Annotated in this window: 54 protein-coding genes and 1 pseudogene (2 of these 55 only partly in view); 35 read left to right on the forward strand and 20 right to left on the reverse strand. The window is 69.8% G+C overall.

Annotated features, from left to right (window positions below; genetic code table 11):
- Positions 1-348: the beginning of a multiple monosaccharide ABC transporter ATP-binding protein gene (mmsA, locus tag ACIN94_RS05430; RefSeq protein WP_400700069.1), read on the reverse strand. It extends 1161 nt beyond the left edge of the window; only the first 348 of its 1509 coding nucleotides appear in the window; it begins with the start codon at positions 346-348; its stop codon lies off the left edge, out of view.
- A 537-nt stretch (positions 349-885) separates the two neighbouring features.
- Here mmsA and ACIN94_RS05435 point away from each other — a divergent pair.
- The 6 genes and pseudogenes from ACIN94_RS05435 to ACIN94_RS05460 all read left to right on the forward strand — a co-directional run.
- On the forward strand, positions 886-1602 hold the full coding sequence (locus ACIN94_RS05435; protein WP_400700071.1) for a maleylpyruvate isomerase family mycothiol-dependent enzyme: 717 nt from the start codon (positions 886-888) through the stop codon (positions 1600-1602).
- 207 nt (positions 1603-1809) lie between these two features.
- The gene (locus ACIN94_RS05440; RefSeq protein ID WP_400700073.1) at positions 1810-2760 is read left to right on the forward strand and encodes a glycosyltransferase family 9 protein; all 951 of its coding nucleotides are present in this window, start codon (positions 1810-1812) and stop codon (positions 2758-2760) included.
- Positions 2761-3002: 242 nt separating this feature from the next.
- A complete protein-coding gene (locus ACIN94_RS05445; protein WP_400700075.1) occupies positions 3003-3359 on the forward strand; it encodes a type II toxin-antitoxin system RelE/ParE family toxin in 357 nt (118 codons plus the stop codon).
- Positions 3356-3655, forward strand: a complete 300-nt coding sequence (locus ACIN94_RS05450) for a helix-turn-helix domain-containing protein (protein WP_400700077.1) — start codon at positions 3356-3358, stop codon at positions 3653-3655. Before ACIN94_RS05445 ends, ACIN94_RS05450 begins: the two co-directional genes overlap by 4 nt.
- A gap of 38 nt (positions 3656-3693) precedes the next feature.
- On the forward strand, positions 3694-3900 hold the full coding sequence (locus tag ACIN94_RS05455; RefSeq protein WP_400700079.1) for a hypothetical protein: 207 nt from the start codon (positions 3694-3696) through the stop codon (positions 3898-3900).
- Positions 3897-4121, forward strand: a pseudogene (locus ACIN94_RS05460) (type II toxin-antitoxin system VapC family toxin); the annotation flags it as partial. The gene ACIN94_RS05455 and the pseudogene ACIN94_RS05460, both read left to right, overlap by 4 nt.
- 44 nt (positions 4122-4165) lie before the next feature.
- Here the strand turns inward: ACIN94_RS05460 and ACIN94_RS05465 are convergent.
- Together ACIN94_RS05465 and ACIN94_RS05470 are read right to left on the reverse strand one after the other, a co-directional pair.
- On the reverse strand, positions 4166-4411 hold the full coding sequence (locus ACIN94_RS05465; protein ID WP_400701723.1) for a hypothetical protein: 246 nt from the start codon (positions 4409-4411) through the stop codon (positions 4166-4168).
- Between the two features lie 626 nt (positions 4412-5037).
- The gene (locus ACIN94_RS05470) at positions 5038-5733 is read right to left on the reverse strand and encodes a hypothetical protein (RefSeq protein WP_400700081.1); all 696 of its coding nucleotides are present in this window, start codon (positions 5731-5733) and stop codon (positions 5038-5040) included.
- Between the two features lie 1028 nt (positions 5734-6761).
- Here ACIN94_RS05470 and ACIN94_RS05475 point away from each other — a divergent pair.
- The 13 genes from ACIN94_RS05475 to ACIN94_RS05535 all read left to right on the forward strand — a co-directional run bounded on the left by ACIN94_RS05475 (position 6762) and on the right by ACIN94_RS05535 (position 26160).
- A complete protein-coding gene (locus tag ACIN94_RS05475; protein WP_400700083.1) occupies positions 6762-14312 on the forward strand; it encodes an SDR family NAD(P)-dependent oxidoreductase in 7551 nt (2516 codons plus the stop codon).
- Between the two features lie 123 nt (positions 14313-14435).
- Entirely contained in the window at positions 14436-15455 is a 1020-nt protein-coding gene (locus tag ACIN94_RS05480) for a 3-oxoacyl-ACP synthase III family protein (RefSeq protein WP_400700085.1), read from the forward strand.
- Between the two features lie 4 nt (positions 15456-15459).
- Positions 15460-17160, forward strand: a complete 1701-nt coding sequence (locus ACIN94_RS05485; protein ID WP_400700087.1) for a fatty acid CoA ligase family protein — start codon at positions 15460-15462, stop codon at positions 17158-17160.
- The gene (locus ACIN94_RS05490; protein ID WP_400700089.1) at positions 17157-18149 is read left to right on the forward strand and encodes an NAD-dependent epimerase/dehydratase family protein; all 993 of its coding nucleotides are present in this window, start codon (positions 17157-17159) and stop codon (positions 18147-18149) included. Before ACIN94_RS05485 ends, ACIN94_RS05490 begins: the two co-directional genes overlap by 4 nt.
- A complete protein-coding gene (locus ACIN94_RS05495) occupies positions 18146-19078 on the forward strand; it encodes an alpha/beta fold hydrolase (RefSeq protein ID WP_400700091.1) in 933 nt (310 codons plus the stop codon). Before ACIN94_RS05490 ends, ACIN94_RS05495 begins: the two co-directional genes overlap by 4 nt.
- Positions 19079-19105: 27 nt before the next feature.
- Complete coding sequence (locus ACIN94_RS05500) at positions 19106-19723, forward strand: DUF6230 family protein (RefSeq protein ID WP_400700093.1); 618 nt, start codon at positions 19106-19108, stop codon at positions 19721-19723.
- 3 nt (positions 19724-19726) lie between these two features.
- The gene (locus tag ACIN94_RS05505; protein WP_400700095.1) at positions 19727-20938 is read left to right on the forward strand and encodes a DUF6114 domain-containing protein; all 1212 of its coding nucleotides are present in this window, start codon (positions 19727-19729) and stop codon (positions 20936-20938) included.
- A 472-nt stretch (positions 20939-21410) separates the two neighbouring features.
- Positions 21411-21641 (forward strand): hypothetical protein, encoded by a 231-nt coding sequence (locus ACIN94_RS05510; protein ID WP_400700097.1) that lies wholly within the window; start codon positions 21411-21413, stop codon positions 21639-21641.
- On the forward strand, positions 21638-22114 hold the full coding sequence (locus ACIN94_RS05515) for a type II toxin-antitoxin system VapC family toxin (protein WP_400700099.1): 477 nt from the start codon (positions 21638-21640) through the stop codon (positions 22112-22114). The genes ACIN94_RS05510 and ACIN94_RS05515 overlap by 4 nt, the downstream gene beginning before the upstream one ends.
- A 201-nt stretch (positions 22115-22315) precedes the next feature.
- Positions 22316-22786, forward strand: a complete 471-nt coding sequence (locus ACIN94_RS05520; RefSeq protein ID WP_350955391.1) for a hypothetical protein — start codon at positions 22316-22318, stop codon at positions 22784-22786.
- Positions 22783-23139 (forward strand): hypothetical protein, encoded by a 357-nt coding sequence (locus ACIN94_RS05525; RefSeq protein ID WP_400700101.1) that lies wholly within the window; start codon positions 22783-22785, stop codon positions 23137-23139. The genes ACIN94_RS05520 and ACIN94_RS05525 overlap by 4 nt, the downstream gene beginning before the upstream one ends.
- Positions 23140-23794: 655 nt before the next feature.
- On the forward strand, positions 23795-24898 hold the full coding sequence (locus tag ACIN94_RS05530) for an RNA polymerase sigma-70 factor (protein ID WP_400700103.1): 1104 nt from the start codon (positions 23795-23797) through the stop codon (positions 24896-24898).
- Between the two features lie 80 nt (positions 24899-24978).
- Positions 24979-26160 (forward strand): NAD(P)/FAD-dependent oxidoreductase, encoded by a 1182-nt coding sequence (locus ACIN94_RS05535; RefSeq protein ID WP_400700105.1) that lies wholly within the window; start codon positions 24979-24981, stop codon positions 26158-26160.
- A 419-nt stretch (positions 26161-26579) separates the two neighbouring features.
- On the opposite strand, the gene ACIN94_RS05540 is transcribed toward ACIN94_RS05535, so the two are convergent.
- Genes ACIN94_RS05540 through ACIN94_RS05560 form a run of 5 tightly spaced genes read right to left on the reverse strand, consistent with a single transcriptional unit; the run spans position 26580 to position 29698 of the window.
- Entirely contained in the window at positions 26580-26744 is a 165-nt protein-coding gene (locus ACIN94_RS05540; RefSeq protein WP_400700107.1) for an ABC transporter permease, read from the reverse strand.
- Positions 26741-27475 carry an ABC transporter permease gene (locus tag ACIN94_RS05545; RefSeq protein ID WP_400700109.1) on the reverse strand — a complete coding sequence of 245 codons (735 nt, stop codon included), beginning with the start codon at positions 27473-27475 and terminating at the stop codon, positions 26741-26743. The genes ACIN94_RS05540 and ACIN94_RS05545 overlap by 4 nt, the downstream gene beginning before the upstream one ends.
- Positions 27472-28125 (reverse strand): ABC transporter ATP-binding protein, encoded by a 654-nt coding sequence (locus ACIN94_RS05550; protein WP_400700111.1) that lies wholly within the window; start codon positions 28123-28125, stop codon positions 27472-27474. The genes ACIN94_RS05545 and ACIN94_RS05550 overlap by 4 nt, the downstream gene beginning before the upstream one ends.
- Positions 28122-29174: a peptidoglycan-binding protein gene (locus ACIN94_RS05555; RefSeq protein WP_400700113.1), complete on the reverse strand. Its 1053-nt coding sequence runs from the start codon at positions 29172-29174 to the stop codon at positions 28122-28124. Before ACIN94_RS05555 ends, ACIN94_RS05550 begins: the two co-directional genes overlap by 4 nt.
- The gene (locus ACIN94_RS05560) at positions 29171-29698 is read right to left on the reverse strand and encodes a hypothetical protein (RefSeq protein WP_400700115.1); all 528 of its coding nucleotides are present in this window, start codon (positions 29696-29698) and stop codon (positions 29171-29173) included. Before ACIN94_RS05560 ends, ACIN94_RS05555 begins: the two co-directional genes overlap by 4 nt.
- Positions 29699-29785: 87 nt before the next feature.
- Here ACIN94_RS05560 and ACIN94_RS05565 point away from each other — a divergent pair, with 87 nt between their 5' ends.
- Complete coding sequence (locus tag ACIN94_RS05565; RefSeq protein ID WP_400700117.1) at positions 29786-30430, forward strand: response regulator transcription factor; 645 nt, start codon at positions 29786-29788, stop codon at positions 30428-30430.
- A complete protein-coding gene (locus ACIN94_RS05570) occupies positions 30427-31638 on the forward strand; it encodes a sensor histidine kinase (RefSeq protein ID WP_400700119.1) in 1212 nt (403 codons plus the stop codon). Before ACIN94_RS05565 ends, ACIN94_RS05570 begins: the two co-directional genes overlap by 4 nt.
- 112 nt (positions 31639-31750) lie before the next feature.
- On the opposite strand, the gene ACIN94_RS05575 is transcribed toward ACIN94_RS05570, so the two are convergent.
- Entirely contained in the window at positions 31751-31975 is a 225-nt protein-coding gene (locus ACIN94_RS05575; protein ID WP_400700121.1) for a hypothetical protein, read from the reverse strand.
- Between the two features lie 329 nt (positions 31976-32304).
- Positions 32305-32505 (reverse strand): hypothetical protein, encoded by a 201-nt coding sequence (locus ACIN94_RS05580; protein WP_400700123.1) that lies wholly within the window; start codon positions 32503-32505, stop codon positions 32305-32307.
- 350 nt (positions 32506-32855) lie between these two features.
- On the opposite strand from ACIN94_RS05580, the gene ACIN94_RS05585 reads away from it, so the two are divergent.
- Together ACIN94_RS05585 and ACIN94_RS05590 are read left to right on the forward strand one after the other, a co-directional pair.
- Complete coding sequence (locus ACIN94_RS05585) at positions 32856-33527, forward strand: hypothetical protein (RefSeq protein WP_400700125.1); 672 nt, start codon at positions 32856-32858, stop codon at positions 33525-33527.
- Between the two features lie 48 nt (positions 33528-33575).
- Positions 33576-33716: a hypothetical protein gene (locus ACIN94_RS05590; RefSeq protein ID WP_400700127.1), complete on the forward strand. Its 141-nt coding sequence runs from the start codon at positions 33576-33578 to the stop codon at positions 33714-33716.
- A gap of 78 nt (positions 33717-33794) precedes the next feature.
- Here ACIN94_RS05590 and ACIN94_RS05595 read toward each other — a convergent pair whose 3' ends face one another.
- Positions 33795-34013: a hypothetical protein gene (locus ACIN94_RS05595; protein ID WP_400700129.1), complete on the reverse strand. Its 219-nt coding sequence runs from the start codon at positions 34011-34013 to the stop codon at positions 33795-33797.
- Between the two features lie 107 nt (positions 34014-34120).
- Between ACIN94_RS05595 and ACIN94_RS05600 the strand changes: the two genes are divergently transcribed.
- Positions 34121-34576: an excisionase family DNA-binding protein gene (locus ACIN94_RS05600; protein ID WP_400700131.1), complete on the forward strand. Its 456-nt coding sequence runs from the start codon at positions 34121-34123 to the stop codon at positions 34574-34576.
- A gap of 2 nt (positions 34577-34578) precedes the next feature.
- Positions 34579-35133 carry a PIN domain-containing protein gene (locus tag ACIN94_RS05605; RefSeq protein WP_400700133.1) on the forward strand — a complete coding sequence of 185 codons (555 nt, stop codon included), beginning with the start codon at positions 34579-34581 and terminating at the stop codon, positions 35131-35133.
- Between the two features lie 267 nt (positions 35134-35400).
- On the opposite strand, the gene ACIN94_RS05610 is transcribed toward ACIN94_RS05605, so the two are convergent.
- The gene (locus tag ACIN94_RS05610; protein ID WP_400700135.1) at positions 35401-35895 is read right to left on the reverse strand and encodes a GNAT family N-acetyltransferase; all 495 of its coding nucleotides are present in this window, start codon (positions 35893-35895) and stop codon (positions 35401-35403) included.
- A gap of 101 nt (positions 35896-35996) precedes the next feature.
- Positions 35997-37178 carry an ROK family protein gene (locus tag ACIN94_RS05615; protein ID WP_400700137.1) on the reverse strand — a complete coding sequence of 394 codons (1182 nt, stop codon included), beginning with the start codon at positions 37176-37178 and terminating at the stop codon, positions 35997-35999.
- 202 nt (positions 37179-37380) lie between these two features.
- Here ACIN94_RS05615 and ACIN94_RS05620 point away from each other — a divergent pair, with 202 nt between their 5' ends.
- On the forward strand, positions 37381-38214 hold the full coding sequence (locus ACIN94_RS05620; RefSeq protein WP_400700139.1) for an amidohydrolase family protein: 834 nt from the start codon (positions 37381-37383) through the stop codon (positions 38212-38214).
- Here the strand turns inward: ACIN94_RS05620 and ACIN94_RS05625 are convergent.
- Both ACIN94_RS05625 and ACIN94_RS05630 read right to left on the reverse strand, forming a co-directional pair.
- A complete protein-coding gene (locus ACIN94_RS05625; RefSeq protein WP_400700141.1) occupies positions 38199-39638 on the reverse strand; it encodes a hypothetical protein in 1440 nt (479 codons plus the stop codon). The genes ACIN94_RS05620 and ACIN94_RS05625 overlap by 16 nt on opposite strands.
- A gap of 106 nt (positions 39639-39744) precedes the next feature.
- Entirely contained in the window at positions 39745-40704 is a 960-nt protein-coding gene (locus tag ACIN94_RS05630) for a LysR family transcriptional regulator (RefSeq protein WP_400700143.1), read from the reverse strand.
- A gap of 134 nt (positions 40705-40838) precedes the next feature.
- Here ACIN94_RS05630 and ACIN94_RS05635 point away from each other — a divergent pair, with 134 nt between their 5' ends.
- Complete coding sequence (locus ACIN94_RS05635; protein ID WP_400700145.1) at positions 40839-41060, forward strand: DUF6158 family protein; 222 nt, start codon at positions 40839-40841, stop codon at positions 41058-41060.
- Between the two features lie 11 nt (positions 41061-41071).
- Here ACIN94_RS05635 and ACIN94_RS05640 read toward each other — a convergent pair whose 3' ends face one another.
- A complete protein-coding gene (locus tag ACIN94_RS05640) occupies positions 41072-41893 on the reverse strand; it encodes a patatin-like phospholipase family protein (RefSeq protein WP_400700147.1) in 822 nt (273 codons plus the stop codon).
- A gap of 134 nt (positions 41894-42027) precedes the next feature.
- Here ACIN94_RS05640 and soxR point away from each other — a divergent pair, with 134 nt between their 5' ends.
- The gene (soxR, locus tag ACIN94_RS05645; protein ID WP_400700149.1) at positions 42028-42513 is read left to right on the forward strand and encodes a redox-sensitive transcriptional activator SoxR; all 486 of its coding nucleotides are present in this window, start codon (positions 42028-42030) and stop codon (positions 42511-42513) included.
- On the opposite strand, the gene ACIN94_RS05650 is transcribed toward soxR, so the two are convergent.
- Positions 42503-43429 (reverse strand): phosphotriesterase, encoded by a 927-nt coding sequence (locus ACIN94_RS05650; protein WP_400700150.1) that lies wholly within the window; start codon positions 43427-43429, stop codon positions 42503-42505. The genes soxR and ACIN94_RS05650 overlap by 11 nt on opposite strands.
- A gap of 218 nt (positions 43430-43647) precedes the next feature.
- Here ACIN94_RS05650 and ACIN94_RS05655 point away from each other — a divergent pair, with 218 nt between their 5' ends.
- The 4 genes from ACIN94_RS05655 (at position 43648) to ACIN94_RS05670 (ending at position 50589) form a co-directional block, all read left to right on the forward strand.
- Positions 43648-46590, forward strand: a complete 2943-nt coding sequence (locus ACIN94_RS05655; protein ID WP_400700151.1) for a cellulose binding domain-containing protein — start codon at positions 43648-43650, stop codon at positions 46588-46590.
- 278 nt (positions 46591-46868) lie between these two features.
- Complete coding sequence (locus tag ACIN94_RS05660; RefSeq protein WP_400700152.1) at positions 46869-47897, forward strand: LacI family DNA-binding transcriptional regulator; 1029 nt, start codon at positions 46869-46871, stop codon at positions 47895-47897.
- A 27-nt stretch (positions 47898-47924) separates the two neighbouring features.
- Positions 47925-49529, forward strand: a complete 1605-nt coding sequence (locus ACIN94_RS05665) for an FAD-dependent oxidoreductase (RefSeq protein ID WP_400700154.1) — start codon at positions 47925-47927, stop codon at positions 49527-49529.
- A gap of 112 nt (positions 49530-49641) precedes the next feature.
- Entirely contained in the window at positions 49642-50589 is a 948-nt protein-coding gene (locus ACIN94_RS05670; RefSeq protein WP_400700156.1) for a hypothetical protein, read from the forward strand.
- A 26-nt stretch (positions 50590-50615) separates the two neighbouring features.
- Here ACIN94_RS05670 and ACIN94_RS05675 read toward each other — a convergent pair whose 3' ends face one another.
- Positions 50616-50936 (reverse strand): GroES family chaperonin, encoded by a 321-nt coding sequence (locus ACIN94_RS05675; RefSeq protein ID WP_400700158.1) that lies wholly within the window; start codon positions 50934-50936, stop codon positions 50616-50618.
- A 55-nt stretch (positions 50937-50991) separates the two neighbouring features.
- Between ACIN94_RS05675 and ACIN94_RS05680 the strand changes: the two genes are divergently transcribed.
- Both ACIN94_RS05680 and ACIN94_RS05685 read left to right on the forward strand, forming a co-directional pair.
- Complete coding sequence (locus tag ACIN94_RS05680; RefSeq protein ID WP_400700160.1) at positions 50992-51120, forward strand: hypothetical protein; 129 nt, start codon at positions 50992-50994, stop codon at positions 51118-51120.
- 12 nt (positions 51121-51132) lie between these two features.
- On the forward strand, positions 51133-52389 hold the full coding sequence (locus ACIN94_RS05685; protein ID WP_400700162.1) for an ArgE/DapE family deacylase: 1257 nt from the start codon (positions 51133-51135) through the stop codon (positions 52387-52389).
- Between the two features lie 40 nt (positions 52390-52429).
- Here the strand turns inward: ACIN94_RS05685 and ACIN94_RS05690 are convergent, their stop codons facing one another.
- Positions 52430-53074: a TetR/AcrR family transcriptional regulator gene (locus tag ACIN94_RS05690; RefSeq protein ID WP_400700164.1), complete on the reverse strand. Its 645-nt coding sequence runs from the start codon at positions 53072-53074 to the stop codon at positions 52430-52432.
- Between the two features lie 112 nt (positions 53075-53186).
- On the opposite strand from ACIN94_RS05690, the gene ACIN94_RS05695 reads away from it, so the two are divergent.
- Positions 53187-53750, forward strand: a complete 564-nt coding sequence (locus tag ACIN94_RS05695) for an NADPH-dependent FMN reductase (RefSeq protein ID WP_400700166.1) — start codon at positions 53187-53189, stop codon at positions 53748-53750.
- Positions 53751-53779: 29 nt separating this feature from the next.
- Here ACIN94_RS05695 and ACIN94_RS05700 read toward each other — a convergent pair whose 3' ends face one another.
- Positions 53780-55954, reverse strand: partial view of a helicase-associated domain-containing protein gene (locus ACIN94_RS05700; RefSeq protein WP_400700168.1) — the 3' portion only. The gene runs 225 nt beyond the window's last position; 2175 of the gene's 2400 nt are visible here — the last part of the coding sequence; its start codon lies beyond the right edge, outside the window — the gene reads right to left on this strand; its stop codon occupies positions 53780-53782.

The raw sequence follows: 55954 nt of genomic DNA on the forward strand, positions 1-55954 counted from the left end.
CTCGGCGTTCGTACGGTTCCAGTCGATCAGGCCGCGGCTCGCCCGCTCGTTGCCGAGAAAGATGTTCTCGGCGATCGACAGGTAGGGGATGAGCGCGAGCTCCTGATGGATGATCACGATGCCGCGCCGCTCGCTGTCCCTGATGTCGGCGAACCGGCACGGCTCGCCGTCGAAGGAGATCTCCCCCTCGTAGGAGCCGTGGGGGTGGACGCCGGACAGCACTTTCATCAGGGTCGACTTGCCGGCGCCGTTCTCCCCGCAGATCGCGTGTATCTCACCTCTCCGTACCGCCAGGTTGACGTCCTGCAGGGCCGTGACGCCCGGGAACGTCTTGGTTATCCCGCGCATCCGAAGTGTCGCCGGTCTTGGTGGTCGAACCGCAGGCGGTCACTCCCATGACGAGAGCCACGCCCACCGCTACGGTGGCCGACTTCGCGAACCTCATATTGTCTCCTTCGGATGGCGTGGTACGCGGACGCACGCGTCTGGGGCGTGGTCTCCCGATGTGCTCACGGTTCGGTTCCGTCCCTGGGGGCGGGTGGCGGGCGTGGAGGGGGTGATGCCGGAGAGGGTCGACGGCTGGGGGACATCGCCGAGCGGGCGGATGAGGTGAGCGGTGCCGGTGACGTCCCCGCACGCACCGATCCATCCGGTAGCCGCTTACGCGGTCCACCCGATGGTGTTAACGCTCACATCAACCGCTGCGGATCGTGCGACGGTCCGATTTGGCTGTGTGACGAGCTATCAAATGCCCGCGTCGGCCGACTGTCAAGCCCCTCGCAATCACCGCTGGTGAGGCCCGTTCCACCCGCCCCGCGACGCGCCCCCGGCCGTGTGGCCGGTCCCCGGGGGGCATGACCCGGTCCCCTGGGTAACTCCTGAGGTATGACTTCATCATCGAAGGATCCGCTGGCGGATCTCGACCCTTTCGACATCTTCGACACCGAGGCGGCCCGCCTGGACCGTCACTTCTCCCGGCTCGACGACGAGGGCTGGAACCGCCCCTCCAGGTGCGCCGGCTGGTCGGTGCGGGACGTCCTGGGACACCTGGCGGGGGAGGAGCTGTACAACCACGCCTGCCTGGACGGCGACCTCGAGGGTTTCTCCGCGACGCTCCGGCGCGAGGGCGTCGCCGACGGTTTCAACGGCTTCAACGACTGGTGCGTACGGCGCCGCCGCGACGTGCCCGTCCAGGAGGTGCTCCAGGAGTGGCGGCGCGCGAACGGGGAGACGCGTGAGCGCATGCGCGCGCTCGGCCGCGACGCGGAGCTGCAGACCATGGCCGGGCCGTACCCGGTGGGCCTGCAGACCTTCCACTACGGCTCGGAGTACGCCACCCACGCTGACGACGTGGGAGCTCCCGTGCCGGACGCCGAGGCCGACGAGCGGGCCTGGTGGCGGGCCGAGGTGGCGGCGTTCGTGCTGGAGGAGCAGGGCTCCGCGGTGCAGGTCGAGAGGACCGCCGAGCAGATCTGGGTGCACGCGTTCGGCGCGAGCGAGCAGATGCCCGTCTCCACGTTCGTCGAGGCGACGGTCGGCCGGCTGCCGGACGACACCCCGCTCGACCGCAGGCTGAGGGTCGTGCTGCGCTGCCTGGCCTGAGGGCCGTTGGACAAACCACTCGAAAAACTACAGAGAGTGATATGTAGTTATATTTAGATCTCTTACCGGGAATTTCCCCTTCCTCTCGTTTTATGAGCCGCTGCGTTCGGTAGTTAACCAGTTACACACGAGAGGCGAGTCCATGAGATTTCTCGGGATGAACGCGATCTTCCATGACCCGGCGGCGGTGCTCGTGATGGACCTGTCATGACCTCCGGCGGGCGGACGGCCGGAGAGGCGCCGGTCATGATGGTGCTGCGCGGGCGCGGCCTCGGTGGCCTGCTCGCGGCGGTCCCCGCCCTGCGCGCCCTGCGGCGGGCCCATCCCGACCACCGGATCGTGCTGGCCGCGCCGGCCTCGCTGTCCGATCTGGTGCCGCTGATCGGCGCGGTGGACGAGCTGCTCGACGTGCCGGGACCGGGGCCGATCCCGCTGGGTCCGCGCCCCGACATCGCGGTCAACCTGTACGGCGGGGGCCCGTGGAGCCTCGGCGCGCTGCGCCGCACCGGCCCGGGACTGCTGCTCACCCACGCGCATCCCGGCTTCCCGGACGTGCGGGGGCCGTCGTGGCGGGGCGGGGCGCACGTGGTCCAGCGCTGGTGCGACCTTCTCGGCTGGTACGGCATCGCGGCCGACCCGGCCGACCTAGGGCTGAAGATTCCCCTGTCCGGGCGGCCCGCGCCGATCGTCGTCCACCCCGGAGCGGCCGACCGGGCCAGGCGCTGGCCACCGGAGCGGTTCGCACTGCTGGCCGTCGCGCTGCGGCAGGCCGGTCACGAGGTGGCGATCACGGGGAGTGCGGAGGAGCGGGCGCTCGCCGAGCGGGTGGCCTCCCTTGCCTGCCTGCCGGAGGCGTGCGTGCTCGCCGGGCGCACCGGTCTGCGCGAGCTGGCCGCACTGGTCGCGCGGGCCCGGCTGGTCATCTGCGGCGACACTGGAGTGGCCCACCTCGCCACCGCGTTCGCCACCCCTTCCGTGGTGCTGTTCGGGCCCGTCTCGCCGGCTCTGCGGGGACCGTCCCACGGGCCGCACGTGACCCTGTGGGCCGGGCGGTCCGGCGACCCCCGGGGGAGTTCGCCCGATGAGGGCCTGCTGGAGATCGGCGTCCTGGAGGTCCTCGGCGCCGCCGTCGATCTGCTGGAGCTGAACGTCCGATGAACACGCGGCGGGTGAATGACCGCAGGCACGGTGTCTGTGGGCATCAACGTCAAGCTGGGTGACCCATCTGAGTGGTCCTGTCCGACGGGGCTGACGACCTCGGAGTAGCGCTCGCACATTCCGTTCCCACGGACGCGCCCACCTGTGGGATGAGCCTCGCCGTGAGTGAGTGGAATACGGTCGCTCAACGTGTTCAGATGAATGTCAGATGTGATACGGCTTCAGCTCATAGCATCAACGCTATGAGCTGGGGTATCGTAGAGCTGGAACCAGAGGTCCGGCAGTGGCTTGAAGATCTGCCTGCGGCGTCGTTCGCGAGGGTGGCCTTCTATGTCGATCTGCTCGGGGCGGAGGGCCCTCTGCTGGGGGAGCCCTACACCAAGCAGCTCGACGGCAAGCTGCGTGAGCTCCGGTTCCACCTCGACGAGTTCGCCATGCGCATCACCTATTGGATCGCACCTGGGCGTCGGATCGTGCTCTTGACGGTGTTCCACAAGACGCGGACGCGCGATGATCGGGAGATCGAGCGGGCTCGGCGGGCCATGCGTCGCTGTGTCGAGTTGGCGCACACCGTCGACGAGGAAGAAGAAGCGGTATGAGCGAGCGGGAGAGTTGGCGGGAGATCCGAGAGCGCCGGATGACCGAGCCTGGCGCAGCCGAGGCCTATGAAGCCGCACGCCTTGCCTACGAGCTGGGCAAGACGGTCCGGGCGATGCGTGAGGGGCGGGGTTGGAGTCAGAACGACTTGGCCCGTGAGGCCGGCATGACACAGTCGGCGGTGGCGCGATTCGAAGCGGGCGGGACCATTCCCACGTTGCCGGTGCTGGAACGCCTGGCACGGGCTCTGGACGCGGATGTCGAGGTTCGTCTGACGCCGCGGGCTCCGGCTGCTTGAAGCCCGTGCGCTGGGTCATGTCTGGTTACACTCGGTGTATGAGCGTGATGCGCGAAGAGCTGCACCACCTGGTGGACCGCCTGCCCGAGGAGAAGGTGGCGCCTCTGCTCCGTCTTGTGCGAGACCAGCTCGGCGAACAGCCCATCATTCGTGATCTGCCGTTCATCGGGATGCTGGAGGCTGAGCCGGATTTCGCGGAACGCTCTGAAGAGATCTTGCGCTCGGAGGGCAATCACTCTTTGTGATCGTCGTTGATTCAGGGCCCTTGGTCGCTGCGGTCAACATCCGGGACAAGTACCACGAATCCTGCGCCAAGCTCCTACGGAGCCAGCCGGGCCCGCTTCTCGTTCCCGCGACGGTCGTCACGGAAGTCTGCCAGCTCATCGAGAAACGGCAGGGAAGCAAGGCGGAGGCGGCGTTTCTGAGCTCTTTCCGGTCTGGGCTGACTCTGATCGATGTCACCAACGAGGATCAGGAGGGCAGCCTCAGGAGAGCGTTCTCCTGTCCGGCTCAGCCCGTGAGCATGCGGATGATGGGAGCTCCGAGCGCCCCCAGCCAGCCCGCCAGAGCCATCAGTGGCCCGCGCAAGGACTCTCCCGCCGCGGCGATCGCCCCCGCCGAGTTCAGGGCCTCGGCCAGCCGGGTCAGGCGGGTGGCGATGCTCTGGCGATCGGGTCGCGCGCGGTCCGGTTCGGTCTTTACGGCCTCTGCCTCGGCCGCCTCGGACGGCAGGCCGAGAGCCTGGAGCCGCGTCACCAGCGACGCGGCCCACTCACTGGGCTCTCCCGCCGCGAGGAACGTGCCCTGCTGGCCGCCCGTCTGGCTCAGCGCGGCGTGAAGGGAACTGAGATGAGGGTCGTCAAGTCGTAGATCGGCGGCGTGCCCTCGGCCGAGCGACCAACGTCCGGACCCACGGGAAGCACCGTCCCCGCAAGCTGTGACGGGTGGATGACGATTAACCGGGGATCATCTGATGACATCGCCACGCCGTCTCCTCTGGCACCCGCGGTGCTGTCCATGGTGCGCTGTCAGGACCCACTCCGCCAGTCTTTTCAGACTCGCTTTCGTGATGAGTCCGGCTTAGTTTGGCGTTACCGGAGAAAGGGTTCTTCGAAAAGAGGAGGGCCAGCTTGCCGTAATTTACCTCGACGACGAATCGGGGAACGATTTCGTGATCCTGTGAGGAGGCCGATCTGCGGGTTTTTGGTTCCTCGGGTGGTGCCCGCACAGGCCTGCCGACGTCCGGCCATGCCCTGTCATGAGGGACCGAAATGGCAAACGCCGGTGTTCGCTTCACGAAACACGGCCGATCTCCGGTGGCCGCCTACCTCTCCCACCCGGGCAGGTGGGCCGGGTGGTCAGCCAGAGCGGAGGCTGACCCCTCAGCGGCCCAGTAACTCGGCAACCCGCATGAGCGGAGTCACCAGCGTTGCGATCTGGTCCGGGTCTTTGATCCAGCCGGGCTGCCAGGCCAGGAGGTCCGGGCCGGCCAGGCTCCACGCCGGTATCCGGCCGGCGAGATGCTCGGCGATCAATGCTGGGCTGAGCAGGGCCCGGGCCAGCGCTGGGTTCCTGGTGTCCACCCGGAACTGCTGGTCGAAGACATTGTGGCCGGTAGAGGCAGCGTTGTTGCCGAACACCGTCCGGCCCAGCCGCGATAACGCACCCCGGGGCACGACTGTGATCGGCGGATACTGCGCGTCGAGTCGCACCGCAGTGACGATGTAGCGGTGCGTCATTGTGCTGCTCGACCCGTCGGAGTTGCTCGAACGCGTCTCGTATGAATACTCGGCCACGCCGACGAGCCGGCCGGAGACCACACCGGATACCAGTAGGGAGACGCCGCGACGGTTCCTCCCTGGCAGCCGCGCCGCCCAGTCGCTGGGCCCCGGCCGCTTTGCGGCGCCGTGGCCTATGCCCCAGTCGCCGGTCGGCCGCTGCGTGACGGTCCAGCCGTGGCCCGCGGCCCATTGCCGGATCCGTTCCTGGCGCTTCCGCTCGGCTCGCGCGCCCACGACAATCAGCGTGACGATCAGCGTAATTAGGGCGACGCCGCCGAGCGCGGCTAACACCTCCATTCCGCGAGCCTAGGGCATCCGGCGGTTAGGTGTCCTGTCTCGGATAAGTTCGACCCATGGAACTCTGCCTAACCTGCTCGGGCCTGTCGGTTAGACGGCACAGGGTTCCATAATTCAGACCGGCGCGAGGCCGTTCTACAAGCAAATAGCTTTGGGGAATCCTTGTTCTCTTCGGCTCCATGCGAATCCGGTGGAGGAGGCGATCTCAGAGATCAGCAGAGAGCGGCTTGAGCAGGTCTTCCCGGGCGACTGGGTCTCTCGCCTTCGAACGTCCCTTAGCGGCTGACTGCGGTTCCCGCGTACGCGGGCCTCGTTGCTGTACCGGTTGCTGTACGGGCAACAAAAAGGCCCTCCCGGGTGGTCCGAGAGGGCCTCTTTAGTGGAGCCGCCTAAGGGAATCGAACCCTTGACCCCTTCATTACGAGTGAGAACACAATTGTCCAGGGTCGTCCACTTGGGGTGACGATCCCCTGCTCAAGGCCCATCCTGGGGTGAGACACCGTCCACTTACGTCCATGATCGTCCAGGGCCGTTGTTAGCACTTCCGTTAGCAAGGGAGGACCTTAGCCATCATGCTCAGAGGCAAGCTGACCGGGCGGGACGTGACCACCCGACCGTCATTAGCACCGGAAGCAGCGCGGCAGCCTTGTTGCATGCCCGGCCCGACCTGGCCGCAGGGCATGACCGGTTAGGCCGTGACTCTCGTCATGTGAGGCCGCATCCAGCCTCCCCGGTTGGCCATCCTCTGCACAGAAGCAGGCCGATGAGCTGAAGGGCATGCTGAGCGGCTGGAATTGCGCTGGTGGAGCCGGTGTGCCAGGCGGTCCTCGCAGGTTTCCCCCATTACCTCGCATAACATCCTTCTCTTGGATAAATACATAGAGTGCCTATTTATATACGAGGAGTTGTGATGACATAGTGGCCGACCCGCCTAGCCCTGCGCCAGGCGCGCTAGGTGGACCCTGGCCGAGACAGCAAGCCGACCAGCGAAGTGCCCAGTCGTGGTGGACCTGAGCAGGAAGGGCGACATGAGCGCGGACGACCCGATGGTAGAGCAGGCATGGCCGGAGCACGCGGCGGCGGTGGTGGGCGTGGGATGCCGCCTGCCCGGTGGGATCGTGAACCTGGACGGGCTGTGGCAGGCGTTGAGGCAGGGCGCCGATCTGGTCGGCCAGATCCCGCCGAGCAGGTTCGAGGCCGATCGGTTCGTCGACGACACCATGCCGAGGCTGAACAGGAGTTACACCCGGGCCGGAGGCTTCCTCGACGAGGACCTCACCGCCTTCGACGCCGCCTACTTCGGCATCTCCCCCAAAGAGGCCGCTTCGATGGACCCGCAGCAGCGGTTACTCCTGGAGATGGCGGTCGAGGCCCTGGACGACGCGGGCATCGATCCGGCGGTGCTGGCAGGCACGGACACCGGAGTGTTCATCGGCATCTCAGATCCCGCCTACGGCACGATGCAGGCATTGGAGCCGGGTGCCATGGGCCCGTACTCGATGTCGGGGGCAACCCTGTCCATCGCGGCCAACCGGCTGTCGCACTTCTTCGACCTGCGCGGGCCGAGCATGAGCATCGACACCGCGTGTTCCTCGTCGTTGACGGCCGTGGAGCGGGCCTGGCGGTCCCTTGCGGAGGGATCCAGCCGGGTGGCGCTGGCCGGCGGGGTCAACCTGCTGCTCAGCCCGGGCCCCTTCATCGGTTTCAGCCAGGCGTCGATGTTGTCGCCGACCGGCCGGTGCCGGGCGTTCTCCGCCGACGCCGACGGGTTCGTACGCGCGGAGGGCGGCGGTGTGGTGGTGCTCAAGCGCCTGGCCGACGCGATCGCCGACGGGGACCGTATCCACGGCGTCATCGTCGGCGCCGCCGCCAACAACGACGGCCACACGATGGGGCTGGCGTTGCCGAACGCCGAAGCGCAGGAAGCCCTGTTACGGCAGGTGTACACCACGGCGGGCATCAGCCCCGACGAGATCGTGTACGTGGAGGCGCACGGCACCGGCACCCAGGCCGGTGATCCGGCCGAATGCCAGGCGCTGGGGCGGGCGCTGGGCAGCCAGCGCACGCGCGGAGTCCTGCCCATCGGCTCGGTGAAATCCAACCTGGGGCACCTGGAGCCCGCCTCCGGCATGCCGGGGCTGTTCAAGGCCCTGCTGATACTCCGGCACCGGATGATCCCGCCCTCGTTGCACGCCGCCACGCTCAACCCCCGTATCGACTTCGACGCCCTGGGGCTGAGCGTCACCGTCGAGCCGCGACCGCTGGACGAAGCAGGCGAGCGGCCCGTGGCCGGAGTCAACTCCTTCGGGTTCGGGGGCGCCAACGCCCATGTGGCGCTGGCCGCACCGCCCGCCCCCAGGGCGGCCGGGAACGGACCGACGGCACCCCCCGCAGGAGCGCTGCCCGTCGTCGTGTCCGCGCGCAGCCGGTCCGCGCTGCGGGAAGCCGTGGAACGGACCGCCGCGCACCTGACGTCACTCGATGAACGGGATTTCTACCACGTGGCCTACACCGCGACCCGGCGGCGCGGCGGCCACCGGCATCGCGCCGTGGTGCTGGCCGATACCGCCGCCGCGGCGGCGCGGGGGCTGGCGAGCCTGGCGGACGCCCCGGAGTCGACCGGCCCCGCCGGTGAGTCCGGTGCGGGCAGGCGGCTCGGAGCTGGGGACACGGCGGTGGCGGAATCGGAGACGGTGGAGCACGGGCGGGTGGCGTTCGTGTTCTCTGGCAACGGTTCGCAGTGGGCCGGGATGGGCGCCGATCTGCTGTCCGACGAGACCTTCCGCTCGGCCGTGGAAGCGGTCGACGCCGAACTGTCCGATCGGCTCGGCTGGTCGGTGCTCAAGGAACTGTCCCTGCCTGCCGACCAGTCACGGCTGTCGGCGACCGAAGTGGCGCAGCCGTTGCTGTTCGCCGTCCAGGTCGGCCTGGTGGAGATGCTCAAGGCGGCGGGCGTACGGCCAGGAGCGGTGCTCGGCCACAGCGTGGGCGAGGTCGCCGCCGCCTACACCGCCGGCGCCCTGTCACTGGCCCAGGCGGCGCAGGTGATCTCCGAGCGCGGCATGGCGCAGTCGGTCACCCGGGGGCAGGGCCGGATGGCCGCGCTCGGGCTGCCCGAGACCGCGGCCAGGCAGATCCTGGCCGGCTACCCGCAACTGGAGGTCGCGGCGGTCAACTCCGACCGCGACGTCACGATCGCCGGACCGGACGGATCGCTGAAGTCACTGGGTGAGGACCTCTCCTCGCGCGAGATCTTCTTCCGAGAGCTGGACCTGGACTACGCCTTCCACAGCGGCGCCATGGATCCGGTGCGGCAGCCCCTGGCCGAGGGACTCGCCGGGCTGCGGCCCTGCCCGGCGCGTATCCCCCTGGTGTCCACGGTGACAGGCGACCTGGTCCGGGGGCCGGAGCTGGACGCGGCGTACTGGTGGCGGAACGTCCGAGAGCGGGTGCGGTTCGCCGCGGCGGTCGAGCGGGTGCTCGGCGACGGCTTCGACGTGCTGCTGGAGATCGGCCCGCATCCGGTGCTGCGCTCGTACCTGCGCCGCATAAGCGGCACCGCGCGGGTACGCGCGGCCGTCGTGACCACCTTGCGCCGGGACGAGCCAGGCCCGGCGCGCGTCCGCTGCGCGGTCGCCGAACTCGTCGCGGCCGGTGCGCGGCTCGACTGGGATCGGTACTTCCCCCGCCCCGGCGCGGTGCGGTCGCTGCCGGCCTACCCCTGGCAGCGCGAACGGCACTGGATCGGAGGCCCGCACACCTGGGTGCAGACCAACATCGACACGACGATCCAGCATCCGCTGCTGGGACAGCGGATGCCGGTGCTGGACCCCACCTGGCAGGGGGAGATCGACCGGGTACGGGTGCCCTGGGTGGCCGACCACCGGGCCGGCGGCGCCGCCGTCATGCCGGCCACCGGATACGTAGAGATGGCCATCGCCGCAGCCCGGCTGGCCATGCCGGACGCCGCCGAGGCGGTGGAGGTGGACAGGGTCGACATCAGCCGGGCCATGGTGGTGCCGTCACAGGCCGCCGCCGATCCGGTATACGCGCAGACGTCGCTCTGCGCCGAGACCGGGGTGGTCACCGTGGCCAGTGCCGGCCGGCAGGCGGAGCAGCCCCGCGAGCACTTCCGGGCCCGGGTACGGCCGCTGCTGCGCCAGATCCCGCCGCCGCTGGACGTGGCCGCGCTGCGCGCTCGCATCGGCGCGCGCGTGGACGTGCCCGGCTACTACGCGCGGGCCGCCGAAGGACACATGGTGTGGGGGCCGGAGTTCCAGGTCCTGACCGAGCTGTGGATGGGCGAGCGGGAGGTGCTGGGCGCCTACTCGTGCCCGGAGCAGGGGCAGGGGCGCTACCAGATGCATCCGGTGGTGCTGGACAGCGCGCTGCAGGCCGGCGTGCTGTGGCTGGTGGAGTCGCTGCGATCGGGCCGCGGCTACATGCCCGCTGCGATCGGCTCCGTCCGCCTGTGGGGAACGCCCGCAGCACAGGGACTGGTGCACGTACGGGAACGTTCCAGCAGTGCCGAGGAGGTCTGCTGGGACATCGTGGTCGCAGACAACGACGGCCGGATCGCCGCCGAAGTGGAGGGCTGCCGGCTACGCCGGATGCCCGGCGTCCACATCACCCCGGTCACCCGTTACGAGATGGCGCTACGGGCCGCGCCCCGGGCCGGCACGCCCGCCGAGCCGTGGCCGGCCCCCCGCCCCGGGCAGATCCTGTCCGGCGCGGCCGAGCAGATCGACCGGCTGCGCTCGGCGTGGCACGAGCTGGACTACCCGCGGTACGCGGCACGGCTCGAAGAGGTTTTCGCCCGCACGCTGGCCGGCGCGCTCGGCGAGCTGACCGCCGAGCGGTCGATCGGCATCGAGGAACTGATCGAGGCGTGCCCAGGGGCGCACCACCGGCGGATGCTCCATGCGGCCCTGCCGCTGCTGGAACAGCACGGACTGCTGGAGCGGCCGGTCGAGGGCGGCCCTCGCCTGATGTTGATGGGTGCGGACCCGCGCGAGCTGCACCGGGACCTCCTCACCCGGGGAGCCGCCTTCGCCGCCCAGAGCGCCCTGTCCGTACGGGCCGGCCGGTGTCTGCCCGAACTGCTCGCAGGCCGGCGTGCCAGCTCCGACGTCCTGGGCTCCGGCGGCGGTCATGAGCTGATGGAGCAGTTCCACGACGTCGGGCCGGTCAACCTGTTCACCAACCGGATCGCCCGGGCGCTCGTCGAGCAGATCGTCCGGCGATGGCCGGCCGACCGGCCGCTGCGTGTCCTGGAAGCCGGTGCGGGGACGGGCGGCACCACCGCCATGCTGCTGCCCGTCCTGCCCGCCGACCGCACCCGCTACCTGGTCACCGACCTCGACGAGGCGGCGTTGACCCGGCTGCGGCAGCGCTTCGCCGGCTTCGACTTCGTCGATTACGCCGTCCTCGACCTGGACGCCGACCCGGTCGAGCAGGGACTGACCGCGGGCGGATTCGATCTCGTGGTCGCGGCGAACAGCCTGCACCTGGCCCGTGACCTGCCCGCCGTGCTGCACCACCTGTCCACCCTCCTGGTTCCCGGCGGCCAGTTGCTCATCGCCGAACCGCACCGGGTGGGGACCCTGCTGCCGTTCCTCGGCATGCAGGAGGAGTTCTGGGACTTCACCGACCAGCACCTGCGCCCGCGCTCGCCGCTGCTGTCCCGGGAAAGATGGCCGGAGGTGCTGGCGGAGGCCGGCTACACCGAGGTCGTCCAGACCGGCGACGACGACGAACTCGCGGCCGGCGACTTCTCGGTGATGCTGGCCACCGCCGGGGGCGCTCCGGCCCCCGCGCACCCCGTACCGGACGCCGCCGGCACGTGGATCCTCGCCGGTGAGGACGGCACCGACGCTCTGACCGCCGAGCTGCAGGCTCTGCTGCGAACCCGTGGCGGCGACGTGCTCCACTCGCCGCTCAGCGACGATCCCGACCACTGGACTGCTCACTTCCCACCCACCGCCCAGACGGTCACCATCGCGGTCATCCTGGGCGGAGCGGACGACACGGATCCGAAGGCGACCGTCGAGCAGATCACCCGGCGGGCCGCGGCGCTGCGGGCCATCGCGCTGGCCTGCGAGCAACTGCCCAAGCACGTCGCGACCACGGTGTGGCTGGTGGCCCGCCCCTGCGCCGCGCTGCCAGAACCCCGCCTCACCGACGTCCGGCTCCACCCCGAGGACGCGGCGACCTGGGGGACGATGCGCTCGCTGAGCAACGAGCAGCCGCGGCTGGCGATACGCCGGCTCTGCCTGCACCCCACCGGTGACGCCGCACAGGACGCCGGCCGCCTGGCGGCAGAACTGCTCGCCCCGGGTGAGGAGGACGAGATCCTGCTCACCCGCCGAGGACGTTTCGTGCCGCGGCTGCTGGAGTCAGGCGAGCACGCCCGCAGCCTGCCCGTCGGCTCGGGCAGCGCCTACCGGCTCAAGGTGTGCGATCCCGGGCTGTCGTACACGCTGGCCTGGGAGGAGATCCCGATGCCGCAGCCCGGGCCTGAAGAGGTCGTGGTCGAGGTACGGGCGATCGGGCTGAACTACCGCGACGTGATGCGCGCGGTGAACCTGCTGCCCACTGAGGCCGTCGAAGCGGTCTTCGGCGGGCACGAACTGGGCCTGGAATGCGCCGGGATCGTCACCGCCGTCGGTGCCGCCGTCACCGGGACGCAGCCCGGTGACCGGGTCATGGCCGCGGGACCCGTCGGATTCGCCAGTCACGCGAGGGTCAAGGCGTGGGCGGCCGTCACCCTCCCCGAGGGGATGACCTTCACCGAAGCCGCCACCATGCCGATGGCGTTCTCCACCGCGCACCATTCGCTGGGGTACTGCGCACGTGTCAAGGCGGGTGAGACGATCCTGGTCCACGGCGGCGCCGGTGGGGTCGGCCTGGCCGCGCTGCAGTACGCCCGGTACCACGGAGCCCACGTGATCGCGACCGCCGGCACCGCCGCCAAACGCGACCTGCTACTCGCGATGGGAGCCGACCACGTCCTGGACTCGCGCAGCCTGCATTTCGCCGAGCAGGTCAAGGAACTGACCGGGGGCCAGGGAGTGGACATCGTGCTCAACTCGCTGGCCGGTGAGGCCATCACCCGGGGCGTGGAATGTCTGCGGCACGGCGGCCGGTTCATCGAGCTCGGCAAACGGGACATCTACCAGAACAGGTCCCTGCTGCTGCGCCCGTTCTCCGACAACATCGCGTTCTACGGCGTGGACGTGGGCACTCTCATGTGGAAGGCGCCCGAGCTGATGGCGGACAGCACGTCGCAGGCCGCGCCCCTCTACCGCTCCCGGCGGTTCCGGCCGCTGCCGCACACGGTGTATCCGGCCGCCCGCGTCGCCGACGCCTTCGCCATGATGCGCCATTCCCGGCACATCGGAAAAGTCGTGGTGTCCTTCGACCCGCGCGACGAACCGGTCACCGTCCAGCCCCAGCAGATGGCGCCGCGCCTGGAACCGGAGGGGACCTACCTGGTCACGGGCGGCCTGGGCGGGTTCGGCGTGGCGACGGCTCGCCGCCTCGCCCGGCGGGGTGCCCGCCACCTGGCCCTGGTCGGCCGCCGGGGCGCCGAGGCGCCCGAAGCTCCCGCTCTGCTGGAGGAACTGGAGAGATCGGGGGTGGAGGTCCGCGCGTACGCGGCCGACGTGGCCGACCGCGACGCCATGCGGCGGATTCTGCACGACCTGGACGCCGGCGGCCACCCGCTGCGCGGCGTCGTACACGCGGCCATGCACCTCGACGACGGCCTGCTCGCCGACCTCGGCGACGACCGGATCCGAGCCGTCCTGCACCCCAAGGTCGCCGGCGCGATGGTGCTGGACGAACTGACCCGGGATCGCCCCCTCGACCTGTTCGTCATGTACTCCTCCCTCACCACCATAGGCAACATCGGTCAGACGTCGTACGTCGCCGCGAACCTGTTCCTGGAGGCGCTGGCCCGGCAGCGGAGCCGGCAGGGCCTGCCCGGACTGACGGCCTGCCTGGGCGCGCTCGCGGAAACCGGGGTGCTGACCCGAGGCAGGCAGGGAGAGGCACTGGCCAAGGCCGGGATCCCGCCGATGCCTCCCGCCCGGGCGCTGGACGCCGTGGAGGCCATGCTCGGCGAGCACGCCGACGTCGCCATGGTGGGCCGCTGCGACTGGGGCCGGTTGCGGCAGGTCCTGCCCAGCCTGCAGCGTCCGTGGCTGTCCCTGGTGCTGCCGCCCGGCACGGAGCAGCAGGGGCCCGACCTGCTGTCGCTGCTGGCGGAGATGAGCTACGAGCAGGAGTACGCGTACATCACCGAGCAGATCACCCGGTTGTTGTCCACCGTCCTGCTCATCCCGGCCGACCAGATCGCCGACGACCGGCGGCTGGACGAGTACGGACTGGACTCCCTGATGGCCACCGGACTGCTGACCTCCATCCGCAGCCAGTTCGGCATCGACATCCCGCCCATGGAGCTGATGCGCGGCGGCGGCACCGTCACCGACATCGCTCACAGCATGCTCATCCGCCTCGGGCTGCGCGGCGAACAGCAGCCCGCCGGTGCGAGCCCCCGTACCGGAGAGCCGACCTGAACCAGCGACGATGCGGCCCGCGCCCGCGGCACCGTCCGCGGTCACGGGCCCCTTCCGTCCCCCCTCCCGACCGCCGACCGTCCAGGCCCGGCGCAGAAGACCGGCACAGAAGAGAGGTCTGCATTGACCCAGCTGCACACCCGGATGGCCGGGGTGGCCGCCCACCTGCCAGAGACCACACTGAGCACGGCTGAGCTGGAAGACCGGCTCGCCGACCGCAACCCCACCCTGGACCTGCCCCGAGGGCTGATCCACGACCACAGCGGAGTCCGGCGCCGGCACATCGCCCTCCCCCACGAGAAACCGTCCGACCTGGCGGCGCACGCCGCCCGCCGGGTCCTGGAGGACAACGACCTACAGGCCGCCGACCTCGATCTGCTCATCTACGCAGGAGTGTCGTCCGACGCCGTGGAGCCGGCCACCGGACACGTCGTCGCCGCCAAGATCGGGGCCTGCTGCCCGGTGTTCGACGTACGCAACGCCTGCAACAGCGTGCTGAACGCCATCCAGGTGGCCGACGCGCTGATCTCCGGCGGACGTCATCGGCGGGTCCTCATCTGCTGCGGAGAATTGCCCACCGCCGGCACACCGTGGACCCTGGCCAGCGCCGAGGAGTACATCACCGTCGCCGCGTCCTACACCGTCTCCGACGTCGGCGCCGCGTTGCTGCTGGAGGCCGGCACCGAACCGGGGGTGCTCGCCCACCGGTTCTCCGCGTACTCCGCCGGATGGCAGGCGGCGGTCTCCGCGGTGGACAACCTCACCACCGACCCGTGGGCGGGCCGGCCCACCATCGGGCCGCTCATCGTCGACTCCGCCCAGTTGGTGCGCGGCATCGAGAACATCGACTACGCCGTCTTCCACAAACCCCTCGCCGATCTCGGGCTGACCTGGGACGACTTCGCGGCCATCTGCGTGCACCAGGCATCGCTGGCGACGCTGTGGTGGTTCTGCGACCAGGTGCGCATACCGCAGGGCAAGGTCGTCGTCACCATCGCCCAGCACGGCAACCTCGTCGCGGCAACGCTGCTCGTGCAACTGGCGCGGGTGGTCGGCTCGGGACGGGTACGGCGCGGCGACCTGGTCGCCCTGGTCGGCCTGGCCAGCGGGGCCAGTGCCGGAATCGTCGTCGTGCGGTGGTGATCCGGTGACCACACAGGCGACCCCTCCGAGCGACTCCGGCCCGGCCGAGCCGGCCAGCGAGCTGATCGTCCGCGCCGAGCGCTGGTTTCGCGAGCAGCCCGACGTGATCGCCTGCCAGGTCGGTGGCCGCACCCCGGCGGCCACCACCTACGGGCAGATGTCGCGGTCGGTGGACCGTACCGTTGCGGCCCTCGCCAGGGCCGGGATCCGCCCGGGCATGCGTACCGGCCTGCTGGTACCGCCGGGTCCGGAACTGGGCGCGCTGGCCGTCGCCCTGGTACGGCTCCGCGCGGTACCGGTGCTGGTCGATCCCGGGCTGCCGCTCGACGCGATCAAGCGCTGTCTGCGCCAGGCGGGGCCCGAGGCGTTCATCGCGATTCCCGCCGTGCAGCTGGCCAGGAGGCTGCTGGGCTGGAGCCCTGACGTCCGCGTGTCCATCACGGTCCCCTCGCGGCGACCCCGCAGCTCGACATGGCCGTCAGGCGGGCCTGGACGCGGACTTCGGCCCGGCGAGCCGGGACGCAGCCTTAGGCCCGGCGAGCCGGGGCGGTGGCCCCCCGCCGGCCCCGACGACCTGGCGCTGATCGCCTACACCTCCGGATCCACCGGCCCGCCCAAGGGCGTGCCGCTGCGTCACCGGCACCTGGCCGCGCAGCTCAACCTGCTGGGCGCGCTGGGCACGGTGGAACCGGGAACGCCGGTGTTGTCGACGTTCGCGCCGTTCGCCCTGGGAGCGGCGGCGTTCGGGGCGACCGTGGTGATCCCGGACATGGACCCGCGGCATCCGGTGCGGGCCGACCCGGCCGCCCTGGTCGCCGACATCCAGCGGTATCGCGTGGCCGGGATGTTCGCCGCTCCCGCGCTGCTGGACCGGCTCGCGCGTCACTGCGCCGCCCATGATCTGGTACTGGACACGCTTGGCGACGTGGTGTCCGCCGGGGCGCCGCTGCCGATGCCGGTGATGGACCGCCTGCGCGGCTGCCTGCGCGACGACGCGCGGGTGCTGTCGGTGTACGGCGCCACCGAATGCATGCCGGTGGCCGCGATCGAGAGCCGCCTGCTCGCCGAGCACGCCGCAGCCACCGCCGCCGGGGCGGGCACCTGCCTGGGTCCTCCACTCCCGGGCACCGAGGTACGCGTCATCGCCGTCAGCGATGACCCCATCGAACGGTGGAGTGAGGATCTGGTCGTGCCGCCCGGCACCATTGGGGAGATCACCGTGGCCGCCCCTACCGTCAGCGACCCCTACCTGGACGATCCGGAGGCTACCGCGCTGGCCCGGATCGGCGATGGGGACCGCATCTGGCACCGGATGGGTGACGTCGGCCGGTTCGACGAGCAGGGAAGGCTCTGGTTCGCCGGACGCAAATCAGAACGGGTCCGCACTGTCGGCGGCGACCTGTACACCGACCAGGTCGAACCCGTCTTCGCCGCCGTGCCGGGGGTCCGCCGCACCGCACTGGTCGGCGCCGGTCCCGCCGGCGCCCAGCGTGCGGTCCTGGTCGTGGAGTGCGAATCGGGATCCCGGGACAACGCTCGCGTGAAGGCCGACATCCTGGACGTGGCGGCCCGCCATCCGCACACCGCCGAGCTTCGGGAGGTGCTGTTCCACCCCGGGTTCCCGGTCGACGCCCGGCACAACAGCAAGATCCGCCGGCACGAGCTCGCCTTGTGGGCCTCGCGACGCGTCCGGGCGGGCCGATGATGAGGGTCCTGGTGACCGGGGGCGGCGGCTTCCTGGGAGAGGCCGTCTGCCGGCGGCTGGCCGCCCGCGGTGACACCGTGCACGCTCTTCAGCGTCACCACAGCCCCGCGCTGGCGGCTCTCGGGGTCACCCAGCACCTGGCCGACGTCCGCGACCGCGCGGCGGTGCTGGCCGCCGTCGCCGCATGCGAGGCGGTCGTGCACTGCGCCGCGAAGGCCGGCGTACATGGACGGGACCGGGACTACGAGGAGATCAACGTGTCAGGAACGCGGAACGTGCTGGACGCCTGCGCGCGCCACGGGGCACGCCTGGTCCACACGTCCTCACCGAGTGTCGTCCACGACGGGCGGGACCTGGAGGGAGTGGACGAGTCCGTGCCCTACGCCCGCCGTTTTCCCGCCGCCTATCCGCGGACCAAGGCCGAAGCCGAACGGCTCGTCCTCGCCGGTGCCGCGGCCGGGCGGGTGACGGCGGTCGCGTTGCGTCCGCATCTCATCTGGGGGCCAGGAGATCCGCACTTCCTGCCCAGGCTGGTGGCACACCGCCGCCTGCTGTGGCTGCTGGGCGAGACCGACAAGACCATCGACACCGTCTACATCGACAACGCCGCCGACGCCCACCTGCTCGCTCTCGACCGGTTACGTCCCGGCTCACCGCAGGCCGGCCGGGCCTACTTCATCACCCAGGGCCAGCCCTGCGGTTTCGGGGAATGGCTCAACCTGCTGCTGCGCGCCGCCGGGCTGCCTCCGGTGACACGCCGGGCACCGGTCGGACCGGTCCTGCGGGCGGCCCGGCTGCTGGAGCAGGGGCGCCGGCTACCGTGGACGCGGCACCTGCCACCGCTGATGTTCCTGGTGGAGCAAGCCTCGACGGCGCACTGGTTCGACATCTCCGCGGCCCGTCGCGATCTCGGCTACCAGCCCCAGGTGAGCATGGCGGAAGGACTGGCCCGGCTCACCGCCCACCTGTCCGCGGAGAACACCCGGTGACCGAATTCCCGGACTACCCGTTCACCTCCCGGTGGTTCGCCCACCCGCGTCGTGACGGCCTGCGCCAGCACTACCTGGACGAAGGGGCGGGACAGCCGGTGCTGTTCCTGCACGGGAACCCTTCCTGGAGTTACCTGTGGCGGCGGCCGATCCTCGCGCTGCGCGAGGAGTTCCGTTGCATCGCCCCCGACCACATCGGCATGGGCCTGTCGGACAAGCCGGGAGCCGACCGTTACCCCTACGACCTGGCCGCCCGCGTGGACGACCTGGACGCCTTGATCGAACACCTCATCACCGGCGGCGGTGCCCCCGAACACGGGTGGACACTCGTACTGCACGACTGGGGCGGGCCGATCGGCATGGCTTGGGCCTGCCGCCACCCCGGCCGGGTCGCCCGACTGGTCCTGCTGAACACCGCGGCCTTTCCCAACCCGCACGGCGAACACGTACGTCCTCTGCTGCGGCTGCCGTTCCGGGTGTTGCGCGACACCCGGCTGGGAACCCGCCTGTTCCTGCGCCACAACCTCTTCGCCCGCGGCGCCACCTGGCGTCCGCTGGGAGTCCGGCGCCGGATGCCCGCTCCGGTGCGCTCGGCGTTCCTGGCCCCCTACGACCGGCCCGAGCACCGCGTGGCCATCCAACGCTTCGTCCAGGATATTCCGTTGCGCCCCGGCGACCCTTCCTGGCCTGTTCTGCAGGGCACCGGCACGTCGCTGGCGCAGTTCGCCGACCGGCCCATGCTGATCGCCTGGGGACTGAGCGACCCGGTCTTCGACCGCGCCGTGCTGGGCGAATGGCGACGGCGTTTTCCCGCCGCCCGGACTCGCCTGTATCACGGCGCAGGCCACTACCTGCTGGAAGACGCCCACGCCGACCTCGTCCCCACTATCCGCTCGTTCCTGCGCACCCCGCCTCGTACCGATGGCTGACACGAGGTTCGTCAATGAAGGAGTTCCATGTCAGACGAGAAGACGGCCGCACCCGTGTCCGGCCGCACGGGCTGGAGGAGATTCGTACTCGCCCTCCTGCCGGCGGCTCTGGCGGCCGTGCTCCTGGTGGGCATGACCGGGCAAGGCGGCATCGCCGCCTCCTTTGCGGTCTCCGGACACCGCTTCAAGGTCTCCGCGGACTCGCTGCAAGGCAAGGGCTTCGCCCAGTACGGCGATGTCGCCGCCACCACCGACGGTGAGCGGCACCCGGTCGCGATGTCCGTGATCGACGACGCGACGCTCACCAACCTGTGCCAGTCGGTGGTCATGGACACGCCGGTCGGCGAGGTCACCCTCGTGGTCAGGGCCGGCCAGGGCGCGCAACCGGTCAAGGTGCGGAGCCTGGTGATCGATCTGACCCAGCTCACCGGCGATGCCGAGTTCACGAACATGCAGATCGGGCGTGACGCCGGCACCTTGGAGAACTCCACCGGTGAAACCGGCCGGTCCGGCGGCTTCGGCCAGCAGGCCGACACCGTGCGGATCACGCGTCTGGAGCAGACGGCCTACGCGGTCAACGCCGGCACGTTCACCCTCACCGGGCTCAAGATGAGTCTCCGGCGCGGCAAGCACGAGTGCTTCTAGCCCATGGCCGAGCACGGAAACCACGGACGTCGGCGGTCCCTCGCGCGCGGCTTCCTGCGGTGGCGCCGCAGCCGTCCTTTCTGGGGTGGTCTGTGGGTGATCCTCGGTGGGACCGTCCTGCTGCTGGCGCCGCTCGCATCGCTCCCTCTCATCGTCCAGCAGGGTGTCGCGGGAATCTCCGGTTCGCTGATCGGCCTGCTGCTGGTGGCCGTCGGCGTACTGGGCTGGCTGCAGCCGAAGCAACGGGTGTTCTTGGGCGTCGTGGCCATGCTGCTGTCGCTGGCATCCTTCGTCACCTCCAACTTCGGCGGTTTCGGCCTGGGCATGATCCTCGGCATCGTCGGCGGCGCACTGCTGTTCGCCTGGCTGCCCGGCGAGGTCTTGCGCACAGATCTCCGGCGTCAGGAGCGGGACCGGGCCGCTGGCGCCGGTCGGGACCGCGACGACGGCCTGGCCGCAGGAACAGGGCGGTTGCTGGCCTTCACTGCGTTGCCGCTGGCGGTCGTCGTGGCCGTGTACGGCGGCTCCGTACCCGCCGATCGGCTCTGGAGCCGGCTCGGCGCCGACGACGAGCCCTCCCGTAACGAACGAGGAGCACCCGATGACTCTCGCCCACACGCGATCAGCGACCCTCGCCAGCCCGATCCCCGACCGTCGTCCGCGTACCCACCCGGCCGCAGCGAGCGTGCTGACGCCGCCGTGACGATCACCAGTGCGCAGGACTTCCTCCGCGCCGTGCGCGATCACCGGACCGCCGGAGCGCGCGAACGAGCGCCTGTGATCCGTACCCAGGACGACGGCGACCTACGGCTCATCGCCGGCACCGCGCAGTCCGGGCTCAGCGCCGGCACGTTCACCATGAGCGGGGCCCGCTTCGGCGGCGTAGTCGACCGCCCCACCGCGAACGGCTCCCGGCGTTACCTGAAACTGCTCATGGACGAGGTCCGGATCAGCAAGGGCAAGCACCGCTTCCGCCACCCCGGGGGAACCACCTGGCAGGACCTGCCGAGCATGACCATGTCAGGGGACGTGATCTTGTACGTGACCAGAATGCAAGCACGGATCCTCGGCATCAAGCTCACCTTCACCCCCGCTCTCCCCCCGCCCCTGCTACCGCCTCGCCTGACAGTGACCGACCTGGACGTCTCCGACCCGCTCGTCCAGGCCAAGCGGGTGGGCATCAAAGACTTCGGCCAGCGATCGCCGGAAAACTGAGCTGTTGATCGGCCGGGAAACCGCACCCGCCAGCCGATGGAGGTCAGGTGCGGTGAAGAGCGCTAACTCAAGTAGGCCCATGATGGATGAGGTGCTCCCCGCGCACGCGGGGATGGCCCCGTGCGGTCAGCTCGTTCGCTGGATGGTCATCTTCTCGTCGGGCAGGCGTAGCCATGCCGGCCGGACGCCTTGGGTGGCACCAACGTCAAGCTAAGTGACCCGTCTGAGTGGGCCGCCTGCCAGACGGGTCTGGTTTCCACAGAGGAGTAACCACCCAGGTTTCGCCTGTACGGCTCGCGCCCGATTCCTGAGCGTGAGTCGTGTCGTCTGTGCGGTTCCGTCGTCACCTTCGCGTCGATCCGAGGAGTCGATGAAACCGATCCTCCCGGGCGGCAGGACCTGAACGCACCGTTCCGGGGCAAGCGTGCTGGTAGATCGGTGCTTTCCGGATCGGCTGGCGTAGACTCCGGCTATGACCGCTGCTCCTGAAGAGTACGAGGACATGCATCGGCTGGTCGATCGGCTGACGCCGGACCAGCTTCATGAGGTGCGCGCGCATACCCTGCGTCTCGTCCACTCCGGTGAGGGCGAGTCGGGTCAGGAGTGGCCGCCTGCCTGGTTCGGGTCAGTGACCGCTGAGCAGGACGACATCGCCGAACACGCTGAGGAGATCCTGCGCCAGGGGTATGGTCACGAAGTGTGATCGTCGTTGACACCGGCCCCATCGTTGCCGCTGCCATCCGAAATGACCGCAGGCACGGTGTCTGTGTCGAGGTGTTCAACCAGTTCCGCAGGGAACGACGTGAGCTTCTCGTTCTGGCTTTCGTGGCCGGTGAGGCCTCCTACATGCTCGGCAAGATCGGCGGGGCCAAGGTGGAGGCCGGATTCCTGCGCTCGCTGAAGTCCGGGGTCTTTGACCTGGTCGATCTCACAGACGATGATCTCGACCGCATCGCCGACCTGGTGGAGCGTTATTCAGACCTTCCGCTCGGATCGGCGGATGCCTCGGTGGTCCGTCGCCGAGCGTCTTCGAATCGCCGAGGTGTTCACTCTGGACACCAGGGACTTCTCCGTGGTCCGGCCCGCGCATGTCCCCGCATTCACGCTGGTACCCGGTTGATCTCCCTACGCCGACAGCTACGTCGCGTTGGTGGGCACCAACGTCAAGCTAAGTGACCCGTCCAGGTGAGACCTTGTCGGACGGGCTGGGATCTGATCGCGGTCAGCCTCCCAAGGCTTGCTGCACGATTCATAGCTGTTCTTCGCGCTGAGAGTCGTCTGACAGCTCGACGTGGCCTCCTTGCCGATATGTGATCGTATGGCGATCCTTCCCGCAGTTCATCAACTTCAGAATGTGTTCTGACTTACGATGGCAGGGTGAGCACCAGCAACGCCGACGCCGTCACCTTCTCGGACCTGTCGAGAAATCCCCGAGCCGTCGCCGAACGCGCCGCGCGCCTCGGTCGAGTACGCGTCACCCACCGCGATGCCCCGGACTTCTACCTGACCGCCGCCGACCGTGAGGATCAGCGCGGGCAGACACTGGCTACGGCATCCCGTCTGTTCCTCGCCCTCATCAAGCACGATCCGACCGCCCGCGCGCTGGTCATCGCCATGCCCGAAGTCTTCCCCTGGGTCCGCCACCTCACCTCCGCCGAACTGCGTGCTTTCACGCTTGAACTGGTGGAGGCACTCTCCGATGCCGCGGAACTTGATGTCGATGTCACCACACAGGAAGTCATCGCAGGCTGGCGGGCGACCGCTCGGATCAAGGCCGACCCCGCGCACTACGCCCAGGCTCGCAAGGCCACAAGCGGCGACTTCGGGCCGGTAGAGGTTTCAGCATGAGTCCGAAGCGCGGTGACCGGGTCACGGTCCCGCCTCCGGATGACGGATGGGATATCCGGTTCGGTACCAGTGATGCGGTCAGGGGATGGGAAGAACTGTGCCGTCACGCCCTGGGCAACACCCGCCGATGTTTCGAGGCGCTGCGCGCCGATCCGCGCTCACGGACGGATCATGAGCGTCAGCATCGCCTACGCGGCGACCTCGCGACTCACCGTCATAACGGTCAGGATCTGGAGCAGTGGGAATTCGAGGTCACCAGCGGCGGGCGTGTCCGCTATGCCATTGATGACGCCACTCGCACCGTCTGGGTCGTCTACGCCTCACCTCGTCACCCGAAAGACACCGACGCCTGAGACTGGAAGCGGGAATCCATCAAGTGATCTCTCGTCCGAACCGCGGTAGCCTCCCTGACCCCAGCGGATACCGCGGCCTTGGTGGCACCAACGTCAAGCTAGGTGACCCATCTGAGTGGAGCTCCTGCCAGACGGGCTTGGACCCGACCAAGGAGTAGATCTTCGGATCCTGCTGTACGGCTCGCGCTGGCCCTGTGAGCGTGAGCCGTTTTGCTGCCAAGCGCCGGTTGCTTGCACCCCTTCATTACGAGGGAACTGGAACAGGCGTTCACAGCCTCCCGTGTAGCTCCCCAAGCAGGGCATCTGCCTTCGAGAAGATCCGCTGACGTCCGTTGGTGTGCGCGGCGATTGTCACGCAGTTCGTCACTCAGTTCTGCGGTTGCCCGAGCGTCTTCGCCTGCCTCGGCAGCTGAGCTTGACGACTTCGGCCGCCCATCGAACGTATGGCCCGTTGCTGGGCTCAACCCGCCTCCCCGTTGACGTTGGCCCATCCCAGAAGGGACATGTACACCATCGTCATGAGGGGCGCCGCCGTCCGGCCTGCAGTCGAAACCCGGAGATCCTTCGTCTCCTCATCACGCACCACCTTGCCCTTCTTGTCTCGCCCCTGCTTGTGCTTGAAGTCGTACGAGATGAACGCCGGCGGCTGGAGACCGTGGCCTACTCTCGCACCAGCCCCTACCAGCAGGTGATCCGCGCGCGGATCGTGCTGGACGCCGCCCGCCGCCTGTCCAACGCCGAGACCGCCCGCCGCCACCGGATCACGGTGGACACGATGTGGACGCGGCCTGCGCGCATGACCGATCATGGGGCAATGTCGCTCCGCACGCACGAGGCCGATCTGTTCGAGAGCTCTAGGGGCCGCTTGGAGGCGATCGCCTACCGGCTGCTGGGATCGGCCGGTGATGCGGAGGACGCGGTGCAGGATACGTACCTGCGCTGGCATGCGGCGGACCGGGAACGGATCGAGACGCCCGAAGCGTGGCTGACGAAGGTGCTCACCAACCTCTGCCTCAACCAGCTCACCTCGGCGCGGGCCAGGCGGGAGACCTACGTGGGGCAGTGGCTCCCTGAGCCGGTGCTGGACGGAGATCGGATGCTCGGTCCCGCCGACACCTTCGAGCAGCGTGAGTCGGTCTCCATGGCGATGCTCACCCTGATGGAGCGACTGTCCCCCAATGAGCGCGTGGTGTATGTGCTGCGCGAGGCGTTCGGGTACGCGCACCGCGAGATCGCGGAGATTCTGGACATCACCGAGTCGAACTGCCAGCAGATCTACCGGCGTGCCAGGCAGCATCTGGCTGTCGAACGATCCCGCACGGAGATCGATGCGGTCGCCGCGCGGAAGATCGTCGAGGAGTTTCTCGCCGCGGCCCTCAGCGGCGACACCGAGCCACTGATCCGGCTGCTCGCCGACGACGCGGTCAGCATGGCCGACGGCGGCGGCAAGGTTCATGCCCGCAGGACCCCGGTCATCGGAGCGATGGGCATCGCGAAGTACCTGCGTGCTCTGTTCCAGCCGAGCGATGCCAAGCGAGCCCTCGTCGGTGGCAGTCCCGCCTTCTACGCCGTCGTCGTCAACGGCGGTCCTGCCGTGCTGGCCGAGGTCGACGAGCAGGTCATCGGCGTGTTCTGCCTCGATGCGACCCCCGACGGTCTGGCGTCGATCCACATCCAGGTCAACCCGGACAAACTTCAGCGCATCGCGCGCCAGTGGGCGGCCGCTGGACCCCATCGCCCGCTAGTGGTGAATTGGTGACTCAGATCACACTCGTTCGCTGTCAGGGATCGCGCGCCTGTCCGGTTCAGGAGGTGAAAGCAACCAGATAGGAGCGAGCCATGAAGCACCGCATCGTCGTCCTGGGAGCCGGGTACGCCGGAGCCAACACCGCCGGTCGCCTCGCCAAGCGGCTGCACCGCGACGACATCGAGATCACCCTGGTCAACGGCGACCCAGAGTTCGTCGAACGGGTGCGCATGCACCAGCTCGCGAGCGGGCAAGATCTGCGGCCTCGCCCACTGCGCGACCTCTACGCGGGCACCGGCGTACAGGTCCGGACCGCGCGGGTCACCGCTGTCGATGTGGAAGGCAAGACCGTCGATCTCGGCGGTGAGACCCTCGCCTATGACACCCTCGTGTACGCCCTGGGCAGCGCCATCGCCGATCACGGCGTCCCTGGTGTCGCAGAGCACGCCTACAACGTGGCCGGCAAGCAGGCCGCTCTCCGACTGCGGGCGCGCCTGAGCGAGGTGAAGCCCGGTGAGACCGTGCTGATCGTGGGCGGCGGCCTGACCAGCATCGAGGTAGCCACCGAGATCGCCGAAGCCCACCCGGACCTTAAGGTCGCGATCGCCGCCCGCGGCCGCGTCGGCGGCTGGCTCAGCGACAAGGCCCAGCGCCACTTGCGCGGCGCCTTGGACCGGCTCGGCATCACGGTCCACGACCATGCCGACATCACGCGCGTCGAAGCGAACGGCGTGGTCACCGGTGCAGGCAGAAAGATCCGGGCCCAGGTGACCGTGTGGACCGCGGGTTTCACCGTGCACCCGATCGCGGCCGCCACCACCCTTGAAGTGTCCGACACAGGCCGGATCGTCGTCGACGCCAGCATGCGATCGGTCTCGCACCCTGATGTGTACGCCGTCGGCGACGCCGCGCTCGCCGAAGGAGCGGGTGGCAAGCCGCTGCGGATGTCCTGCGCCTCGGGCAACCCGATGGCGTGGCTGGCAGCCGACGTCATCGCCGCGCGCTTGACCGGTCGCAAGGTTCCCGAGACCACGATCGGCTACTCCTTGCAGTGCATCAGCCTCGGACGCCGCGATGGAATCATCCAGCGCGTGACCCCCGACGATCAGGTCACGTCCACCGTCTTCACGGGCCGGACCGCCGCCCGCATCAAGGAGATGATCTGCGCTAGCGCGGCCTGGAGCATCTCCCACCCGACCATGATGATGCCGAGCCGCCGCCGCCACCTCGCGGTCACCGGCGCAGTGGAGACCCGACCCCTCACCCGGTCATGACGGAGAGCGTTGCCGGGCGAGCGTGGTTGCCCGTTCGCCCGCCCGCTGCATACGAGCGAACTGCTCGGGCGTCCCCTGTCGCTGATGCGGCTGCGCTACGGCGGATCCGCCCCCACTGGGGCACGGCCATCTACGTGGCCAGCACTGGTGAGTACGAAGATCAGGTCTGGTTCGACGGCACCACCGAGGACATCTGCGACCTTCACATCACCAATGCCTGATCGCATACCAGTGGCATATCGGCAGTCGAACCGTTAATCCCTGAAGAACTTACGATTGCGACCGCGAGAACTTTCACTACAGGGTTGAAAAGCGGAAGGTCGGCAGTTCGACCCTGCCCCTGACCACATCCTCTGAACAGCCCAAACGCCCCGAAGCTTGATCGCTCCGGGGCGCTTTGTGTTGGCCCTGACGGAGGGTCACGGGGCGGCAAGGGCCTCGGTGGGGGAGAGGCGGGCGGCGCGCCAGGCAGGGTAGATGCCGGCGAAACCGCCGATCACCAGCGTGGCGACCACGCCGCCGACGCCGGCCCACGCGGGCACCACCGCGGGCCAGTTCTGGTACGTCGCGTACGCCCCCGTCACGGCGATCCCCAGCAGTGCGCCGCCACCGCCAGTACGGCGTCGTCCCGCGTACGGGTGTAGACGGTGGTCGGATACCCGTCGAAGCGCAGGGTGGACTTCGCCGCATGCCAGCCGACCAGGGCGGCGAAGTCCAGTTCCGGCGCGAGGACGACCGGGCGTAGGACGCCGACGACGGTGAACCACTGGCCGCCCAGCCACACCTTCACGTCCGGGGTGGCCCTGACGACGCCGAGCCGCTTGGCCGCCGAGGCCCCGAGCACCACGGCGGGGTACCGCACGGTGGCCGCGTTGAGCCACGTCCCGTTGGCCACGCTCGCGCCCACTGTGCCGAGCAGGTCGGTCCGCGCGGCCATCACCGTCAGGTTGCCCGTCTCGCCCGGCGGGACACGGTCACTCCGGTACACGTTGGCGCTGGTCAGCGTCCCCGTGGCCGTCACCGAGAGCACCGGGCCGATCCGGCCTATCATCGCCACCGACTCCTCCGGCAGGTGCGACTGGTCGCCGTGGAGGGTGTGCCCGGGGGACACCCGCAGCAGGTTCGTGCCGAGTGCGGCGAGCTGCCGGTTGAGGCTCTCCCGGCTGGAGCTCGCGATGCCGACCACGCACACCATCGCGGCGATGCCGAGCGCGATGCCGAGCGCGGACAGGAACACCCGCAGTGGCCGGGCGCGCAGACCGGCGGCGCCGACGCGGAAGGCGTCCGCGAGCGAAAGATGCGACGGCGCGGTCATGCGACCACCTGCCCGTCGCGTACGTGCACCAGACGGTGCAGCCCTGCGGCGAGGTCCCGGTCATGGGTGATCACCACGACGGTGGTGCCGGTGGAGTGAAGGTCCCGCAGCAGCCGCATCACCTCCGCGCCCGAGGCGGAGTCGAGGTTGCCGGTCGGCTCGTCGGCGAGCAGCACGGGCGGATCGCCCACCACCGCGCGGGCGATGGCCACCCGTTGCTTCTCCCCGCCGGAGAGCTCGTGCGGGCGGTGGTCCAGCCGGTCGCCCAGTCCCAGCCGCTCCAGGGTGGCGGTCGCCCGGCGGCGTCGCTCGCGCAGCCGGACGCCGGCGTAGAGCAGGCCGTCGGCCACGTTGTCCACCGCCGGCACGCCCGCCGCGAGGTGGAACTGCTGGAACACGAAGCCGACGGTGCGCCCCCGCAGCGCCGAGAGCCTCCGGTCCGGCAGCCGGGACACGTCGGTTCCGGCGATCGTCACCGTCCCGTTGGTCGGCAGGTCCAGCGCCCCGATGAGATGGAGCATCGTCGACTTGCCCGATCCGGATGGGCCGACGACGCCGACCAGCTCGCCGGCGTCGATCGTCAGCGAGACGTCGCGCATCGCCTGGAAGCCGCCCGGGTAGGTCTTGCCCACTCCGCTGAGGACGATCATTCGGGCACCCCCACGCGGGTGCCCTCGGTGATGCCGTCACCGCTGACCTCCACCCGGCCGTCGCCGAACATGCCCAGACGCACGGGCACGTACCGGCTGGTGGAGCCGGTCACCACCTGCAGGCCGTAACCGCCCTCGGCGAGCACGGCCAGCGCCGCGACGGGGACCGTGAGCACGTCGCGCACGCTGTCCGACACCAGGCTGACGACGACCGGGGCCCGGTCCAGCCGGCCGATCTTCGACTGGTCCCGGAGGGTCACGGTCACGTCGATCGCCGCGGGGCGCTGCTCGTCCGGCCCGGGGGTGGCCACGGTGCCCACCTCGGCGATCCTGCCCTTGGCGGTCTTGCCGTCCGGGAGTTCGACCGTCGCGGGCAGCCCCCGCCTGACCAGGGTTTGCAGTGCCACGTCCAGGGCGATGCTGACCACCTTCGTGGTGCGGGTGTAGGCGAGGATCGGCCCGCTTCCGGGGGTGCCGAGCCGCCCGGTGAGTGACGCCACCCGTATCGCGGCGGGCGCGATCACCACGGACGCCGGGTCGAAGACACCTGTCTGGGTAAGCCCGAGATCCTTCTGCCACCGGCGTACGGCGACCGCCGTGGCCCAGGTGTACCGGCGGTCCACGGTCAGACCCGGGTAGCCGAGGGCGGCCAGGTTACGCTCCACCTCCTCGACGTCCCTGCCGGCGTCCCCGATGCGCAGCTGCCGGTAGAGCGGAAGCCTGCCGTAGAACAGCGGCACCGGGTCGTCGTCCGCCCGGTAGACCGACCGGCCGCGTTTGATCGTGGCGCCGAGGCGCGGTAGCCAGGTGAGGGTGCCGGAGCCGCGTCCGGCGACGGTCACCGACGCCCCGTAGCCCAGCACCCCGTTCACCTGCTGGCTCCGGGTCAAGGTGGTCCGGGTGACCGGAGCGGTGGCGGGTAGTGCCCTGGTGGTGCTCGACGAGGTGGACGGGCTCTTTCCGCCGAAGCCGATCGCGGCGGCCGTCACCACCGCGACCGCCAGCAGAGCCGACCCGCCCACCAGCGCAGTCCGGGTCGGCCGGTTCACTTCCCCTCCTTCTGTTCCTGGGGCAGCTTGTCCTTGCAGGCCTCGATGGCCGCCTTGTAGACCGGGTCGCTGTCGAGCTGGGCCCGGGTGACGTTCGCGAATCGGCCCTTGATCACCATGTTTCCGTCGGCTGGGTCGGGATCGGTCATCTCGACGTCGTGGGCGCGCATGCACACGGCGAAGGCCCGGAGCTGCTCCAGTTCCTCTGGCGGGGGGCCGTTCTCCCGCATCCCCTCCGGGAGGAAGCGCAGGCACGCCTGGTGGGCGGTTCGCCACGCGCGTGCTTGCTCGCCGCTCGGCGGGATGAGCCTGAGAGGTTCGTTCGGGCCGAGATCCGGCATGGTCTGGCCGTGCTCCCGCATGCACTTCACGTAGGCAGCCGGATCGCCGGCCGGGGATGCGGACGGGCGCGCGCTTGCGGTGCCGCGGTTCGCCGAGGCGATACCGGTGCCCTCGGGGGCCTTGGTGCAGGCGGTGACCGCCAGCCCGCACAGCAGGACGGGGATCACGAGAATTGGTCTCATGCTGTCGAGGTCTACGCCGCGGCCGGTGACAGCACCGCTACGTCCGATGTCGGACCGATGTCATGCCCGGCGACGCAGAATGACCTCATGCGAGTCCTGGTGGTCGAGGATCACGTCACGCTGGCCCATCGGATCGCCGAAGGGCTCCGAGACGCCGGGATGGCGGTCGACGTGGTCACCGACGGAGCGGCCGCCATGGTCGAGGCGGCCGCCACGGCGTACGACGTGATCGTGCTCGACCGGGACCTGCCCGGGGTCCACGGCGACCAGGTGTGCCGGTCGCTGGCCGGTGGCAGGGCCTGCATCCTGATGCTCACCGCGGCGGCCGGGGTCGACGATCGGGTCGACGGGCTGGAGCTGGGCGCCGATGACTACCTGGGCAAGCCGTTCGCGTTTCACGAGTTGGTCGCCCGGGTGCGTGCGCTCGGCCGCCGCGCGCCGTCCGCGCCGCCGATCGTCCGCCGCGGCGACCTGGTCGTGGACCGGGCCCGCCACCGGGCCAGCCGTGGCACCCGCGCGTTGTCGCTCACCCGTAAGGAGTTCGGGATCCTGGAGATGCTCATGGCCGCCGACGGCGGCGTGGTCAGCACCGAGGAGCTGCTGGAGCACGTCTGGGACGCCAACGCCGACCCGTTCAGCAACATCGTCTCGGTCACGATGACCCGGTTACGCCGCAAACTCGGTCCGCCGCCGGTGATCGAGACCGTCGTCGGACGGGGTTACCGGCTGTGACCCGGCCGCGCCTCACCATCCGGGTCCGCCTCACGCTGCTCTACACCGGCCTGTTCGCGGCGTGCGGGGCGATCGTTGTCGCCATCACCTACTTCCTCGTGGCCGGGCTTCCCGAGATCCAAGGCACGGGGACGCGCCCGGCGGACAATGCCGAGCAGTTCCTCACATACTGCAGGCAGGCCCTCCGCGTGGACGCCGACCCCGCGCTTCAGGCCAAGTGCGACCTGGCCTACCTGGAAGGCGTCGTGGCCGGCGCGGCGGGCCAGCGCGAGGCGACCCTGTCACACCTGCTGCGGTACTCGCTGATCACCCTCGTGGTGGTCATCCTCCTCGCCGCGCTCGCCGGGTGGATCGTCGCCGGGCGGGTGCTGCGCCCGGTCCACCGCATCACTGCGGCGGCGCGCGCCGCGTCCGAGCACAACCTGTCGGCGCGGGTGTCGCTGACCGGCCCGCGCGACGAGCTGCACGAGCTGGCCGACACCTTCGACGACATGCTCGGCCGCCTGCAGGCCGCGTTCGAGAGCCAGCGGCGGTTCATCGCCAACGCCAGCCACGAGCTGCGCACGCCACTGACCGTCATGCGCGCCACCGTCGACGTCGTCCTCGGCAAGCGGGCACCCACGGAGGCGGAGCTGCTGAGCATGGGCCGGGACGTCCGGGTCGCCGTCGACCAGGCCGAGGCGGTCGTGGGGGCCCTGCTCACCCTGGCGCGGAACGAGCGCGGGCTGAGCGTCCGGGAGAAGGTCGACCTGGCCACCGTGGCCGAGGACGTCCTCGACGACCTCCGGCTCGGCGACCGGAACCTGCACGCGACGCTGGAGCCGGTGGTGACGTGGGGTGACCCCGTGCTGCTGGAACGGCTCGTCGCCAACCTGGTCGACAACGCGATCCGCTACAACGTGCCCGGCGGCGACATCTGGCTCACCACCTCCGCGATGGACGAGCGGGTCACGCTTTCGGTGACCAACACAGGACCGGACGTTCCCGCGGATCGCGTCGACGCCCTGTTCGAGCCGTTCCAGCGCCTGCACGATCGCACCACGTCGGACGGGTTCGGGCTGGGACTGGCGATCGTCTCGTCGATCGCCGCCGTGCACGACGGTGCGATCACCGCCGCTCCCCGCCCGGATGGCGGCCTGCGCGTCACTCTGACGGTTCCAGCGGCCGGGCCTGCACCGCGCGAGCAGTCGTCAGATCGCGCCCATTGATTGGGCGCCCCAGATCTCGCCACATCCACGCGGGCGGATAGCCGCCCAAGCCTGAGACCGAAGCCGGTCGCAGCGTCTGATCAAAGCGAGGGATGGGAATGAGTACGGACCTTTAGGGCGCCGAGTTTGCGTTTCGCCTTGAGGGAATCTCCGAAAGTGCCTCGCGGATCAGTTCCGACAGCCACCAGGAGAAGGACGCGCCATCGGTCCAGACCACAAGATCCACCCAGACCGATACCAGCGCGATCCCGTAGCCCTCGTGAACGTCAGCCGCGATGCCGAGATCTTCCAGCGCCGTCAGTAATCGGTTGGCTGCCCGGAGTGGTAAGCGATGCATGACGCGATCATCACGAAGGACGGCACACGCGCTGAACAGCCCAGCACTGCCAGTAGTGGCTCTATCCGTGTCACGAATACGGCCGCGCCGAGGTGATCCGGCTTAACCTAACGTCATGGATCGAGCGAGCGGCAGCTTGCCGCCCCAGTTCTGGTCTTCCCCGGCTCTTGCGGCGCTCACCGTCGCCCCGACTCCGATACAAGAACCGCAACGGCTACTGCGGCATCGGCGGCACCAGCGTCAAGCCAGGTGACCCGTCCGAATGGTTCTGCCCGACAGGGCTGACGACATCGGAGAAGTAGCCGGTCTTGCTGAGACCTGGGCGGAGATCAAGCCTGCCCGGAGGTCTCGTCCGTCTTCTGGGCCACGAAGGAGTCCATGCCGGGAGGCGATGACGTCAACCAGAGTGTTCCAGGGCTTTGACGTCTGGCCGTGGCGCGGGACAGCCAGGCCAGTTGTTCGGTTCGCTTCTTTCGGTGGAAGCGAACAGCCCACGTGGATTTTGTCTTGTTCTGGTAGGTCTTGCTCACGGTCCACGTCTCCATACTCGGAGTGATGTGGTGGTTGTTCGAGACCTACCATCAGGTAGGCCGCGAGGCGGGGCCGCCACATCAAGTTCTACGAGCTACGGGACAACCTTTGCGCGCCGGTCGATCCAGCCTGTGACGGAGACCGGCCGCTCGATCTCTGCCATACGGCGACGAGGTGGTCACCAGTCGGCTGCCCCTTTAAGGCAGATGGCTGTTTTGAGCGGATCGGTGTCGGGCTTGCGAATCCCCTCGGTTTCCGAGAAGTCGAGGGGATCGTATATCCATCATTGTTCTCTGTGGGTACGTAACGTATGTTCCGGCTGTATACCGTCGATAGTCAGGGAGAAGTCGTGTCCGAACTCGTGGCTCCCCAGCTCGTCGTCAACAGCCGGATGATCTATTTTGGCTGGGTGCCGGCCGATCCCGAAGCCGTCGCGGCCCTGGTGCCTGATGGTCTGAAGCCCATGGCTAACCGCCAGGTCTTCATGAACCAGTACGTCGTCGACCGGCCTGAGCAGACTTCGGGCTTCGGTGCGTACTCGCTCACCTACATCGGGCCGGACCTGGAGGACGCCTACGCTCCCGACGGTGTGACCCCCGGCCGCTGGTGGACGCACTACTTCAACTCCAGCGTGGTGGTACGCGAGTACGCGGCCGCCCGAGGTGTGCCCGCCACCGCGGGCCGTACCACGATCGAGGTCGAGGGCAGGGAGCTGGTCGCGACGACCGAGTCGGACGGTGTGCCGGTGATCCGTACGACTGCGCGGGTCGGTGACACCGGTACGGCGGTCAACCGTGGCCAGTTGCGCTACATCACAGAGGTCGGCGGGCAGAAGCTCAGCGGGATCTATCCGTTCGTGGCGGAACCGGTCGACCCGTTCGAGATCGTGTCACTGGAGTTTCTGGAGCCGAGCCACTCCGTCTATGCTCTCCGCCCCGCCGAGCCGCTGCAGATCGCGTGGGGCTTCTACTCGCCTCGGTCGTCCTTTGCCTATCCCGGTGGGGAGTCGGTAATGGTCTGACGCCCGTCACCGGGTGAAAAGCAAAGCCAGGTCATGACAGATCTGTAGATGCCGCCGCGGGCGGCCTGGGGAGTGCTCGTCGCGCACAGACCTTGTGGTTACCGCGGTTTCGATGGCACCAACGTCAAGCTGGGTGACCCCTCCGAGTGGGCCGCCTGCCAGACGGGCCTGGTCCCGACCGAGGAGTAACTCCACAGCACTCCGTCGTACGGCTCGCGCTCAACTCCTGGACGCGAGCCGTCCTGCTGTCCGGACTTCAGCCACTGCCTACAGTTCGGTGAGGACGTACAGCAGCGTGGCCATGCCGGTGCCGCTCATGATGTCACCCTTGCCGACCAGCCTGGGGATGTCGTTCAGCGGTACCCATTCGACGCGCTCGGCTTCCCATCCCCCGGCGGGCAGGCCGATGTAGGCGGCGCTGTCGGCGCGGAAGATGAAGCGGTGCCACCAGGTCAGCAGCATCCGGTGCTGCTCATCGGTGACCACGGCACCGACTCCGGGCGCGGTGTGGATCAGCCGGCGATCCAGATGCCTGCCGTCATCGCTTGCGTTTATTTCGTTTGTTGCGGATACTGCGAGAAGGAGGTACGGCGATGACAGATGTGCAGGCCAAGCGAGTACAGCCCGGAAGCATCGATGCTGAGATGGCCGGCCGTGCTGTGCGCCGCATCAAGGACTACCTCATGCGGTCTCACGAGCAGTCCGCCATCCGTGTTGTCGGGGAACACGGTGCTGAAGACCCATTGATCTTGCCTCGGGAAGCTGTGAGCCTGTTGGCCTTCATCCTTGCCCAGGCGGCTGAAGGGCGAGGGGTGACGGTCATCCCCTCTCACGCCGAGCTGACGACCCAGCAGGCGGCGGACATGCTGAACGTTTCGCGCCCCCACCTGATCAAGCTTCTGGAGGGAGGAGAGATCCCCTTCCGCTTGGTTGGCAAGCACAGGCGTGTTACATACGAGGACCTTCAGGAGTACAAACGTCGCGATGATGCCAAGCGCCGTACGGCTGCCGATCAACTTGCTGCGCTAGGCCAGGAGTTGGGCATCTGAGCATGAGCTTTGTGGTGGTCTATGACGCGAACGTGCTCTATGGCAACACACTTCGCGACCTGCTCATCCGCCTGGCCATGACGGGACGGCTCCAGGCCAAGTGGACCAGCAGGATTCTCGACGAAATGCAGCGTAACCTTGCCGCCAATCGTCCAGACATTCCGGAGGAGAAACTGGGCAAACTTCGCCTGCTCATGAACTCCGCAGTCCGAGACTGCCTGGTCGAGGGGTACGAACCCCTTATCGAGGGACTGAAGCTACCCGACCCGGATGACCGGCATGTGCTTGCTGCGGCGATCAAAGTAGGAGCACAGGTCATCGTCACGTCAAATCTCAGGGACTTTCCTTCAGAACACTTGGCGCCCTGGGAGATTGAGGCCAAGGCTCCCGATGACTTCGTGCTGGACCAGATCGATCTCGACGGACGAGTGGTCTGGGCCTGTGTTCAGCAGATCGCGGACTCGCGAGTGAACCCGCCGGAGGCCGTAGACGATGTGCTCGACGCTTTGGAGAAAGCAGGTCTGGTCGAGTCGGTCGCCGCCCTCCGGGCTGGTTAGCGGGTCGCCGAGGCTGGGGGTGACAGTGAGAATGATTTGCTGGCTGAAGCGAACCGCTACCACCAGCAATACCTGTTCAAGGTACCGGACGGCTACTGCGGCATCGGTGGCACCGGCGTAGCCTGCCCGATCAGGTGGATATCCCGGGTGGGCGCCGATCTGCGCCGGTGCTCTGCGATGCCACAGGGGGCGGGCCAGCTCTCCTCTGAGCCGGTACGGCTGTCGCGTGGCCGGAACGGGCGTCCATCCAGGGGACATCTTGGGCTCCTATACGGATCGCCAGACGACTTCGCCGTCGACCCGGTCGTCGGTCGGGACGAGGCCGATACGGCGGGCCACGGCCGAGGAGGCCGCGTGGTCGGGGTGGACCGTCGCGATGAGGGCGTTCACCCCGTGTTCCCCGAGCCAGCCGGCGAGGGCGAGAGCCGCTTCGCCGGCGATGCCCCGGCCCTGCCAGGAGGTGCCGACCACCCAGGCCACCGCCGCCCGGCCGGGGGAGGTCACGGTGGCCTGAACGTAGCCGACCAGGCAGCCCGGGTCGTCCAGGTGGATCACCCAGTTGAGCCAGGACTCGTCACCGCCGGGCGGCGGCCCGGCGACCATGCGGGTGTAACGGTCGCGGAGCTGCTCGGCGGTCGCGGGGGAGCCTCCGATGAACGTGTGGAGGGCCGGATCGCCGAGCACCTCGGCCATCTCGGTGGCGTGTTCCACGGCCAGCGGTTCGAGCGTGAGCCGGGAGGTGCTGATCGGTTCGGCGTCCATGGCGGGTCAGCGTCCCACGGTGCCGGGTTCGGTATCCAGGGCGGGTCGGTATTCCACGGCGCTGATCGGGCCGGCGTCCAGGGCGGTTCGGCATTCCCCGGTCAGGTACGGGTGACGGACCGGTCGATGCTGCCGGGGGACAGGACGTGTTCGATGACCATGACGGCCGCGCCGATCACGCCCGCCCGGTCGCCGAGCTCGCTGGCGGTGATCGTCAGGTGCTGGGTGGCGAGGGGAAGAGAGCGGCTGTAGATGACCTCGCGGAGGCCGGCGAGGATCTGCTCGCCCGCCTCGGCGATATCGCCGCCGACCACGATCACCGAGGGATTGAAGAAGTTCACGATCGAGGCGAGGACGTCGCCGACCTCGCGGCCGGCCTGGCGGATGAGCTGGACGGCCTGGGTGTTGCCGCTGCGCACCAGGCGGACCACGTCGCGGCTGTCGGCGGCCTCCACGCCGTCGGCGGACAGGCGGGCGGACATGGCGGCGCCGCTGGCGACGGCCTCCAGACAGCCGAAGTTGCCGCAGTGGCAGACGATGTCGGAGGCCGACGCCACCTGGATGTGGCCGATGTCGCCGGCCGCGCCCTGGGCGCCGCGGTGCAGGTGGCGATCGCTGATGATGCCGCAGCCGATGCCGGTGCCGATCTTGATGAAGATGAGGTGGTCCGCCTCGGGGCGGGCGGCCCAGTGCTCGCCGAGGGCCATGATGTTCACGTCGTTGTCGACGAGCACGGGCACGCCGAAACGCTCACCGAGCCAGTCGGGGACGGGAAAACCGTCCCAGCCCGGCATTATCGGCGGATTGATCGGCCGGCCCGAGCTGTGCTCGACCGGACCTGGCAGGCCGACGCCGATGCCGCAGACCTTGTCCAGGGTGTGGCCGGTCTCGGCGAGCATCTCCTCGAAGGTGTGCTGGAGCCAGGTGAGCGTCTCCACGGGGCCGCGGTCTATCGGCATCTCGACCGTGCGCTCGGCGAGGACCTCGGTGCCCAGATCGGTGATCGCCACCCGGGCGTGGGTGGCGCCGAGGTCGGCGGCGAGGGCGACGCGGGCGGCGCGGTTGAAGGTGAAGGCGACGGCGGGACGGCCCCCCGAGGAGATGGCCTCCTCGGTCGGGACGATCCACTGCTGACTCAGCAGCGCGTCGAGCCGCTGCCCGAGGGTGGACCGGGCCAGTCCGGTCAGCTGCATCAATTCGGCCCGGGTCCGGGCCTGACCGTCACGCAGGATCTTCAGAAGCGCCCCCGCGCCGGCGATTGAACCGTTCGCTTCGCTCAGCATGCGCACAGTCAACACTCCTCATTTACGCCGCGTCAAAGCGACTTACGCTCTCCTGTTACCCCATTATGCTTTTATGTCCTTAACTTTTGATCAGTCATCGGCATAAACGGTCTGTGGTGTCCCGCAGTGCTGTGGGAGTCGGAAGGTTGTCGGCGGATGAGGTCCAGGGTTGAATGATCGGATCAGTCTCCTGGGGAGTTCCATGATCGACGCGCATCACCACGTCTGGGACCTGTCCGTGCGGGACCAGGAATGGATCGCCGGCCCCCGGATGGCTCCGCTGCGGAGGTCCTTCGGCGTCGGGGATCTGCCGGCGGACGCGGCGGGGATCACGGCCACGGTGCTCGTGCAGACGGTCACGGTGCCGGAGGAGACGCCGGAGCTCCTGACCCTGGCCGAGGAGCACGACCTGATCGCGGCGGTGGTCGGCTGGACCGATCTGACCGCGCCCTCGGTGGCCGACGACCTCGCCGCGCTGTCGGCCATGCCGGGGGGCCGGTACCTGCGCGGCCTCCGGCACCAGGTGCAGGGCGAGGCCGATCCGCGCTGGCTCTGCCGCGACGACGTGCGGCGCGGTCTGGCGGCCGTCGGGCGGGCCGGGCTCGTCTACGAGCTGCTCACCCTCCCACACCAGCTGCCCGCCGCGATCGAGACCGTGGCCGCGCTACCCGGCGTCGGCTTCGTGCTGGACCACTGCTCCAAGCCGCCGATCGTCTCCGGCGACCGGGAGCCGTGGGCCACGCTGCTCCGCGAGCTGGCCGCCTGCCCCAACGTCACCTGCAAGCTGTCCGGCCTGGTCACCGAGGCCGACTGGGACGGCTGGACGGTCGCCGACCTGCGGCCCTACGCCGACGCGGTGCTGGAGGCATTCGGGCCCGGGCGGGTCATGTTCGGCTCCGACTGGCCGGTCTGCCTGCTGGCCGCGCCGTACGAGACCGTGCTGGAGAGCGCCCGCACGCTCACCGCGCACCTGTCGGAGTCCGAGCGGGACGGGGTGTTCGGCGGGGTGGCCGCCCGCGTCTACGGCATCGTCTGAGGCCGTCCGGCCCGCCTGAAGAAGGCGGCCACCGCGTAGGGGTCGACGGGGTCGGTGAGCAGGGCGAGCATCTCCTCCCCGCGCGCCGGGTCCACCTTGAACGGATGGCCGAACACGTGCGGGCCCTCCCCGTCGCCCAGCAGCCTGGTCAGCATCAGATCCCCGGGCAGGGCCTGCCGGGCGAGCAGCCCGTCGGTCAGCGTCACCGGTTCCCTCCCGCCGTGCCCCATCTCGCGCAGGGTGATCCGGTCTCCGGCGACGTCAAGGACCTCCCAGAGCCGCAGCGGCGTCCTGCGCCAGGACTCCAGCAGCTCCACCTCGTCGTCGCGCAGCCAGTCGCCCCGCGCGTCCAGGAACTCGCCGACGACGTCGTTCTCGAACAGCGCCAGGTCGGCCAGGGCGGGCTCGGCCACCCTGACGCTCAGCGTCACCAGATCGTCTATCAGGCGGCGGCGGGCCGGGCGGTAGCCGTACGCCAGCAACTGCCGGAACAGGTGCGCGGCCCGCACGGGCAGCGGGTCGGCCGGGTCGGTACGGCAGGCGGCGTACTCGGCCGCGTCCTGTTCGGCAGGGGCCAGGCCCGGGGCGAGGGAGAGCACCTCGGTGATGAACCCGGCCGCCTCGAACGACCGCCCCTCACCCTCGGCCGACCGGGCGATCAGCAGCAGCGCGGCCGGTTCGGTGCGGGGGAGCGCCTCGATCAGGCCGGGGCCGAGCGGCTCGCGCTCCACCTCGTCGGCGATCCTCGCGAGCACCGTCTCCGACCGGGACAGGTAGGCGATCGCCTTGGACAGGTCGGCGCCCTCGTCGTAGGTGCGCAGCGCGCTGCGGGCCAGAGCCAGCCTGATGATGTCCAGCGGGGCCAGGTCGGCGACCGACCCGGTGTCCCAGGGCGCGCCCACGATGCCCACCCGGCCACCCCGCACCTCCAGCGAGGACTCGCGCAGCAGCGGGGCCAGCGGCGGGAGCGGGTCGGCGAAGGTCTCCGGGGCCTTCATCAGCAGCTCCAGGACCACGACGTCGATCGAGACGCCGGGGCTCGGCTCCAGCCCCTCGGCGAAGGCGCGCAACCCCTCCAGTGCCTGCGCCCCGAACTCCTCGACGACCCGGATCGCCCGTTCCGCGGGGAAGCCGGTCAGCGTCGTGGTGGACAGCTCCAGCGCGCCGTCGCGCAGGCGGAGCGCGACCATGTCCTCCGGCTCCACTCCGGCCAGCCAGCCTCCGGGCCCGGTCAGGGACGGCTCGCCCGCGTCGACCGCGGTGCGGACCACGCCGCCCCCCGCCAGCGGCACCCCCTCACCGTCGGCCAGCCGTGCCCACAGCCGCAGGTCGTCGACCGCCGTCAGCGCACCGGCCGCCAGCTCGGCACGGGTGACCAGATGGGTCAGCACCGCGCCCTCGCACAACCTCAGAAGCTCGCTCATCCCCCTATTCTTCTGGACGTCCGGCCACGACGGCGCCGCCGCCCCTCCCGGAGGAGAGCGGCGACGGCCGGTGACGGAGCGGGCCGATGAGGGAGCCGGCCGGACGTCATGGAGCGGTACCGAAGTGGGGGTTCCCGGCCAGCCAGGCGGCATACCGCGTGCTGCGCCGTACCGCGTCGGCGTGGGCGGCCTTCGCGTGTTCGGTGACCGACGCTGCGGCCCGCGCGCCGCTCCCCTCCGGGTGCCAGCCCAGCAGGTGCCGCCAGCGCAGCGGCGCGTCGGCGAGCGGTACCATCGCCACGCCCGGGGCGGGCTGGAAGCTCGCCTGGCACAGTACGGCGGCGCGGCCGACCGCGGCCAGGTGGAGGCAGGTGGCCACGTCGGTCTCGTAGATGGTCTGAGGTGTGAAGCCCGCGCGGGCGCAGGCCGTGGCGAAGCAGTCGCCGAAACAGCTGTCGCCGGGGGTGACCGCCCACCGCTCGCCGGACAGTTCGGCCAGCGCCACCTCCTTGCGGCCGACCAGGGGGTGGTTCTCGTTGAGCAGGACGAAGACCGGATCGACCCCCACGGTCAGCCACACCACCGGCCCCTCCACCGGGGGCGGGCTCTCCCCGCAGGCGCCGATGAGCGCGAAGTCGATCCGGCCGAGCATGACCATCGTGGTGAGCTCCCTGGCGGACCAGGAGGTGTAGGTGCTCACCGGGGCTGACGGCCAGGTCGTGGCGAGCCGGTCCACCAGGCCGCCCAGGATCGGCCCGTTGGTGGCGCCCAGCCGGTAGCTGGGAGCGTCTCCGCCCGTGTTGGCGAACCGGACCGCCTCCTCCTGGAGCTCCCGGGCGGCGGGCAGCAGCACCATCGCCCTGGACAGCACCAGTTCCCCGAGAGGCGTGGGCCGTGCGCCGTTGTGATCGCGTTCGAAAAGAGCTCCCCCGAGCACCCGCTCTATCCGTTTGAGCTGCGCGGTCAGCGCAGGCTGGGCCAGCCCGAGGTGGGTGGCCGCTTTGGTGACACTCCCGGCCTCGGCGACCGCGCGCACGATCTTGAGGTGTCGGAGCTCGAGATCCATACCGGGAAGGTAAGGCCATAACGGTATGGCCGCAATGTAAAGAAGTCATGAAATCTGACTCAATTTGGTGAAGCTGTCCCGGCAGTAGGGATTCAGGGGAAGTGAGGAAGGCCGGGACCGGGTAGGCGGTCCATATGACGATGGGAATCGACCCGAGGGATCTGATCGAGGACGATCTGCTCCGTGAGCTGCGGCACCTGCACGCGACCCGGACCGACACGCTCCTGCACGGTTCCGGTGACGCGCTCGCCAACCACACCACGCGGACCGAGGAGCTGGAGCAGGAGTACCTGCGCCGCCACCCCGAGCGGGACATCGATCCCGGTCGGCTCCGTGAGGGCGCGCGGCGGCGTTGAGGGGACGCGACTCAGACCTGCCAGGCTCTGGTCACGCTCTCCGCGAGGGCGGGTGCCTGGGCGAGACCGGCCTTGAAGGCGGGCCGCCACAGGCCCGGGTCGAGGAGGTTGGTGCCGAACACGGCCATGGACGCCTCGTCCGGAGCCAGGTGGGCCACCACGGCATCGCCCAGCCTGGCGATCTCGGCCTCGAAGTGCTGCCTGGGCGCGAGGTGAGCCATCGGCTCCAGGATGACCACGGTGGAGCTGCCCGCCGCCAGGTCGGCGTTCGTCACCGAGCGCACCCCGCCGTCCATGTAGCGGCGTCCGTTGATCTCCACTGGCGGGAACACACAGGGGACCGCGCAGCTGGAGGCGACGGCCGACACCAGTGACGCGCCGGAGTCACGCTCCCAGACCACGAACTCGCCGGTCCCGGCGTCGACCGCGGTGATCATCAGGCGGCGGTCAGGCCACTCCTTCACAGGCAGCCGGTCGCCGATCGTCTCGATCCTGGAACCGTTGTCCCTGACCGCCAGGGCCATCTCGCCCACCCGTCGCCGGGCCTCACGGGGCTGCAGGGACGGGTCGTACAGGATGCCGAAGGCGGCCATCACCGGTTCCATGTCGATCGCGGGAACCTTCCCGGTCTCCGTGTCCGCGTGGGTCGCGACCGAGCTCTCCAGGTCGGCTCCGGTGGCGACAAGCGTCCCCACCACCGACCCGGCCGAGGTACCGATCACCAGCTCGGCCTCTCCCAGGTCCAGGCCCGCCCCCCGCAGGCCGGTGATGATCCCCGCCTCCCAGGCGATCCCCGCGACGCCTCCGCCACCCAGCACCAGTGTTTTCGTCATGCGCCCATTCTTACTCGATCATCCCCTGAATCCCAGGGGGCCTCCCGGGCCGTTCAGGCGGCGGCTGCCTGCCGGGGAACGCGTTCCCCGGCAGGCAACCTCAACCTTGATTGAGGTAAAGCTAGGGTGAGGGCATGCCCAAGAATCTGGAGATCACCGTCGGCCAGCTCGCGTCGCGCAGCGGGGTCACCGTCTCGGCCCTGCACTTCTACGAGTCCAAGGGGCTGATCCGCAGCCGCCGTACGGCCGGTAACCAGCGCCGCTTCACCCGTGACACGCTGCGCAGGATCGCTTTCATCCGGGTGTCGCAGCGGGTCGGGATCCCGCTCAGGACGATCCAGGGCGCGCTGTCCGCGCTGCCCGACGAGCGCACCCCCACCCGCGAGGACTGGGCGAGGCTCTCCATGGCGTGGCGGAGCGAGCTGGACGACCGGATCAGGCAGCTCCAGCGGCTCCGCGACGGCCTGACCGAGTGCATCGGCTGCGGCTGCCTCTCCCTGGACCGCTGCGCGCTGGCCAACCCCGACGACGTGGCGGCGGCCATGGGACCCGGCTCACGCCTGATGGTCGCCCCGCGCCGCGACTGCGCCCCTCCGTGCGACGGCCCGGCTACTCCGTGAAGCTCAGCCAGCGGAGAGGGTTGTCGTGGGTGATCAGGCGGATGGTCTCCTCGCTGATCCCGGACTCGCGTAGCCGGGGCAGGAAGATGCGGAAGAGGTGGCTGTAGCCGGCTCCGCCGTACCGCTCGATCTCGGAGACCTTGGACAGGCCGCTGCTGAGCAGCAGGCGGTGCGCGTAGCCGGCCTCGATGAGGTCCAGTGCCTGCTGGAGCCGGTCGGCGCCGAGGGAGGTGAGGCAGACGTAGCCGCCCCTCTCGACGATCTCGCGGGGGGTCGTCGGCTCGGCTCCGGTGCCGGCGACGCTGACCCGGTGAGCGGGCAGGCCCTCGCGGAGCAGGATCTCCAGCAGTGCCGGACCGCCGCGATGGTGGGTGGCGACCGGCAGGCCCGAGGCCAGGGACGCCCTGGCGGCGGCGGCCACGCAGCGCTCCTCGGCGGGGGTCGGCTCCTGGCCCCAGATGCCGATCTCGCCGATCACGCCGGGGCGGACACCGGTGCCGTCCAGGCCGTTCTCGATCTCGGCCAGTAGATGCGCGGTGAGCGTGTCCACGTCGGCGTCCAACGCCCAGGAGGGGGTGAAGGGGCCGGAGAAGAAGCCGGTCCCGGCCACCACGGCCACCCGGCTGCCCGCCGCGACCCGGGCCAGCGTCGCGGCGTCGCGGCCCATGCCGATGCAGCTCAGCTCGACGACCAGGCCGAGCCTGTCGGACTGGCGCAGCCCGCACAGCTCCCGGACGACCTCCTGCTCCTCGTCCAGCCAGCGGTGCGGGTCGGAGCCGGCGTCGGCCGCCCTGCGCATGTCGCTGCGCAGGTGCTCGCGGGGGAGGACCGCTCCGTCGATGGCGGACGGGGGGCAGGAGCCGCTGACGGTCCTGACAAGGGGAGCCTCGGTTGCGGCGAGGGGGACCTCGGACATGAACGGACATTAGCCCATGTTTTGGGTAAACATCTCGGAAGCCCCAAGGGTTTTACCTTGGAGGCGTTAGTTGTCCGTCCAAACTATTGACTACCTGTGGTCCGGCATGTGAACCTCTGGGCGTTCATGCACGCGCATCATGGGCGGTCGAAGGTCAGGGTCCCGTCACCTGATCGTGCATGGCGGTTTGTCCGTTGCTTTGCGAAGGGAAGCCGTACATGCGAAGAAGGCTGTTCAGCATGCTCGCCGCCGCGGCGGTGACATGCGCGGCGATCGGCACGGCCGCCGGGAGCGGGACCGCGTCCGCGTCAACGTCCGCGTCAACGTCCGCCGCCGCTGCCGCCGCCGAGTCGTACACCTGGAAGAACGTCCGGATCGACGGCGGCGGGTTCGTGCCGGGGATCATCTTCAACCAGACCGAGAAGAACCTCGCCTACGCCCGCACCGACATCGGCGGCGCCTACCGCTGGGAGCAGGCGACCAAGACCTGGACCCCGCTCCTGGACTGGGTGGGCCAGAACAACTGGGGCTACAACGGCGTGGTCAGCCTCGCCACCGACCCGGTGGAGACCAACCGGGTCTACGTCGCCGCCGGGATGTACACCAACAGCTGGGATCCCAACAACGGCGCGATCCTGCGCTCGGCCGACAAGGGCAAGACCTGGCAGACGGCCCCCCTGCCGTTCAAGCTCGGCGGCAACATGCCGGGCCGGGGGATGGGCGAGCGGCTGGCCGTGGACCCCAACAACAACAGCGTCGTGTACCTGGGCGCGCCCGACGGCAACGGCCTGTGGCGCAGCACCGACAAGGGCGCGACCTGGGCCAAGGTCACCAGCTTCACCAACCCGGGCAACTACGCCCAGGACCCCTCCGACCCCAACGGCTACCTCACCCACCGGCCGGGCGTGGTCTGGGTGACCTTCGACCGGTCCTCGTCGACCGCGGGCAGCACGACGAAGAAGATCTACGTCGGTGTCGCGGACAAGGCGAACACGGTCTACAGCTCCGCCGACGCCGGCGTCACCTGGACCAGGGTCGCCGGGCAGCCGACCGGCTACATCGCGCACAAGGGCGTGCTGGACCACGTCAACCACATGCTCTACATCGCCACCAGTGACACCGGCGGCCCCTACGACGGGGGCAAGGGCGACGTGTGGAAGCTCAACACGGTCACCGGCGCGTGGACCCAGATCAGCCCCATCCCGTCCAGCTCGGCCGACGACTACTTCGGCTACAGCGGCCTCACGATCGACCGCCAGCGTCCCGGCACGCTGATGGTCGCCACCCAGGTCTCCTGGTGGCCCGACGTGATCTTCTTCCGCTCCACCGACAGCGGCGCGACCTGGACCCGGATCTGGGACTTCGCCTCGTACCCCAACCGCAGCTTCCGCTACAAGATGGACATCTCGTCCTCGCCGTGGCTGACCTTCGGGTCGAACCCGCAGCCACCGGAGACGACGCCCAAACTCGGCTGGATGACGGAGTCGCTGGAGATCGACCCGTTCGACTCCAACCGCATGATGTACGGCACGGGCGCCACGATCTACGGCACCGAGGATCTGCTGAAGTGGGACACCGGTGGCCAGTTCACCATCAAGCCCATGGTCAGGGGCCTGGAGGAGACCGCCGTCCTGGACCTGATCAGCCCGCCCTCCGGGGCCCCGCTGATCAGCGGCCTCGGTGACATCGGCGGCTTCCGGCACACCAACCTCGACGCCGTACCGCCCATGATGTTCACCTCGCCCGGCTTCACCTCGACGACCAGCCTCGACTACGCCGAGAACAACCCGGCCGTCATGGTCCGCGCGGGTAACTTCGCCCACTCCGACCGGCCGAACGACCGCCACGCCGCCTTCTCCACCGACGGCGGCGCCAACTGGTTCCAGGGCGCCGAGCCGAACGGGATCAACGAGGGCGGCACGATCGCGGCGGCGGCCGACGGATCGCGGTTCGTCTGGGCGCCCCAGGGCGTGGCCGTGCACTACTCGGTCGGCTACGGCAACTCGTGGACCGCCTCCACCGGCCTCCCGACCAACGCCGTGGTGGAGTCCGACCGGGTGAACTCCAGCAAGTTCTACGGCTTCAGCGCGGGAAGGTTCTACGCCAGCACCAACGGTGGCGCCTCGTTCACGGCCACCGCCGCGACCGGGCTGCCGTCCACGGGCAACGTCAAGTTCAAGGCCGTCCCCGGCCGCGAGGGAGACATCTGGCTCGCGGGAGGTGAGACCGGCCTCTGGCACTCCACCAACAGCGGCGCGTCGTTCACCAAGGTCTCCGGCGTCACGAGCGCGATCAACATCGGCTTCGGCAAGGCCGCGCCCGGCCGGAGCTACCAGGCGCTCTACGCGGCCGCCACGGTCGGCGGGACGCAGGGTGTGTTCCGCTCCGACGACACCGGTGCGACCTGGGTCAGGATCAACGACGACCAGCACCAGTACGGCAACATGGGCGAGGCCATCACCGGCGACCCCCGGATCTACGGCCGGGTCTACCTCGGCACCAACGGCCGGGGCGTCCTCTACGCCGACAGCGGCGGCACCGTGCCGCCGCCCACCGACACCACCCCGCCGTCCAAGCCCGGCAGGCCGGTCGCCTCGGCGATCACCTCTTCGGGCGCCACGCTGACCTGGACGGCGTCCACCGACAACGTCGCGGTGACCGGCTACGACGTCTACCAGCAGGCCGGGACCACCGGCGTGAAGGTCGGCTCGCCGTCCTCGGCGTCGTTCGCGCTGACCGGGCTGGCCGCCGACACCTCCTACACCTACTACGTGGTCGCCCGTGACGCGGCGGGCAACAGCTCCGTCGCCTCCGACCCCGTCACGTTCAGGACCGCCGCGGGGTCGGGGGGCGGCAGCGGATGCACGGCCACCTACGCGGTGACCAACTCCTGGCCCGGCGGCTTCCAGGGCGAGGTGACGGTGAAGAACGCCGGCACCTCGGCGATCAGCGCCTGGACGGTCAAGTGGTCGTTCCCGAACGGCCAGACGATCACCCAGCTCTGGAGCGGCGTCTACACCCAGACCGGTGCCGCCGTCACCGTCAAGAACGAGAGCTGGAACGGGAACCTGGCGGCCGGGGCCTCCACGACGTTCGGCTTCGGCGCCGGCTGGACCGGCACCAACGGCGTCCCCGCCCCCGTCACCTGCACGACCGGCTGACCGGCCGTCCCGACCGTGGTCCCGCGCGGCACTCCGACAACGCGCGGGACCACCAATCCGAGGGTGACGACCCGGCACTCTGAGTAATGATGGGTGGCGGTTGCGATCGAATGGTTTCACCCATGGCAAGACGTGGGTTAATGTGGTAATGCGCATTACTTCAGGAGAAACCTCCGTACCTGATCTTTGCGGGAACTTGACGGCCTGGTCTCGGCTCCCCAAACGGGTGGCCGGCTCCCTGTAAGTACGTATCGCCAATCGATGGGACGCCACGGAACGTGACCGCTACCAGCCGTCGCCTCACTCAGCAGGACATCGCCCGGATGGCCGGGGTGAGCCAGACCACGGTGTCGTTGGTCCTCAACAGCCGGACGGACGCCGACACGCGAATCTCCCCGGAGACGCGTGAGCGCGTGCTGCGGGCGATCAGTGAGACCGGATACGTCGCCGATCCCGTCGCGCGGCGGCTCGCCGAGCGGCGCAACCGCATCCTGGGCGTGTTCACCTACGAGGTGGTCTTCCCGACCAGCAGCGCCGATTTCTACCACCCGTTCCTGCTCGGCATCGAGGAGTGCGCGGAGCAGATCGGCTGCGACCTGCTGCTGTTCACCGGCTCCAGGGCGCCGGGCGCGCGACGGAGGATCTTCAACGCGGAGAGCCGGGTACGGCTGGCCGACGGATGCGTGCTCCTGGGCCGCACGGTCGACCGCGACGACCTGGCCCGGCTGCTGTCGGAGGGCATCCCGTTCGTGTCCGTCGGCCGTCGTGACGACGCGGGTGCGCCGGTGCCGTACGTGGGCGCCGACTACCTCCCGGCGGTGCGGGCGCTCGTCGAGCGCGCGGTGAAACTCGGCCACCGGCGGACGGCCTACGTCGGCGCCGGAACGGGTGCCGAGTCCCGAGCCGACCGCCTGCGCGGGTTCCGCGAGGCGGTGGATCCCGTCGGCGTCGACGGGATCCACCTGCCGGTGACCGGCCGGACTCCGGACGACCTTCTCGGCGATCTGACCGGAGCCGGAGTGACGGCGGTCTTCGTCGAGGAGTGGGCGGACGGTGTCGCGATCGCGCGGGCGGCAGGGGAGCGGGGCGTCACGGTCCCCGGCGACCTGTCGATCCTCGCGCTCGGCACCCCCACCCGTCCCGTCCGCGACGACATTGATTTCACAGGATTCCGCATCCCCCGGCGCGAGATGGGCCGCAGAGCCGTCGAGCTGCTGACCGGGGTGCTGGAGAACGGCGGGGCCCCACAGGAACTACTGCCCTGCGAGCTGGTCGACGGCGCGACGCTGGCCCCGGCCGGAGACTGAACCGAGATGACAGGAGAGAACTCCCAAGTGGTTGATATATCTGCGGACGCGGTGGTCGTCGGAGGCGGGCTGGGCGGCGTCGCCGCCGCACTGGCCCTGCTGCGAGCCGGCCGTACGGTGATCCTGACCGAGGAGCACGACTGGCTGGGCGGCCAGCTGACCAGCCAGGCCGTGCCGCCGGACGAGCACCCCTGGGTGGAGCGGTTCGGCGTCACGGCGAGCTACCGGGCGCTGCGCGACGGCATCCGGCGGTACTACCGGGAGCACTACCCGCTGACCGAGCGGTCGCGAGCCTGGCGGCAGCTCAACCCGGGCGCGGGTCACGTGAGCCGGCTCTGTCACGAGCCCAGGGTCGCGGTCGCGGTGATCGAGGCGATGCTGGCGCCCTACCGGGGGTCGGGACGGTTGCGGGTCCTGCAGCCCTACCGCCCGGTGGGCGCCCAGGTCGACGGCGACACGGTGACCGCGGTGCGGTTCGAGCACCGGGACGGGGGCGGCGAGATCACGGTGTGCGCGCTGTACGTGCTGGACGCCACCGAGACCGGCGAGCTGCTGCCGCTGACCGGGACCGAATACGTCACGGGGTTCGAGTCGCAGGGCGAGACCGGTGAGCCGAGCGCGCCCGCGGAGGCGCAGCCGCTGAACATGCAGGCCGTCTCGGTGTGCTTCGCGATCGACCACGTCGACGGGGACCACACCATCGAGAAGCCGGGTACCTACGACTTCTGGCGGAAGTACCAGCCTTCTTTCTGGGGTGACCGGCTGCTGTCCTGGAGGTGCCCGAAGCCCCAGACGCTGGAGATCCTGGAACGTTCCTTCACTCCCAACCCCGACGACGATCCCCTGCGGATGGACGCGGACCAGCGGGACAACGGGGGCGACCTCAACCTGTGGACCTTCCGCCGGATCGCCGCCCGCCGTAACTTCGTCACCGGCGCCTACGCCAGCGACATCACGCTGGTCAACTGGCCGATGATCGACTACATGGAGGGGCCGGTCATCGACGTGCCGGATGCCGACCGGCACCTGGCGGCGGCGCGCGAGCTGTCCCGCTCGGCCCTGTACTGGATGCAGACCGAGGCCCCCCGCCCCGACGGCGGCACCGGATTCCCCGGCCTGCGACTGCGCGGCGACGTGACCGGCTCGGCCGACGGCCTGGCCCAGGCCCCCTACATCCGGGAATCGCGGCGGATCCGCGCCCTGTACACCGTGGTCGAGCAGGACCTGTCGCTGGCCGTGCGCGGCGACAAGGGCGCCGTCGACTACGCCGACTCGGTCGGCATCGGCATGTACCGCATCGACCTGCACCCCTCCACGGGGGGCGACAACTACATCGACGTGGGCTGCTCGCCGTTCCAGATTCCGCTCGGCGCACTGGTCCCGCAGCGGATGGTCAACCTCCTGCCCGCCGCCAAGAACATCGGCACCACCCACATCACCAACGGCGCGTACCGGCTGCACCCGGTCGAGTGGAATGTGGGTGAGGCCGCCGGCGCGCTGGCGGCGTTCTGCCTGGACAACGGCATCGCACCGCACTCCGTGCAGGAGAAGGAGGACCTGCTCGCGGACTTCCAGCAGAGGCTTACCTGCGAAGGCGTCGAGCTGCGCTGGCCTCAGGTGGCAGGCTACTGACGACGACTTGCCCGGCGGTTTCGCCGTACTCGTCGGGCGCACCTGGATATGCCGGTCAAACCGATCCGGTATAGGTGGGATCTCGGGTGATTTCCCAGCTTAAAATGCCGCCGTGTCTGTGACTCCTGGGATTTACCGACCGCTCGGATGCGCCGTCATCGTCGTCTCGATGGCCGCGCTGACCCCCACCACCGCATACGCCGCCGGATCCGCGGACGTCGCGCTCCCCGACACCCGGGTGACCGTGCGCGAGAACCCGGCGGACCCACTCAAGATCACCTCCTACACCCTCGGCAACGTGGCATACCTGCGCAGGAACAACGGGTTCGCCAAGCAGACCGGGTATCAGGAGATCACCGTCGGGCCCAAGGGGAACATGGCCCTCGCGGTGCCCACCTCCTACAGCGAGGGCCACGACTCGGTGCTCCTCGCCGACCTGGTGGCGAACAGGGGCAGCAGGATCCAGACCGTCGCCAAGCCGTTCATCGCCAAGTTCGCCCACTGGTCCCGCAACGGCGGCAAGGCGGTCCTGACCGTCCAGCAGAGGACCGGCACGGTCTGGGCGACGACGGGCTTCGTGATCGTCGACGCGACGGCGAAGACCGCCCGGACGGTGACCGTGCAGGGGGTGGACAGGGCCGCGAGGTTCCGCTGGAGTCCTGACGGCGTGGACGTGGTGGCCGACTACCAGGGCGGCACCCGTTTCTACGGTCAGGACGGCGCGGTCCGGCGCACCCTGGCCAAGACGGGGATCCCCGCCGGCGGCGAGGACGTCTTCTCGCCCTCCGGAAACGTCCTCATGACCTGGTGCCCGGCGACCTACATCGAGCACGTCTGCCTCTGGGACCGGACCTCGGGCAAGCTCGCCGCCAAGGTGAACGTCCAGCCGAAGGCCCTGCTGGGGTGGTGGGACGACAGGCACTTCATCGCCGTCGTGGCCGGTGGGAACGCCTACCGGGCCGCCGTGGTCGACCTCCAGGGCAAGGCCACGCGGGTGCTGGCCGACATCTCCGCCGAGGACTGGAACAACAAGGTCTACCTCAGCTACACCAGCCGGTAACGGTCCAGGTCCGGTACGGCGGGATGTCAGAGGTACAGGCCGGTGCCGTTGTCGGTCTGCGGGGTGGCGATGGCGTGCAGGTCGCGCTCGCGCATGATGAGGTAGACCCGGCTGTGGACCTCGACCTCGTACTGGTCCTCGGGGTTGAACAGGACCTTGTCGCCCACCTTCACCGCCCGGGCGTTCGGGCCCGCGCCGCAGACCTCACCCCAGACGAGCCGGTTGGCCATCTTCACCGTGGCGGGGATGACGATTCCCGCCGTGCTGCGTCGCTCCTCTGACTCCTGCTCGACCTTGACCATGACGCGGTCGTGGAGCATCTGGATCTCGAACTTCGGGTCACCCACAGAACAAAGCTTATGGGACCGGCGGGATCGCCCCGGCGGAGTAGGCTCACCGGGCATGACGGACCTCTCCCCTGACCTGGTCGGCGGCTTCGAGGACGTGGTCGACCGTGAGCTGATCATGTCCACGACACCCTGGCGGGCTCCGGCGGTCTCCCCCTGGGGCTGGCCCGCCGGGTGGCGCTGAAAGGATAGGCGCATGTCTGACGATGAGGCGAGGGTTCTCGCGGCCCTGGACGAGGCGGAGACGGTCCGGCTCCTGGCCGAGCTGGTGCGGGTGCCGAGTGTGACCGGCACCGCCGCCGAGTCGGATCTGCAGCATCGCTGCGCGAGGCTGCTCACCGAGGCGGGGCTGGACGTCGACGTCTGGAAACTCGACCTCGACGCGCTGCGGGCCGCTCCCGGATTCCCCGGCACGGAGGCACCCCGCACCGAGGGCTACGGCGTGGTCGGCGTCACCGAGGGAGAGGGCGACCCCGCGCTCGTCCTGCAGGGGCACGTGGACGTGGTGCCGATCGGCGACCTGGCCAAATGGGAGGGGAGCGATCCCTTCGGCGCCCGGATCAGCGGGAACGTCCTGCACGGCAGGGGCGCCTGCGACATGAAGGCGGGGCTCGCGGCGAACCTCGCCGTCGCCGCGGCCCTGCACCGGTCGAAAGTACGGCTGGCCCGGCCGCTGGCCGTGCACTGCGTGGCGGGGGAGGAGGACGGCGGCCTGGGCGCGTTCGCCACCCTGGCCCGGGGCCACCGGGGTGAGGCCGCGGTGATCACCGAGCCGACCGGCGGGGCGATCATCGTGGCGACGGCGGGTGCGCTGACGTTCCGGATCGAGGTCGCCGGGCGGGCGGCCCACGGCGCCACCCGCTACGAGGGCGTCAACGCCCTGGAGGCCTTCTGGCCGGTCTTCGAGGCGATCAGGCGGCTGGAGGCCGACCGTAACCGCGACCCGGACCCGGTCTTCGACGGCAATCCGCTGCCCTACCCGATCGAGGTCGGGACGGTCCGCGCGGGCGACTGGGCCAGCAGCGTGCCGGACCTGCTCGTCGCCGAGGGCCGTCTCGGCGTCCGCCTGGACGAGGATCCCGCCGAGGCGCGCCTCGCCCTGGAGACCGCCATCGCCGAGCTCGGTCATCCGTGGTTGCGCGCGCATCCTCCGGCCGTCACCTGGCCGGGCGGCCAGTTCGCCAGCGGCCGGCTGCCCGCCGGGCACGAGCTGCCGGCCCAGGTCGCCACGGCGGTGGCCGACGTGACCGGGACCCGTCCCGCCGAGACGGCCGCGCCGTACGGGAGCGACCTGCGCCTGTACGCCGCGGGCGGCATCCCGGCTCTGCACTACGGGCCGGGTGACGTGCGCTTCGCGCACGCCCCGCGCGAGCAGGTCGACCTGCGCGAGCTCCGCGACGTCACCCGGGCGCTGGCCCTGCTGGTCCTGCGCCGCTGCGGGGTCAGGAGCTGAGGGTCCGGACACGCCCGGCCCGTCCCCACCTGAGCGTGGCCTACGGGCGTGTCACGCGGGCGACCAGGTCCCTCCAGCCGGCCTCGAGGCGCTCGGCGGGCAGTCTGCGCTCATTGCGCAGGTAGTTGACGAGCGCCGTGTCCAGGTAGCCGAGCAGCGCTTCCGCGAGCAGCTCGACGTCGCCGGTGACGCCCGACTCGCGCAGGAGGACCGCGACATGGGTGAGGCGGACCGCGCGAGCCGGAGCGGTGTAACGGCGGGTGGGGCAGTCCTCAGCCGCGAGGTAGAGGTCGATGTATCTCGTCAGATGACGGAGGGTCGCGACACCAAACGCCTCAAGTCGCTCCACCGCCGGCGCACCGGGCCCGAGTGGAGCGGGGCCGGACAGAAACGCCTCCTGGTGCGCGCGCTCCGCGTGGTCCAGAAGGGCGAACATCAGGCCCACCCGGTCGCCGAAACGGCGGAAGACCGTGCCCTTGCCGACCGAGGCGGCGGCGGCGACGGCCTCCATCGTCACATGTTCCGCGCCCTGCTCGGCCACCAGCCGGGAGGCGGCCTCAAGCAGGCGGATCCGGTTGCGTGCCGCGTCGGCCCGCTCCTGCCGTCCGCTGTCGGCCATGGGCAGCGCCCGTGCCGGGGGTGTCGGAGGTGACGCGGCCATGGGAGGTAACGGCGGCGTGGTCATCTGCGCAGCATAGTGGTCTCACCCATAAGTAGACCATAGTCCGTTTTGTGCTATACCTGATAGCCGGACCCCGGTCCGCTTAACTCTCTCTCTATCTCCATCAGGAGTTCTCATGTCCGTGCGCATCCTCGCCCTCGTCGGCAGCCTCCGCTCCGGCTCGCACAACCGCCAGCTCGCCGAGGCAGCCGTCAAGCTCGCCCCCGAGGGTGTCGAGGTCGAGATCTACGACGGTCTCGCCGACCTGCCGTTCTACAACGAGGACATCGACGTCGAGGGCAGTGTCCCCGCGGACGCGCTGAAGCTCCGCGAGGCCGGCGAGCGGGCCGACGCCTTCCTGCTCTTCTCGCCCGAGTACAACGGCACGATGCCGGCCGTCCTGAAGAACGCGATCGACTGGTACTCCCGTCCCATGGGCTCCGGCGCCTTCGTGGGCAAGCACGTGGCGGTCGTCGGCACGGCGTACGGCCAGTACGGCGGCGTGTGGGCCCAGGACGAGGCGCGCAAGGCCGTCGGCATCGCGGGCGGCACCATCCTTGAGGACGTCAAGCTCTCGATCCCCGGCTCCGTCGTCCGCTTCGCGGAGGTTCACCCGGCCGATGACAGCGACGTCGCCGAGAAGCTGCCCACCGTCCTGGAGAAGGTGGCCGCCGCGGTCAAGCAGGCTGCGGCGGCCTGAGGGACCTCGGCCGATCAGGGCTCAGGGGATCAGACGTAGGTACCGCGGACCTCGACGATGTCGGCCAGCGGGAACTCCAGATAGTCTCCCGCCTCCTCGCACCACGCGTCGAGCACGCCGCTGCGCAGCTCGCCGTGGCTGATGGTGGCGGTCAGGCCGTCGGTCAGCGTGATCGCCGCCCGTACTCCCCGGTCCACCACGAAGCCGAGCAGTGACTGCTGGGCGGTCGGCAGCCGGGAGGCCATGCGGCCGATGACCGCCCACGTCCTGCCCTGCTGCTGGGTGGCGTCGCCCTCGGCGGCGAGTAGCCGCCGGGCGTGCTCGTGCGGGTCGGGAGACGGCTCCAGCAGCGGGTACGGCGGCTGTTCCAGCTCGGCCACCCGGCCGCCGGGCAGCAGGATCAGCCGCCCGTTCCGCGGCTCCTCGATCCGGGCACGGCGGATGGTGATCTCCCCGGTGTCATCGATCGGCACCGGGGCGTAGCCGTTCTCCCGGAGCGCGGCGAGGGTCTTGCCGGCGGGCATCGCGCTGGCCAGCACGGTCGGCGCGAGCAGCCGCAGGCCCAGCCGGCCCAGCCGCCGGTGCCCGGCGATCTCGGCCAGCAGCACCGGATCGGAGGCCTGCACGATGCAGGCGACCGTGGTCACGGTGACCTCGCCGTGCCGCCTGGCCACGTCGCGCACCAGATAGTCGAGGGGCTGCGGCACCGCGCCCACCTCGGCGAGGTCGGCCAGGAGGGTGTCGACGTCGTAGCCGGAGTCCATCGCCCGGCGCACGCTCGCCGGGGTGAACCGCCATACCGAGGCCGCGCCGCGTGACTCACGTTCGGCGGTCCGGTCCAGCAGCTCGGCCAGTTCGGTGGAGGGCGGCCCGGTCACCACGGCGGTGAGGTCGGCGCCGAACAGGGCGCTCCGCCGTACGCTGGCCAGCGCGCGGGTGGAACTCTCCACCAGCACCGGGTCGTGCTCCACGGCCGGGGTGGAGTCGTCGTTCTCGTCACCCGCCGAGGCGTCCAGGGCGGCCAGCGCGCGGCCCAGGTCGGTGATCGTGTCACAGGCGACGAGCCCGAGCATCCGGGCCTCCTCCAGTACGGCGGGGGCGCACTCGGCCAGGAGCGACTGCTCCAGCAGCGGTGCGTGCCAGTGCGCGGACCCGGCCAGCCCGGCCCGGTCGGTGCACGCCGTACTGGCGGGCAGGCGTGCCAGCACGCCGAGCACCGCCCGCCGGGCCCGGCCGACCGCGGCTCCGGCGGGGTCGTCGCCGAGCACCGTGCCGTATTTGCCGCCGATCCTGCGGAGCGACGAGCGCTCCATCCGCCACCACGCCGCCAGCAGCACCCGTAGTCTGGCGGCCGCGTCGTCCAGCCGCCAGCGGTCGAACTTCTCGGTGGGCACCAGCCCACCGGCCGACTCGTCCCAGGCCAGCAGCCGGGCCACCGCGCAGGTCTCCAGCAGGAGCCGGGTCTCGTCCTCGTCGCAGCCGGTGTCCTTGGCCAGCCGGCGGACCTCGCGCACGCCGACCCCGCCCGCCTTCAGCAGTGGCAGCGGGACCTTCGCGGTGTTCTCCAGCATCGCGGCGCAGCGTTCGACCACGTGCGGGGCGGCCAGTGTCATCAGGTGGTCCACGGTTTCGGGATCCACCGGAACGGTTGCGAGGTCGGGCGGGCGGGGGGTGAACGGCGGGTGGTAGTCGGGGCCGCGTAGCGCGAGCGCCACCTCCCGGGGCATCTCGGCCACGTTCCAGCCAGGCCGGAAGAGCAGCCCGTGATCGGCCACCCACTTCTCCGGTGTGCCGGGCATGACGAACCGGCCACCGTCGACGTCGCGGATCGGGCCGTCCCAGGCGAACTCCTCCAGCAGCCGCCCCGTGCCCTCCGGAGCCCGCTCGACCATGGCACTCACCCGGCTGGGATCGGAGAGCACCTCGGCGACCCTGGTGACCGTGCGCCTCCTGGGGCCGGGAGGCAGGCCCAGCGCCCTGGCGAGCGCGCGGAGGGCGTCGGCGCTGACCGTCCAGGAGTTCAGGTAGTGGGAGAGTGGCTCACCGAGCCCGCAGGGGGCCGTCCACCACCGGGAGACCCCGTCGGCGACGCGGATCCGCCCCTCGTCGTCCGGCCAGGCCAGGGCGTGGTCGAGCAGCCGGTCGACCCAGGGGGCCAGCTCGGCCTCCGGCACGCCCATGAAACGGGACAGCGCCTCCAGGTC

This window comes from Streptosporangium sp. NPDC087985 (genome assembly GCF_044741965.1).
Classification (GTDB): Bacteria; Actinomycetota; Actinomycetes; order Streptosporangiales; family Streptosporangiaceae; genus Streptosporangium.

Excerpts from the sequence above, each read along its gene's own strand:
- ACIN94_RS05640 (WP_400700147.1), bottom strand. The coding sequence starts at position 41,893 with ATGACGAAAACACTGGTGCTGGGTGGCGGAGGCGTCGCGGGGATCGCC.
- ACIN94_RS05445 (WP_400700075.1), top strand. The coding sequence starts at position 3,003 with ATGAGCTGGGGTATCGTAGAGCTGGAACCAGAGGTCCGGCAGTGGCTT.
- ACIN94_RS05450 (WP_400700077.1), top strand. The coding sequence starts at position 3,356 with ATGAGCGAGCGGGAGAGTTGGCGGGAGATCCGAGAGCGCCGGATGACC.
- ACIN94_RS05575 (WP_400700121.1), bottom strand. The coding sequence starts at position 31,975 with ATGCATCGCTTACCACTCCGGGCAGCCAACCGATTACTGACGGCGCTG.
- ACIN94_RS05680 (WP_400700160.1), top strand. The coding sequence starts at position 50,992 with ATGACGGACCTCTCCCCTGACCTGGTCGGCGGCTTCGAGGACGTGGTC.
- ACIN94_RS05565 (WP_400700117.1), top strand. The coding sequence starts at position 29,786 with ATGCGAGTCCTGGTGGTCGAGGATCACGTCACGCTGGCCCATCGGATC.
- soxR (WP_400700149.1), top strand. The coding sequence starts at position 42,028 with ATGCCCAAGAATCTGGAGATCACCGTCGGCCAGCTCGCGTCGCGCAGC.
- ACIN94_RS05435 (WP_400700071.1), top strand. The coding sequence starts at position 886 with ATGACTTCATCATCGAAGGATCCGCTGGCGGATCTCGACCCTTTCGAC.
- ACIN94_RS05600 (WP_400700131.1), top strand. The coding sequence starts at position 34,121 with ATGACAGATGTGCAGGCCAAGCGAGTACAGCCCGGAAGCATCGATGCT.
- ACIN94_RS05500 (WP_400700093.1), top strand. The coding sequence starts at position 19,106 with ATGTCAGACGAGAAGACGGCCGCACCCGTGTCCGGCCGCACGGGCTGG.
- ACIN94_RS05475 (WP_400700083.1), top strand. The coding sequence starts at position 6,762 with ATGAGCGCGGACGACCCGATGGTAGAGCAGGCATGGCCGGAGCACGCG.
- ACIN94_RS05690 (WP_400700164.1), bottom strand. The coding sequence starts at position 53,074 with ATGACCACGCCGCCGTTACCTCCCATGGCCGCGTCACCTCCGACACCC.
- ACIN94_RS05695 (WP_400700166.1), top strand. The coding sequence starts at position 53,187 with ATGTCCGTGCGCATCCTCGCCCTCGTCGGCAGCCTCCGCTCCGGCTCG.
- ACIN94_RS05510 (WP_400700097.1), top strand. The coding sequence starts at position 21,411 with ATGACCGCTGCTCCTGAAGAGTACGAGGACATGCATCGGCTGGTCGAT.
- ACIN94_RS05525 (WP_400700101.1), top strand. The coding sequence starts at position 22,783 with ATGAGTCCGAAGCGCGGTGACCGGGTCACGGTCCCGCCTCCGGATGAC.
- ACIN94_RS05560 (WP_400700115.1), bottom strand. The coding sequence starts at position 29,698 with ATGAGACCAATTCTCGTGATCCCCGTCCTGCTGTGCGGGCTGGCGGTC.
- ACIN94_RS05620 (WP_400700139.1), top strand. The coding sequence starts at position 37,381 with ATGATCGACGCGCATCACCACGTCTGGGACCTGTCCGTGCGGGACCAG.
- ACIN94_RS05535 (WP_400700105.1), top strand. The coding sequence starts at position 24,979 with ATGAAGCACCGCATCGTCGTCCTGGGAGCCGGGTACGCCGGAGCCAAC.
- ACIN94_RS05605 (WP_400700133.1), top strand. The coding sequence starts at position 34,579 with ATGAGCTTTGTGGTGGTCTATGACGCGAACGTGCTCTATGGCAACACA.
- ACIN94_RS05550 (WP_400700111.1), bottom strand. The coding sequence starts at position 28,125 with ATGATCGTCCTCAGCGGAGTGGGCAAGACCTACCCGGGCGGCTTCCAG.
- ACIN94_RS05625 (WP_400700141.1), bottom strand. The coding sequence starts at position 39,638 with ATGAGCGAGCTTCTGAGGTTGTGCGAGGGCGCGGTGCTGACCCATCTG.
- ACIN94_RS05545 (WP_400700109.1), bottom strand. The coding sequence starts at position 27,475 with ATGACCGCGCCGTCGCATCTTTCGCTCGCGGACGCCTTCCGCGTCGGC.
- ACIN94_RS05455 (WP_400700079.1), top strand. The coding sequence starts at position 3,694 with ATGAGCGTGATGCGCGAAGAGCTGCACCACCTGGTGGACCGCCTGCCC.
- ACIN94_RS05505 (WP_400700095.1), top strand. The coding sequence starts at position 19,727 with ATGGCCGAGCACGGAAACCACGGACGTCGGCGGTCCCTCGCGCGCGGC.
- ACIN94_RS05685 (WP_400700162.1), top strand. The coding sequence starts at position 51,133 with ATGTCTGACGATGAGGCGAGGGTTCTCGCGGCCCTGGACGAGGCGGAG.
- ACIN94_RS05615 (WP_400700137.1), bottom strand. The coding sequence starts at position 37,178 with ATGCTGAGCGAAGCGAACGGTTCAATCGCCGGCGCGGGGGCGCTTCTG.
- ACIN94_RS05590 (WP_400700127.1), top strand. The coding sequence starts at position 33,576 with ATGCCGCCGCGGGCGGCCTGGGGAGTGCTCGTCGCGCACAGACCTTGT.
- ACIN94_RS05650 (WP_400700150.1), bottom strand. The coding sequence starts at position 43,429 with ATGTCCGAGGTCCCCCTCGCCGCAACCGAGGCTCCCCTTGTCAGGACC.
- ACIN94_RS05635 (WP_400700145.1), top strand. The coding sequence starts at position 40,839 with ATGACGATGGGAATCGACCCGAGGGATCTGATCGAGGACGATCTGCTC.
- ACIN94_RS05610 (WP_400700135.1), bottom strand. The coding sequence starts at position 35,895 with ATGGACGCCGAACCGATCAGCACCTCCCGGCTCACGCTCGAACCGCTG.
- ACIN94_RS05440 (WP_400700073.1), top strand. The coding sequence starts at position 1,810 with ATGACCTCCGGCGGGCGGACGGCCGGAGAGGCGCCGGTCATGATGGTG.
- ACIN94_RS05655 (WP_400700151.1), top strand. The coding sequence starts at position 43,648 with ATGCGAAGAAGGCTGTTCAGCATGCTCGCCGCCGCGGCGGTGACATGC.
- ACIN94_RS05630 (WP_400700143.1), bottom strand. The coding sequence starts at position 40,704 with ATGGATCTCGAGCTCCGACACCTCAAGATCGTGCGCGCGGTCGCCGAG.
- ACIN94_RS05490 (WP_400700089.1), top strand. The coding sequence starts at position 17,157 with ATGATGAGGGTCCTGGTGACCGGGGGCGGCGGCTTCCTGGGAGAGGCC.
- ACIN94_RS05470 (WP_400700081.1), bottom strand. The coding sequence starts at position 5,733 with ATGGAGGTGTTAGCCGCGCTCGGCGGCGTCGCCCTAATTACGCTGATC.